59 protein-coding genes and 1 pseudogene (1 of these 60 running past the window's edge) are annotated in these 57,671 nt (G+C 40.1%); 42 read left to right on the forward strand and 18 right to left on the reverse strand.

Going from position 1 to position 57,671, the window contains the following annotated elements:
* The first annotated feature begins 663 nt into the window (after positions 1-663).
* The 6 genes from Q7A53_RS09665 to Q7A53_RS09690 all read left to right on the forward strand — a co-directional run bounded on the left by Q7A53_RS09665 (position 664) and on the right by Q7A53_RS09690 (position 5,852).
* Positions 664-1,632, forward strand: coding sequence for a peptidoglycan DD-metalloendopeptidase family protein (locus Q7A53_RS09665; RefSeq protein WP_411788955.1), 969 nt, complete (start codon positions 664-666; stop codon positions 1,630-1,632).
* 561 nt (positions 1,633-2,193) lie between these two features.
* Positions 2,194-2,475: a sporulation transcriptional regulator SpoIIID gene (gene spoIIID, locus Q7A53_RS09670; RefSeq protein ID WP_411788956.1), complete on the forward strand. Its 282-nt coding sequence runs from the start codon at positions 2,194-2,196 to the stop codon at positions 2,473-2,475.
* A 314-nt stretch (positions 2,476-2,789) separates the two neighbouring features.
* Positions 2,790-3,791 carry a rod shape-determining protein gene (gene mreB, locus Q7A53_RS09675; protein ID WP_411788957.1) on the forward strand — a complete coding sequence of 334 codons (1,002 nt, stop codon included), beginning with the start codon at positions 2,790-2,792 and terminating at the stop codon, positions 3,789-3,791.
* A gap of 15 nt (positions 3,792-3,806) precedes the next feature.
* Positions 3,807-4,625, forward strand: coding sequence for a flagellar hook-basal body protein (locus Q7A53_RS09680; protein WP_411788958.1), 819 nt, complete (start codon positions 3,807-3,809; stop codon positions 4,623-4,625).
* 13 nt (positions 4,626-4,638) lie between these two features.
* Positions 4,639-5,460 carry a flagellar hook-basal body protein gene (locus Q7A53_RS09685; protein WP_411788959.1) on the forward strand — a complete coding sequence of 274 codons (822 nt, stop codon included), beginning with the start codon at positions 4,639-4,641 and terminating at the stop codon, positions 5,458-5,460.
* A gap of 23 nt (positions 5,461-5,483) precedes the next feature.
* On the forward strand, positions 5,484-5,852 hold the full coding sequence (locus tag Q7A53_RS09690; RefSeq protein ID WP_411788960.1) for a DNA-directed RNA polymerase subunit beta: 369 nt from the start codon (positions 5,484-5,486) through the stop codon (positions 5,850-5,852).
* Positions 5,853-6,005: 153 nt separating this feature from the next.
* Here the strand turns inward: Q7A53_RS09690 and Q7A53_RS09695 are convergent, their stop codons facing one another.
* Entirely contained in the window at positions 6,006-6,152 is a 147-nt protein-coding gene (locus Q7A53_RS09695) for a lmo0937 family membrane protein (protein ID WP_411788961.1), read from the reverse strand.
* A gap of 154 nt (positions 6,153-6,306) precedes the next feature.
* Between Q7A53_RS09695 and fabZ the strand changes: the two genes are divergently transcribed.
* The 3 genes from fabZ (at position 6,307) to Q7A53_RS09710 (ending at position 8,079) form a co-directional block, all read left to right on the forward strand.
* Positions 6,307-6,729, forward strand: coding sequence for a 3-hydroxyacyl-ACP dehydratase FabZ (gene fabZ / locus Q7A53_RS09700; RefSeq protein ID WP_411788962.1), 423 nt, complete (start codon positions 6,307-6,309; stop codon positions 6,727-6,729).
* A 184-nt stretch (positions 6,730-6,913) separates the two neighbouring features.
* Entirely contained in the window at positions 6,914-7,186 is a 273-nt protein-coding gene (locus Q7A53_RS09705) for a hypothetical protein (RefSeq protein WP_411788963.1), read from the forward strand.
* Between the two features lie 542 nt (positions 7,187-7,728).
* The gene (locus Q7A53_RS09710) at positions 7,729-8,079 is read left to right on the forward strand and encodes a hypothetical protein (RefSeq protein WP_411788964.1); all 351 of its coding nucleotides are present in this window, start codon (positions 7,729-7,731) and stop codon (positions 8,077-8,079) included.
* A gap of 26 nt (positions 8,080-8,105) precedes the next feature.
* Here the strand turns inward: Q7A53_RS09710 and Q7A53_RS09715 are convergent, their stop codons facing one another.
* Both Q7A53_RS09715 and Q7A53_RS09720 read right to left on the reverse strand, forming a co-directional pair.
* Positions 8,106-8,294: a hypothetical protein gene (locus Q7A53_RS09715; protein WP_411788965.1), complete on the reverse strand. Its 189-nt coding sequence runs from the start codon at positions 8,292-8,294 to the stop codon at positions 8,106-8,108.
* A gap of 62 nt (positions 8,295-8,356) precedes the next feature.
* Entirely contained in the window at positions 8,357-8,536 is a 180-nt protein-coding gene (locus tag Q7A53_RS09720) for a YjfB family protein (protein WP_411788966.1), read from the reverse strand.
* A 291-nt stretch (positions 8,537-8,827) separates the two neighbouring features.
* On the opposite strand from Q7A53_RS09720, the gene Q7A53_RS09725 reads away from it, so the two are divergent.
* From Q7A53_RS09725 to Q7A53_RS09735, 3 genes are all read left to right on the forward strand, one after another.
* Positions 8,828-9,448 (forward strand): hypothetical protein, encoded by a 621-nt coding sequence (locus tag Q7A53_RS09725; protein ID WP_411788967.1) that lies wholly within the window; start codon positions 8,828-8,830, stop codon positions 9,446-9,448.
* A 459-nt stretch (positions 9,449-9,907) separates the two neighbouring features.
* Positions 9,908-11,242: an efflux RND transporter periplasmic adaptor subunit gene (locus Q7A53_RS09730; protein WP_411788968.1), complete on the forward strand. Its 1,335-nt coding sequence runs from the start codon at positions 9,908-9,910 to the stop codon at positions 11,240-11,242.
* A complete protein-coding gene (locus tag Q7A53_RS09735) occupies positions 11,243-14,311 on the forward strand; it encodes an efflux RND transporter permease subunit (RefSeq protein ID WP_411788969.1) in 3,069 nt (1,022 codons plus the stop codon).
* 259 nt (positions 14,312-14,570) lie between these two features.
* Here Q7A53_RS09735 and Q7A53_RS09740 read toward each other — a convergent pair whose 3' ends face one another.
* Complete coding sequence (locus tag Q7A53_RS09740; protein ID WP_411788970.1) at positions 14,571-15,002, reverse strand: hypothetical protein; 432 nt, start codon at positions 15,000-15,002, stop codon at positions 14,571-14,573.
* Between the two features lie 181 nt (positions 15,003-15,183).
* On the opposite strand from Q7A53_RS09740, the gene Q7A53_RS09745 reads away from it, so the two are divergent.
* The 5 genes from Q7A53_RS09745 to Q7A53_RS09765 all read left to right on the forward strand — a co-directional run bounded on the left by Q7A53_RS09745 (position 15,184) and on the right by Q7A53_RS09765 (position 20,120).
* A complete protein-coding gene (locus Q7A53_RS09745) occupies positions 15,184-15,909 on the forward strand; it encodes a DUF4309 domain-containing protein (protein ID WP_411788971.1) in 726 nt (241 codons plus the stop codon).
* 253 nt (positions 15,910-16,162) lie between these two features.
* On the forward strand, positions 16,163-17,374 hold the full coding sequence (locus Q7A53_RS09750) for a copper amine oxidase (RefSeq protein WP_411788972.1): 1,212 nt from the start codon (positions 16,163-16,165) through the stop codon (positions 17,372-17,374).
* A gap of 262 nt (positions 17,375-17,636) precedes the next feature.
* Positions 17,637-18,677, forward strand: a complete 1,041-nt coding sequence (locus Q7A53_RS09755) for a class F sortase (protein WP_411788973.1) — start codon at positions 17,637-17,639, stop codon at positions 18,675-18,677.
* A gap of 143 nt (positions 18,678-18,820) precedes the next feature.
* Entirely contained in the window at positions 18,821-19,474 is a 654-nt protein-coding gene (locus Q7A53_RS09760; RefSeq protein WP_411788974.1) for a carboxylesterase family protein, read from the forward strand.
* Positions 19,475-19,745: 271 nt separating this feature from the next.
* Positions 19,746-20,120, forward strand: a complete 375-nt coding sequence (locus Q7A53_RS09765; RefSeq protein WP_411788975.1) for a SecDF P1 head subdomain-containing protein — start codon at positions 19,746-19,748, stop codon at positions 20,118-20,120.
* Between the two features lie 46 nt (positions 20,121-20,166).
* On the opposite strand, the gene Q7A53_RS09770 is transcribed toward Q7A53_RS09765, so the two are convergent.
* Positions 20,167-20,724, reverse strand: coding sequence for a cysteine hydrolase family protein (locus Q7A53_RS09770; RefSeq protein WP_411788976.1), 558 nt, complete (start codon positions 20,722-20,724; stop codon positions 20,167-20,169).
* 144 nt (positions 20,725-20,868) lie between these two features.
* Positions 20,869-21,111 (reverse strand): hypothetical protein, encoded by a 243-nt coding sequence (locus Q7A53_RS09775; RefSeq protein ID WP_411788977.1) that lies wholly within the window; start codon positions 21,109-21,111, stop codon positions 20,869-20,871.
* Between the two features lie 108 nt (positions 21,112-21,219).
* On the opposite strand from Q7A53_RS09775, the gene Q7A53_RS09780 reads away from it, so the two are divergent.
* From Q7A53_RS09780 to Q7A53_RS09800, 5 genes are all read left to right on the forward strand, one after another.
* Positions 21,220-21,384 (forward strand): hypothetical protein, encoded by a 165-nt coding sequence (locus Q7A53_RS09780; protein ID WP_411788978.1) that lies wholly within the window; start codon positions 21,220-21,222, stop codon positions 21,382-21,384.
* 85 nt (positions 21,385-21,469) lie between these two features.
* Positions 21,470-22,213, forward strand: a complete 744-nt coding sequence (locus tag Q7A53_RS09785) for a MerR family transcriptional regulator (protein ID WP_411788979.1) — start codon at positions 21,470-21,472, stop codon at positions 22,211-22,213.
* A 131-nt stretch (positions 22,214-22,344) separates the two neighbouring features.
* A complete protein-coding gene (locus Q7A53_RS09790) occupies positions 22,345-22,860 on the forward strand; it encodes an RNA polymerase sigma factor (protein WP_411788980.1) in 516 nt (171 codons plus the stop codon).
* On the forward strand, positions 22,844-23,842 hold the full coding sequence (locus tag Q7A53_RS09795) for a hypothetical protein (RefSeq protein ID WP_411788981.1): 999 nt from the start codon (positions 22,844-22,846) through the stop codon (positions 23,840-23,842). The genes Q7A53_RS09790 and Q7A53_RS09795 overlap by 17 nt, the downstream gene beginning before the upstream one ends.
* 239 nt (positions 23,843-24,081) lie before the next feature.
* Positions 24,082-24,489, forward strand: a complete 408-nt coding sequence (locus Q7A53_RS09800; protein ID WP_411788982.1) for a VanZ family protein — start codon at positions 24,082-24,084, stop codon at positions 24,487-24,489.
* Between the two features lie 129 nt (positions 24,490-24,618).
* On the opposite strand, the gene Q7A53_RS09805 is transcribed toward Q7A53_RS09800, so the two are convergent.
* A complete protein-coding gene (locus Q7A53_RS09805; RefSeq protein WP_411788983.1) occupies positions 24,619-24,807 on the reverse strand; it encodes an acyltransferase in 189 nt (62 codons plus the stop codon).
* 394 nt (positions 24,808-25,201) lie between these two features.
* Here Q7A53_RS09805 and Q7A53_RS09810 point away from each other — a divergent pair, with 394 nt between their 5' ends.
* Entirely contained in the window at positions 25,202-25,495 is a 294-nt protein-coding gene (locus tag Q7A53_RS09810; RefSeq protein ID WP_411788984.1) for a hypothetical protein, read from the forward strand.
* Between the two features lie 43 nt (positions 25,496-25,538).
* Here the strand turns inward: Q7A53_RS09810 and Q7A53_RS09815 are convergent, their stop codons facing one another.
* Entirely contained in the window at positions 25,539-25,892 is a 354-nt protein-coding gene (locus tag Q7A53_RS09815; protein WP_411788985.1) for a PilZ domain-containing protein, read from the reverse strand.
* A gap of 413 nt (positions 25,893-26,305) precedes the next feature.
* Between Q7A53_RS09815 and Q7A53_RS09820 the strand changes: the two genes are divergently transcribed.
* A complete protein-coding gene (locus Q7A53_RS09820) occupies positions 26,306-26,704 on the forward strand; it encodes a glucose starvation-inducible protein B (RefSeq protein WP_411788986.1) in 399 nt (132 codons plus the stop codon).
* Between the two features lie 72 nt (positions 26,705-26,776).
* Positions 26,777-26,953, forward strand: a complete 177-nt coding sequence (locus tag Q7A53_RS09825) for a YjzC family protein (protein ID WP_411788987.1) — start codon at positions 26,777-26,779, stop codon at positions 26,951-26,953.
* A 57-nt stretch (positions 26,954-27,010) separates the two neighbouring features.
* Here the strand turns inward: Q7A53_RS09825 and Q7A53_RS09830 are convergent, their stop codons facing one another.
* Positions 27,011-27,955 carry an LCP family glycopolymer transferase gene (locus Q7A53_RS09830; protein ID WP_411788988.1) on the reverse strand — a complete coding sequence of 315 codons (945 nt, stop codon included), beginning with the start codon at positions 27,953-27,955 and terminating at the stop codon, positions 27,011-27,013.
* Positions 27,956-28,141: 186 nt separating this feature from the next.
* Complete coding sequence (locus Q7A53_RS09835; protein ID WP_411788989.1) at positions 28,142-28,861, reverse strand: CBS domain-containing protein; 720 nt, start codon at positions 28,859-28,861, stop codon at positions 28,142-28,144.
* Positions 28,862-29,379: 518 nt separating this feature from the next.
* Here Q7A53_RS09835 and Q7A53_RS09840 point away from each other — a divergent pair.
* The 14 genes from Q7A53_RS09840 (at position 29,380) to Q7A53_RS09905 (ending at position 45,385) form a co-directional block, all read left to right on the forward strand.
* Positions 29,380-29,709, forward strand: a complete 330-nt coding sequence (locus tag Q7A53_RS09840) for a helix-turn-helix domain-containing protein (RefSeq protein ID WP_411788990.1) — start codon at positions 29,380-29,382, stop codon at positions 29,707-29,709.
* A gap of 336 nt (positions 29,710-30,045) precedes the next feature.
* On the forward strand, positions 30,046-30,813 hold the full coding sequence (locus Q7A53_RS09845) for a tyrosine-protein phosphatase (protein ID WP_411788991.1): 768 nt from the start codon (positions 30,046-30,048) through the stop codon (positions 30,811-30,813).
* 29 nt (positions 30,814-30,842) lie between these two features.
* A complete protein-coding gene (gene galU / locus Q7A53_RS09850) occupies positions 30,843-31,733 on the forward strand; it encodes a UTP--glucose-1-phosphate uridylyltransferase GalU (RefSeq protein WP_411788992.1) in 891 nt (296 codons plus the stop codon).
* A 74-nt stretch (positions 31,734-31,807) separates the two neighbouring features.
* Complete coding sequence (locus Q7A53_RS09855) at positions 31,808-32,434, forward strand: sugar transferase (RefSeq protein WP_411789255.1); 627 nt, start codon at positions 31,808-31,810, stop codon at positions 32,432-32,434.
* Between the two features lie 38 nt (positions 32,435-32,472).
* A complete protein-coding gene (locus tag Q7A53_RS09860; RefSeq protein WP_411788993.1) occupies positions 32,473-33,801 on the forward strand; it encodes a UDP-glucose dehydrogenase family protein in 1,329 nt (442 codons plus the stop codon).
* A 71-nt stretch (positions 33,802-33,872) separates the two neighbouring features.
* The gene (locus Q7A53_RS09865) at positions 33,873-35,084 is read left to right on the forward strand and encodes a glycosyltransferase family 4 protein (RefSeq protein WP_411788994.1); all 1,212 of its coding nucleotides are present in this window, start codon (positions 33,873-33,875) and stop codon (positions 35,082-35,084) included.
* Between the two features lie 12 nt (positions 35,085-35,096).
* Complete coding sequence (locus Q7A53_RS09870) at positions 35,097-36,269, forward strand: glycosyltransferase (protein ID WP_411788995.1); 1,173 nt, start codon at positions 35,097-35,099, stop codon at positions 36,267-36,269.
* Between the two features lie 49 nt (positions 36,270-36,318).
* Positions 36,319-37,608, forward strand: a complete 1,290-nt coding sequence (locus tag Q7A53_RS09875; protein WP_411788996.1) for an O-antigen ligase family protein — start codon at positions 36,319-36,321, stop codon at positions 37,606-37,608.
* A gap of 58 nt (positions 37,609-37,666) precedes the next feature.
* A complete protein-coding gene (locus Q7A53_RS09880; protein WP_411788997.1) occupies positions 37,667-38,737 on the forward strand; it encodes a glycosyltransferase family 4 protein in 1,071 nt (356 codons plus the stop codon).
* A 42-nt stretch (positions 38,738-38,779) separates the two neighbouring features.
* On the forward strand, positions 38,780-39,922 hold the full coding sequence (locus Q7A53_RS09885; protein WP_411788998.1) for a glycosyltransferase family 4 protein: 1,143 nt from the start codon (positions 38,780-38,782) through the stop codon (positions 39,920-39,922).
* A gap of 47 nt (positions 39,923-39,969) precedes the next feature.
* A complete protein-coding gene (locus tag Q7A53_RS09890; protein WP_411788999.1) occupies positions 39,970-41,181 on the forward strand; it encodes a polysaccharide pyruvyl transferase family protein in 1,212 nt (403 codons plus the stop codon).
* A gap of 18 nt (positions 41,182-41,199) precedes the next feature.
* Positions 41,200-42,420 carry a glycosyltransferase gene (locus tag Q7A53_RS09895; protein ID WP_411789000.1) on the forward strand — a complete coding sequence of 407 codons (1,221 nt, stop codon included), beginning with the start codon at positions 41,200-41,202 and terminating at the stop codon, positions 42,418-42,420.
* 26 nt (positions 42,421-42,446) lie between these two features.
* Positions 42,447-43,910 (forward strand): MOP flippase family protein, encoded by a 1,464-nt coding sequence (locus tag Q7A53_RS09900; RefSeq protein ID WP_411789001.1) that lies wholly within the window; start codon positions 42,447-42,449, stop codon positions 43,908-43,910.
* A 104-nt stretch (positions 43,911-44,014) separates the two neighbouring features.
* Entirely contained in the window at positions 44,015-45,385 is a 1,371-nt protein-coding gene (locus tag Q7A53_RS09905; RefSeq protein ID WP_411789002.1) for a sugar phosphate nucleotidyltransferase, read from the forward strand.
* A 376-nt stretch (positions 45,386-45,761) separates the two neighbouring features.
* Here Q7A53_RS09905 and Q7A53_RS09910 read toward each other — a convergent pair.
* From Q7A53_RS09910 to Q7A53_RS09945, 8 genes and pseudogenes are all read right to left on the reverse strand, one after another.
* A pseudogene (locus Q7A53_RS09910) lies at positions 45,762-45,998 on the reverse strand (ATP-binding protein); the annotation flags it as partial.
* Positions 45,999-46,019: 21 nt separating this feature from the next.
* On the reverse strand, positions 46,020-47,771 hold the full coding sequence (locus Q7A53_RS09915; protein ID WP_411789003.1) for an ABC transporter ATP-binding protein: 1,752 nt from the start codon (positions 47,769-47,771) through the stop codon (positions 46,020-46,022).
* Between the two features lie 16 nt (positions 47,772-47,787).
* A complete protein-coding gene (locus Q7A53_RS09920) occupies positions 47,788-48,957 on the reverse strand; it encodes a nucleotidyltransferase domain-containing protein (protein WP_411789004.1) in 1,170 nt (389 codons plus the stop codon).
* A complete protein-coding gene (locus Q7A53_RS09925; RefSeq protein WP_411789005.1) occupies positions 48,917-49,402 on the reverse strand; it encodes a lasso peptide biosynthesis B2 protein in 486 nt (161 codons plus the stop codon). The genes Q7A53_RS09920 and Q7A53_RS09925 overlap by 41 nt, the downstream gene beginning before the upstream one ends.
* A 33-nt stretch (positions 49,403-49,435) precedes the next feature.
* A complete protein-coding gene (locus Q7A53_RS09930) occupies positions 49,436-49,723 on the reverse strand; it encodes a lasso peptide biosynthesis PqqD family chaperone (protein WP_411789006.1) in 288 nt (95 codons plus the stop codon).
* Positions 49,720-50,652: an HPr kinase/phosphorylase gene (locus tag Q7A53_RS09935; protein ID WP_411789007.1), complete on the reverse strand. Its 933-nt coding sequence runs from the start codon at positions 50,650-50,652 to the stop codon at positions 49,720-49,722. The genes Q7A53_RS09930 and Q7A53_RS09935 overlap by 4 nt, the downstream gene beginning before the upstream one ends.
* 114 nt (positions 50,653-50,766) lie before the next feature.
* Positions 50,767-50,895, reverse strand: coding sequence for a paeninodin family lasso peptide (locus Q7A53_RS09940; protein WP_411789008.1), 129 nt, complete (start codon positions 50,893-50,895; stop codon positions 50,767-50,769).
* Positions 50,855-52,831: an asparagine synthase-related protein gene (locus Q7A53_RS09945; protein ID WP_411789009.1), complete on the reverse strand. Its 1,977-nt coding sequence runs from the start codon at positions 52,829-52,831 to the stop codon at positions 50,855-50,857. The genes Q7A53_RS09940 and Q7A53_RS09945 overlap by 41 nt, the downstream gene beginning before the upstream one ends.
* A 545-nt stretch (positions 52,832-53,376) precedes the next feature.
* Between Q7A53_RS09945 and Q7A53_RS09950 the strand changes: the two genes are divergently transcribed.
* From Q7A53_RS09950 to mngB, 3 genes are all read left to right on the forward strand, one after another.
* Complete coding sequence (locus Q7A53_RS09950) at positions 53,377-54,105, forward strand: MurR/RpiR family transcriptional regulator (protein WP_411789010.1); 729 nt, start codon at positions 53,377-53,379, stop codon at positions 54,103-54,105.
* Between the two features lie 128 nt (positions 54,106-54,233).
* Complete coding sequence (gene mngA / locus Q7A53_RS09955; protein ID WP_411789011.1) at positions 54,234-56,180, forward strand: PTS 2-O-a-mannosyl-D-glycerate transporter subunit IIABC; 1,947 nt, start codon at positions 54,234-54,236, stop codon at positions 56,178-56,180.
* Between the two features lie 15 nt (positions 56,181-56,195).
* Positions 56,196-57,671: the 5' portion of a mannosylglycerate hydrolase gene (mngB, locus tag Q7A53_RS09960; RefSeq protein WP_411789012.1), read on the forward strand. 1,134 nt of this gene lie beyond the right edge of the window; only the first 1,476 of its 2,610 coding nucleotides appear in the window; it begins with the start codon at positions 56,196-56,198; its stop codon lies off the right edge, out of view.

A 57,671-nucleotide genomic window follows, 5' to 3' on the forward strand; every position in this document is an offset into this window, starting at 1 on the left:
ATATAAGGGGTCACTTCAAGCCCTGTGGGATCTCACCATGTCCTGTGCCTCCCATAGGAGTCTCGCAATTTCCCTGCCCTCCTTACTTTTGATTAGTAGAACGGAAATATCAATTGGGCATGTAAGAACTAAAAATCTTCTTTCCCTCTATACGGATATGTCGTTGAGGAAACGAATTCAGTATTTACAAGAACGTAGAACAACGGGATTCCCCCCATGCTTTCGATGCAAAGGTTAACAACAACATAGAGCAAAGGGCGGAGGGGAACTAGGAGACTCCTGCAGGAGAAGAGTGCAGGATGAGACCCCGGAAAGCTTTGCTTGAGGAGGCTCATCGCGCGCCTGCGGAAAGCGAGTAGTTCCCCGCAGTCCCTAAAATCTAAGCTAAAGTCTCGAAATCCATTCAAGTTAATAACCATATAGATTCCACTGAGTACCATACAGGTTTCTCCTTATGCCCAGTGGAACTTCGATCACTTTTGCTGCACTTGACCTAATAAAATGAAATACCATTCAGCCGCCGTAATTGCTAGATAGACGCCAGCTGCAGCCTATATGACTGCCGTTTCTATGAACAAAGCTAATCAATTTAAAAGAAATTTTTTCCTCTGCATGTATATATTTCTCTGAATCTGATCAGAATGATTTTTGAGGTGATGTACAATGAGAGAGGATGGAAAGAAAAGCGTGACTAAATTAAAATTCAAACGCTTAATGCGCAAGAAATGGTTGTATCCAGCTTTGTATTTATCTGTTGCCGCTTTAGTACTAGTAGGAGTGTTCTGGTATCAGCAATCTTCAAATAACGTGGAGAATAAAATTGCTGAACAACCGCAGTCCGATGTACAAGATGATGTTGTCACTCAGAAGTCTATGAATGAACACGATTCACAAGCAGTTATGAATCAGAATGAAAACCTAGGCGTGCCTGTGGCGGATGCGAAAGCAGCTTCCATTGTCACCAAGTTCTATGATTATGACGCATCCCAAGATCAACAAGAAAATGCACTGGTCCTATACAACAATAAGTATTATCAAAGCGAAGGCGTCGATTACACGAAAGAAGATGGAAGTGCATTTGATGTAACTGCAGCTCTTTCAGGAACCGTTACAGAAGTAAAAGAAGACCCATTGTATGGCAATGTTGTTGAAATTACTCATGACGATGATGTAACGACTGTCTATTCTAGTTTAGATGATGTACAAGTTAAAGCTGGATCTGAAGTGATTCAGGGCGATGTTTTAGGGAAAGCCGGTACAAGCTCTTTCGGGCAGGACAGCGGTGTACACGTACACTTTGAAGTTCGCAGCGAAGGTCAGCCAGTAAACCCAGAAAGTTTCTTCGGACAGCCAATCAGTAAAATTAAAGAAGACGTGGCGAAGCAAGAAGAGCAGGAAAAAGCAGCACCAGAAGCAACAACAGAACAGCAAGCTGATGATCAAGGTGACAATACGTTAACGGATGATCAGCAGCAAGGGATCGATGAAGCTCCAGCAGCACCTGATGCAGGTGATGATGGCTCCGATGCAGATGCGAATCAAGGTCAAACAACCGATGATGAACAAACACCAGACGATGGACAGTCTTCTGATGAAGACAGCGCTTCATCCCTTTCTGACACCCAAGCTTAAAAATGGAGGTTTCTACCTCCATTTTTTTGTGTTTTAAAAAGGAGATGGGGACGTATCCTTAACTCATTTATTCCTAAGACTCGAAATATGAACAAAGGAGAAAGTGAAAGAGGAGCCATCCCAGCGTAAGAATACACGAAGATTTCTGCGAGGGGAAGGCATAGGTGTGACCCCGGAGTGCGCAGCACGAGGAGGCAAACCAGCCGCCCATCAGATAAACTTTTCCATATCTCCACTCTTCTTTTTTGAGTTTGAAAAAAGCGCTCTCCTCATAAACCTTCCCGTCCCAGGAAGTGATCGCCTTCTTTTTTTATCAATAAAGCTTCTAGAATTCCTTCCCCATTTTCTATTTGGACAGGTATCGTCTAAACAGGAATCTGACTCCAACCGCCATCGTGTGGCATATCTGCTGTCATTTATTAATACAATGAGGATAACCGAGCACTCGGTAACATCCAGGGTGATCCAGCAGGAACAACATCAGAGAAAATCCGCCCAATGCAACACAAAGAACTTGTCTCAGCCGACCCCTTGGATAGTCAATCACAGGAGGCGAGTGGAGTGCATGATTACATCAAAGAGAGGACCATCAAGATCGGCGAGTACATTATTGAGTCAAAGAAGACGGTGAGAGTGATCGCCAAGGAATTTGGCGTATCGAAAAGTACGGTTCATAAGGATTTAACAGAGCGGCTCCCGGAGATTAATCCAGAGCTTGCAAAACAGGTAAAGGAGATACTGGACTACCACAAAGAAATTCGGCATTTGCGCGGCGGCGAAGCAACTCGCCTAAAATATCAGACTCAAATTATGAAAGAACAACCGGTGCAATCCTTGCAATAACGCCATTGGATCCTCTCTATGTCAAAATCCCTCGAATAATGGAAAGTTTTTTCATCACAAATCCGACGATTTTTTGGAAATTGTGATAGAATATAGTATTAGATGCGTAATGTTTTCGGATAAACACGCGATACTAAATATGAGGGAAGAAAGTATCATCTGAAGGGTGAACTTCAGCGTCTGTTCTTAAGCGGCTCTTAGGGCTGCTTTGGGTTGAATCAGACGGGGTATTTGGCAGGACGAACCATTGTCCCAGGCGAATCCCAATACTGGACGCTTCCGCTTTTCTTATGAATAGGGAGGATCTACAGGACATGTTTGCAAGGGATATCGGAATTGATCTGGGTACAGCGAATGTACTCATTCATGTAAAAGGTAAAGGAATTGTTTTGAACGAGCCGTCTGTCGTGGCAATGGATCGTAATACAGGTAAGGTGCTTGAAGTAGGGGAAGAGGCGCGCCGAATGGTCGGACGTACGCCTGGCAATATTGAAGCCATCCGTCCTTTGAAAGACGGCGTCATTGCCGATTTTGACGTGACAGAAGCGATGCTTAGACACTTTATCCAGAAGACGAACGTGCGCGGATTCTTGTCTAAGCCCCGCATGCTCATCTGCTGCCCTACCAATATTACGAAAGTAGAGCAGAAGGCGATTAAAGAAGCGGCGGAGAAATCCGGCGGTAAGAAGATTTATCTAGAAGAAGAACCGAAAGTAGCAGCCATTGGCGCGGGTATGGATATTTTCCAACCGAGCGGAAATATGGTTGTGGACATAGGCGGCGGAACAACCGATGTGGCTGTTCTTTCTATGGGTGATATAGTGACCGCTTCCTCTATCAAAATGGCCGGGGACAAATTTGACCAGGAAATTCTGCAATACATTAAGAAGCAATATAAACTTCTGATCGGTGAGCGGACAGCGGAAGATATTAAAGTGAATATTGCCACTGTATTTCCTGGCTCCCGTCAGGAAGAGATTGATATTCGCGGCCGCGATATGGTTTCAGGCCTGCCGCGGACCATTACGGTCAACTCTACAGAAATTGAAAAATCGTTACGAGAATCGGTTCAGGTGATTGTGCAGGCAGCGAAATCTGTCTTAGAACGCACTCCGCCGGAACTGTCTGCTGATATTATCGATCGCGGTGTGATTATGACCGGGGGCGGAGCACTGCTGCACGGTATCGACCAGCTGCTTGCCGAAGAGCTGAAGGTTCCCGTGCTGGTAGCTGAATCTCCAATGGACTGTGTGGCCGCTGGAACAGGAATCATGCTTGAGAATATCGATAAAGTCGCAAAAAATAAAATCGGCTAAAAAGGAGCGATACCATTGTTAAGAGGATTCTATACGGCTGCAGCCGGCATGATGGCCAATCAGCGCAGGCAGGAAACACTATCCAATAATATGTCGAATGCTTACACGCCTGGCTATAAAGCGGACCAAGGCGTGATGCGTGCCTTTCCAGAGATGCTGATGGAACGAATGGACTCTGCGTCGATTCCAACGTCACATGGCACAAAGCTGCCGGTCAAGCAGACCCTGGGATCTCTTAACACCGGTGTTTATATGCAAGAAGCGGTTCCTGACTTTTCTCAAGGAGATGTGCGGGAAACAGGAGTAGGGACCGATCTTGCTTTAATTAATGGCCGTCTGCCTGATGAAGATGGCTTCCTTTTTTTCAATGTCCAGAATGAAGCGGGAGAAGAGCGCTTTACGCGAGATGGCAATTTCACCGTGGATGGTGAAGGTTTTCTGACGACGAACCAGGGGTATTATGTTCTTAATAATGCGGGAAACCCGATTCAAACGGACAATATGGACTTTACTGTTTCTGAGGACGGTCAGCTGAACGTGAACGGCCAGCAGATTCCACTGGGGATTTCGTATACGGCAAATGCGACGGACATGATGAAGGATGGCAATGGCCTCTATCAGCCGGGAGCAGACGCGGATCCATTAGTGAATGCTCGCACAACCGCAGATTTTCAAATACAGCAGAAGGCATTGGAAGGATCGAACGTAGATCCCGCCAAAACTATGACTGAAATGATGAATACATATCGCTCGTTTGAAATGAATCAGCGAGTATTGAAAGCGTATGATCAGAATATGGAAAAAGCCGTCACTGAAATCGCGAGAATACGATAAGGAGTGGTACACCTTGATCAACCGTTCCATGATTCAGGCTTCCGTTACAATGGGGCAGCTGCAAAACAAGCTGGATTTAATTGGAAATAACCTTTCCAATACGAATACGACGGGCTATAAAAGCAGACAAGCTGACTTCTCATCCCTGTTATATCAACAGATTGACAACCTAGACGACCCTGAGGTGCAGAAGGGCCGGCAGACTCCTGCAGGGATTCGGCTGGGGAGCGGCGCTAAGCTCGCTCACACAAACCTTGACTTATCGCAGGGAAGCCTTCAAAATACAGGACGAGAGTTAGATGTCGCCCTGCTTAGAGAAAACGATTTAATTAAAATTCAGGCAGAAGGAGAAAATGGCCTGGAAACGCAGTATACGCGTTCAGGAAACTTCTACCTGAGTCCTTTAAATAATGGCGAAATGATGCTTACCACTGCAGAAGGACGCCCGGTTCTCGGTGCAGACGAAAATCCGATCACCCTTGCCGGTGACATGGACGGGCTGTCTGTACGAGAAGACGGCGCACTCCTCGTCACCCGCGGCGATCAGCAGAATGTAGAAGGACAGCTTGGCATTACCCGGGCGGTCCGGCCGCGCATGCTGGAGGCAGCAGGCGGTAACCGTTTCCAACTTCCGGAAAATGTACAAGCACAAGGAATCCTGGAGAATGTTTCTCAACAAGACACCCAGGTTCAAAGCCAAACGCTCGAAGCTTCTAATGTCGACGTTTCTAAAGAAATGACCGACATGCTGATGGCCCAGCGTGCCTATCAATTTAATGCCCGATCCATTTCCACAAGTGACCAAATGATGGGACTCGTCAACCAGCTCAGATAGATAAACGTAAGGAGTTAGTAACCATGCCGACACAACCAAAAGAACAAGAAAAAAAACAACAGAGAAGCACCCAGGCAAAACCAGCAGGCAATAAGGCTGCCGACAAACAGACCGAGGTGCAGGAGACGAATGTCCAAGAGACAAACGCTCAAAAGCCGAAAGTCGAAAAGACAAAAGCCAAAAAGGAAACGAAGCGCAGCAAAAATAAACCGCCGCGCCGCCGCATCCTGCCCATTTGGCTGCGTCTCATAATTGTCCTAGTCTTAAGCGTCGTTGCCCTTGTGATTGGTGTAATGGTTGGATTTGGAGTGATCGGTGATGGAAATCCTTCAGATGCTTTGGATTGGTCGACCTGGCAGCATATTTGGGATATTGTAAATAAAACACAATGATCAGAACCCCGGACCATTCGGCAATGGTCCGGGGTTTTTCTGTGATTGGATAGGCAGGGCCGGGTTATCAGGACGCTTTTCTTTTAAGACAACAAAAAATCCACTGTCTTTATAGACAGTGGATCTATTTAACGTCTAATGCTGGCAGAATGGTTACCTGCCGGAAGCACCTTTGACGAGTCGAACAATAAGGACAATAATAGCGATAACGAGAAGTATGTGAATTAAACCACCCGCGATACCACCGATCAGACCTAGCAGCCATAGCACTAGTAAAATAATAATGATCGTCCAAAGCATGTCGTTTGCCTCCTTTTACCCTATATTAATAAAATGATTTCTTTCTACAAATTCCTTTTTTAAGGTCTACCTAAACCTAATCCGCCAAATAATTTTGAAGACAGGCATCGAGACCTATATAATATAGTTAGTATGTACGAAGGGAGCTAGTTTTATGTTAGATATTCAGCAAATTAAAGAAATCATTCCACACCGCTATCCATTTTTATTAATTGATCAAGTCGAGGAAATCATCGAAGGGGAAAAGGCCGTCGGGTACAAGAACGTATCGGTCAATGAACCCTTCTTCCAGGGCCACTTCCCGGACTACCCGGTTATGCCTGGCGTATTGATCACCGAAGCGCTGGCCCAAATGGGTGCCGTTGCCATGCTGAAAAAAGAAGAAAACCAAGGTAAATTAGCTTTCTTCACAGGAATTGATAAATGCCGCTTTAAGCGCCAAGTGAAACCTGGCGACCGACTAAAGCTAGAGGTCGAAATTGTTCGTGTTAAAGGGCCGATGGGCAAAGGGAAAGCCGTCGCGAGTGTCGATGGGGAAGTTGCTTGTGAAGCAGAAATTATGTTTGCACTAAAATAAAGTTGATTTGTACAACCGCCGCAGTTTTGGGCGGTTTTTTTATTTGTATAGGTCATTAAAAATTCATGATAAGAAAGACGTGATCGTTTTAGTCTTTTCCGGTTATCACAGTGGAGTGGAGGGGTACATAGCGTGGAGGAGGAATTTTCCATTTATGATCTAGGTGATTAGAAAGGAGAATATAATGAAATCAATCTTTTTTGTCCTATCCTTGGGGATCAATGTTTTTTACCTATTGAATACCTTGTTTGTGTTTCATATTCGATTTTCGGTGGGGACGAAAGTTGCCTTTGGACTTTTTTTCCTGCTTAGTATTGGTATTTCTGTTGCTGTTCTTTTTCGTACTCGTAAAGGGTCAAATCGCACTTCCATTTTATTTGTAGCGGTGCTTTGTTTGAATATCGCGTCTCTGGGATGGTTTGCATTTTTAAACTATTTGTCTCTCCTCATCGGTTAGAGTCTTTTTCGATTGGTTGCTTTTTTAAAGAAAATTGGCGGGTGGATGCGATAGATGCCGGTTCGTGAGCGATACAGCTCGTTAGCGGGTGATCGTGGGTAGATAGAGGGGTCAGGATGGAGAGATAGAATGCATAAAGTTGGATAGAATCCTCTGAAGGAAGGATAGTTTGCCAATTAGGATGGATAGAATTCATTTTTGAGTCGATAAAATGGCAGATAGGAGCGATAGAGGTGCGGTGATGAGTGATAGCCAGGTTTAGGTGTGATACAGCTGTCAGAGTGTGCGATAGCCCTCCAGGGATGAAGCGATAGAGGCTCCCGAGAAGAATGGAGCGATACAGCCGTCAAAATGTGCGATAGACCACTTCGGATGATGCGGTAGAACCCTGTAAATAGGATAGATCCACATTTAAAGGCAATAGAAGCACTAAATCATCCGATTGCCGCAGCACAACCAGCAGATAGAAATTTTTACATATTATATTCCGTTTTCCTCCGGGCATACTACAACCGGTAACAACCAAATTAAAGGAGGAAACGATGATGAAAGGAATTTTACTTAAATTAATGATTGCTGGTCTAACTTTATCTGTACTTCAAGCGTGTGCGACTAATGGAAATAATCAGGACAATTTCGATAATCCTAGAAAAGTGAACTACAATGAAGATCAAAATATGAATTACGACAATTACGATAACAACAATATGGACCGAAACGACCTGAATAAAAATGATGACTACAGAAACAACAACATGAATGACAACACGTATAATAAAGACCGCGTGAAAAAAGGCGATCAGAACGATGACAATTATCAGGATACAGATGGTTCTAAATACGATGGCACGAATGAAGATACGATGAACAATAAAGAAGACCGCAATGGGTAATGTCTGCCTGCGAAAAGCCGCTCACTTTAGCGGCTTTTTTCATTTTTGTAACCGATAAAGCTGGCGATAATCATGAGACAGACCCCTCCCATGACGAGCACGGGGACAAGGAAATGAAGAAATGAAAGAAACTCAAGCAGCATGATGCTCATTCCGATAAAAAATGAACTCATTCCTGCAATCGCAAGTCTTCTTGAAAAATCTCTCCGGTTCAATGGCTCTCATCCTTTGTGAAAAAGAGTGGGGCAGCGGCTGCTAACCACTGCCCTTCGCTCGTTTACCCTTTAAGATCGACTTGGCTGCCCAGATTGGGGTGAGGAATTGATTTCTCAATCATCTCGACGACCTGGTTGCCGTCCGACTCCGCATTGTGCATGGCCTTATCCATGACGGCGAGGCTGGATTGCTGTTTCAGTTGGGTGGTGCTCATGGCCATTGAAAGTGCTGCAATATCCATTTCCACACTCCTTCCTTATATTTTATATCGGATTTCTTTTTCAAATATAAAATTGCTCGCAGGATCTTACTTGTTTGGACGTGCACACAAACGTACGGATGGCCCGTCCTAGTCCCTTTAAAACAGACAAAATTGAAAAAGTCGCAGGACTGACGTAGCGATTACATAAATGTTATTGTGCTAAAACACCAGCTTCTGTACAATAAAAGATAGAAGATAAATGTGCTTTATAGGTAAAAATAGGTTTTTATGTTTGTTTTAAGTGGAATAGGGCAATAGGGGTGATAATTCATGAAATATAGAACGGCTACTGACTTGAAAAAGCTATTATTTGAAGACCAGGAGAAAGTGGTCAACAAAATTTCCCGTGAAAAAGTGGAAGTTTACGACCACTTGCATGAGGCTTTTCAAGATACGTATGTACCAGACGACACACTATACAAATTCGTATATCGCTACTTCTTCCGTTTAGACAATCCGAGTCTAACCCGGGAGTTTGAATCCCAGTATTTTAAAATGATGGAAGAACAGCGATCTAATGAACGGCCGAACATTGTGCAAATTACGAAAGAGCTTTATGAAATTAAGAATCACAAAGGAAACCCAACGATGCAATTTCCGCTAGCGGCAGCGATGCTTCATACGATCAATCCAGAGTTTCCAACTTACGATAGCGATATTGCTAAGGCGTTTGACTTCTCATCGACCTACCATCTTTCCGGATTCGAGAAAAAGATGAGACGCTACATTGATCAATATCGACATATCTTCAACTCATACAATGAACTGCTAGAAGATGAAGCGATGGAACCTATGTTCAAGCATTTTGATGAACGATTCCGCGATTACCACCTGCCGAGAGTGAAGAAACTGGATCTTATGGTCTGTCAGCTCGGAAACATTATTCATTAACGTAAACTTACATAACCACTGGTCACTCAGACCGGTGGTTTTTATTTTGCTTCCATTCTTTTTAAAGCAGAAAAAATCGGTTTCGTTTTATCCATTTAGAAGAAAAGTTTCCGGGAATTGGGGAGACTCCTGTGGGAGAAGAGTACAGGGTGAGGCCCCACAGGGAGGAACGACCGAGGAGACTCACCGTACGCCCACGGAAAGCGAGCCTATTCCCGGAAAACTTTTATACTTTTCTAAGTAAACGAAACCCTCTTATTTTATACTTTAAATCTTCACATTTTTGTCACGTTAGACAGCATTCCCTAAGTTGCAATCCGATTCGCTATTTAGTAACATTATTCATAATTATGACGAGTTGGTCAGATATTCCAGCTGAACGGAATGAGTAGGGAGAATGCCGTACTCACACACTATAAAAAGAAACCGTTTACGAGAGTAAGGAGAGGAAGTATTTACATGAAACGAATCGTCACCTTTGTCTTCCTATTAATGGTCCTCGCTGCCTGTTCGAGTAATGATGCTGCTGAAAAACCGAAGGAGAGAATTACCCCCGTCGAAACGTCGCCGATTACGAAGGGGGATTTTGTTGTGCAGCGCAAGATTGTCGGACGAGCCACTACGGCTGATTCTTCGCCGGTGATCTCCAAGGTGCCGGGAGAGCTTGCATCCGTGAAGGTCTCTAAAGGAGATCGGGTAAAAGAAGGAGCCACGATCGCCGTGGTCGACCCGGGTGATGGCAGCAATCAAGTGGAACTGCAGCAGCTCGCGGTTGAGCAGGCGCAGAAGCAGCTGGAGAATGCGCAGATTGCTAAGAAGCAGGCGCAGGCTGGTATTGATAATGCCCAGGAGCAGGTAAAACTCGCTAAGCAGGCGGTTCAGGCGAAAGCAAGCCAGTCGAGTGCCGCAGCGAAAGCAGCGAAGGAACAGTATGAGCAGGCGAAGCAACTGGCAGAGCAAACGAAGAAGCTGGCGGACAAAGGAACGGTTCCGGACGTGCTGTACCAACAGGCGAAAAGCCGTGCCGATCAGGCATATGCTCAGTATCAGCAGCTGCAAGGCGGACAAGCAAGCGGTGGCTCCTCCAGTGTCGCTCAGGCCGAAGCGCAAGTCGATGCCGCTCAGCAGCAGCTGGATCAAGCGGATGTTGGCGTAGAACAGGCTAAGCTCCAAGTGCAGCAGGCCCAGGTGCAGCTGGATTCGGCGAAAGATCAAACCTCGAACCAGGTTATTACCGCGCCGTCGAGCGGGGAAGTGTCCTCTCTTACGGCCAGCAAAGGTGATTATGTCACGAACCAGCAGCCGTTCGCGACGATTGTGGGCTTGAATCCCATGACCGTCACCGCCTCGCTGACTCCGGAGCAGCTTCATTTGTTCAAAAAAGGTAAGAAGATGAAGGTCGACATAGATACGCTCAAGGATTCCCTGCAATCAGAAGTGACCTACGTTTCTTCTGTTCCGGATGATACCGGGCTCTATCCTGTAGAAGCGACCGTAGACAATAAAGATGAAAAAGTAAAACCAGGCATGATGGCGACGTTTCTTTTGCCTGAAACGGTTGTGAAGGATACCTTGATTGTCCCGACGGATGCCGTGATCGAAGACGGCGACAAGCCTTATGTATATAAAGTCGTGGATGAGAAGGCGGTAAAGGTCACTGTCAAAGTGGAAGAATCGCAGACGGACCGGACGGCGATTACCGGCGATATCACGACGAAGGATCAAGTGATTACGAGCGGACAGCTGACGCTCACGGACGGTGGCAAAGTCAGCGTTATGAAAGAGGAAGCTTAATTGAAACTCGTTAATCTCTCGGTTAAACGGCCGGTTGGAGTGATCATGGTTGTCGCTGCCATTCTTGCTCTCGGCTTCGTTTCACTCAAAAACTTAACGCTCGATTTGTATCCGAAAATTGATTTACCGCTTGCCGTCGTCTCCACCAGTTATGAAGGAGCGGCGCCGCAGGAAGTCGAGAAACTCGTCAGCCGGCCGGTGGAATCCTCGGTCAGCACGATTGAAAACTTGAAAGTGCTCCAGTCGCAATCGCAAGCGGGATCTTCCCTCGTACTGCTGCAGTTCAATAACGGCGTGGATCTTGACAGCACGCTTCTCCAGGTGAGAGAAAATATTGACCAGATCGGCGGGGTGCTTCCGGAAGGCGCGGGAGACCCTAAAGTGCTGCGCTTTGATCCGCAGCAGCTGCCGATTATGACGATCGGATTGTCGGGCGATACGCCGGAGAAACTGCAGCAAATCGCCGAAAACCGGCTCGTTCCTTATTTTGAAAGGCAGGAAGGCGTCGCTTCTGTCACCGTTGAGGGCGGCAAGAAGCGGGAAGTGCAAGTTCAGATCAATCAGGCGAAAATGGCTGAGTATGGCTTGAACTCGCAAACCGTCGTGCAGACCCTGAACGCTTCGAACCAGTCGGCGTCAGCAGGGGCGATTAATAAAGGCCAGAAGGATTTACAAATTCGCATTGATGGCGATTATTCTTCCGTTGAGGATATTAAGAATACCATCCTGCAGTCAGAGAGCGGCGCTCGCGTCACGCTTGACCAGATTGCCAAGGTCAAAGAAACATACCGCACCTCGAATACGATTTCCGAAGTCGACGGCTCGCCCGCCGTTGTGCTGTCGTTTTTGAAAAAGAATGACGCCAACACCGTGCAGACCGCGAACAATATCAGTGACGCCATGGACGAATACAAAGAACTGCCTAAAGGCGTCAGCATGAACACCGTACTCGATACGTCGGAATTTATTAAAATATCAATAAACACGGTATTCTGGAACATCATCATCGGCGGAATCTTTTCCGTGCTCGTGCTGCTGCTGTTTTTAAAAAGTGTCCGCGCGACGATCGTCATTGGACTGTCAATTCCGATTGCGATTATTTCTACTTTTACATTAATGTATTTCACCGGAGAAACGCTGAACGTGCTAACGATGGGCGGACTCGCGCTCGGCATCGGGATGATGGTCGACAGTTCGATCGTTATTTTAGAAAATATCGTCATCTACCGTGAGCAAGGCTATTCGATGGTGGAGTCGGCGAAATTAGGGGCGTCCGAGCTGGCTCCGGCCGTGATTGCCTCGGCGACGACCACGCTAGTTGTATTCCTGCCGATCATTTTCACCAATGGAATCGCTTCGCAGTTGTTTACGCCGCTCGCTTTAACCATATCGTTTGCGCTGATCGCTTCGCTCGCCGTATCGGTTACGTTAATTCCGATGCTGTCTTCTAAACTTTTAACGAAGGCGTTGAAGAACAACGGGCGCCGCTACTGGTTTGACCGGTTTATGGACAAGGTGAACGACGCATATCGCTCAGCGCTACGCTGGGTGTTGAAATTCAGAAAAACGACCATCGCGATTACGCTCGCGTGTATCGCCGGCAGTGTCGCTTTGATCCCGACGATCGGCACCGAATTTATCCCGCCGTCCGATCAGGGGCAGATCCAAGTGTCGGTGAACATGCCCGAAGGAACCGCGATTGAAAAAACGCAAGAGTACACCAATCGTGTGACGAAAAAAATAGAAGATTTCAAGGATATCATTAAGGTTACGCACTTAACGGTTGGAGGCGGCGGATTTGGCGTCGGCGATGGATCGTCGGACTTTGCTTCCTACACGATCCAGCTCGTCAACCCCGGCGACCGAGATGTATCGACGCAGGAAGCCGTGGAGAAAATGGATAAAGATCTGCGCGATATTCCGGGAGCTGATATTCAGGTGAGCGAAATGGACGCCGGTTTAAGCTCCGGATCGCCGATTGAAATTAAATTGAACGGCAGCGATTACGAAGTGCTGGATGAACTCGCCGGGCAGGTTTCGTATATGATTAAGGACGTCGACGGCATCAGCAATCCGTCCTCTTCCACCGACGAGGGACGGCCGGAGATGAATATCGATGTGAACCGGGAGAAAGCTGCGCAATACGGCCTGAGCTACCAGCAGGTGATCAGCCAGGTGCAGCTCGCGTTTAATGGACAGATCGCTACCCGATACAGAAACGGAGGCAACGAAATTGATGTGCGGCTGATTTTACCGAAAGATCAGCGGCAGACCATATCGGATCTGGAAGGCATGTCGGTGCAAACGCCAACTGGCAGCCTAATCCCGCTTGCCACCATTGCGGACCTGGATCAAGTGCAAGGACCGCAGACGCTGCTGCGTGAGGATCAGCAGCCACAGGTTAATGTGGACGCAGAAGTCGTCGGCCGTGACCTCGGCAGTGTGACGGATGACGTGGAAGCAGAGCTCGACCGCTTGAACTTTCCGGACGGCTATTCCTACGATATTGGTGGCCAGGCAGAAGATATGCAGGATGCGTTCGGCGACTTAACGCTCGCGCTTATCTTCTCGATCTTTCTCGTCTACGCCGTGATGGCGATCCAGTTTGAGAACTTCTTGTTTCCATTCATCATTATGTTCTCGCTGCCAGCGACGATTATCGGGATTACCGGCGGCTTATTCGTGACCGGCCTGCCGTTCAGTCTGCCGGCGTTCGTCGGGATTATTATGCTCGCCGGGATCGTCGTCAATAACGCCATCGTCCTCGTCGATTATATTAATATTTTGCGACGGAAAAACTACGATCGCTATGAAGCGATACTAGAAGCGGGACCGAACCGGCTGCGGCCGATCCTGATGACGACGCTCACCACCGTGCTCGGCATGGTGCCGCTCGCAATCGGCATCGGACGCGGCGCCGAAGCCCAGCAGCCGCTCGCGATCACGATCATCTTCGGCCTGACCGTCTCGAGCATCTTCACACTCGTGCTGATTCCGGTCGTGTATACGTATTTTGATGACCTATCGAACAAAATTACTTCGTTCTTCCGACGGGGAGTGGATGAATAAGTGGTTTTGTTGATATATTTCTTGTTTCGTTGATAAAAGATTGATTGAGTTGATATATTTTCATTTTCGTCGATATATTCTGTTTTTCGCCGATATATCGGGATTTCCGTTGATATCTCCACAACAAGCCAAAACTTTCGCCAACTCGCGGTCGCTTAAAAGGCACTAACGGAGGATTCACAATACAAAAAGGTAGAAGCCACCTAAATGAAGGTGAACTTCTACCTTTTTTTCATACTCAGCGGCACAGAAAGATAAGCTATTTGTTTTTCACAGTAATAACCGGCTCATAAGTACTGAGTATTTCATATGTAGTTTCGGATGTAATGATAAGCTGATGCTCTATGTCAAAAATATCACTGCCTGGGCCAGATAACTGGTCGAACCATTTAATGAAATCAGAGCTTTCCATTTTATAAAGCGACCAGGGTTGTTCCGCCGAACCAAAAAAATCTATTCGAGCTTTTCGAGCAGCGTTACCTAGATAGCTGCTTTTCATCTCCGAAGTTGATCTAAACGCCAATACAAAATTATTAAAAGCTTCTTTTTGATACTTAATGATGAACTCCCTGGTTTCATTTTCCACTATTATGATTAATCCTTCAGCGCCATCTCTTACTTCCACTTTATCGAGTTCTCCGGATATTTCCTCCATAGGTTTCCAAACTTTCATAACTAAAGTCGAACTCATACTATCTCTCCTTGGTCCGGTATGTTTCCTCACTACTTATAGTATGCATGTCCCGACCTCCATTAACAATCATTGGATATATTTCCGCTCGAAAGACCTGTTCCTCAGGACTTCCATCGGGGCGGGGTTTTATTTTGTCTCTCAATGGGAAGAATACTTTCGATCTGCCTTCCAAGAAAAATTGGCAAAAAATGAAACTTATCAAGATAAAATCCGTCTAATAAGTAGAGATCATTTCAAGAAAATGGAGGTTCAGCCTATGAAGAAACTGTTATACATAGCTCTTCCGATGACGGCCTTCCTCTTATCCGCCTGTGGAAGCTCGTTAGGATTCGGCACGCAGATATCGAAGCAGCAGGTGACGAAACTCGGCGACAAACGCGAGTTGATAGAGGACACAGAAACGGAAAAGAAAGCAGACGCCCCTGCCAGCCTGCAGCAATTTTCGCCGGAAGATTTTCTTAATGAAAAAGCGCTCCAGCAGGCCAGCGAAGGGAAATTTCATTCTACAAAGTTAGCGATTGGGGAGCCGTGGGAGAAAGTGCAGGTGCAGTACGGGGAGCCTGATGAAGAAATTTATTTAGAAGGACCCGCCGAGCGTTACGGCAACCTTCTGCTTGATACTTCCGAGGACAACCCGGCAGCCGGCAAGCTCGCGAGCATCGAGTGGTTTAGTCCGAAGCCGTCCGCTATTCAGCCGGAAGACGTAATTCAGGCATTCGGTAAGCCCGATGCGATTGTGGCAAATGAACAAACAAGCGGCGCCCTTTACCGGTACCAGTTCGACGACTATCATCTGGATCTGAATTTCCTCGGTGATCACACCCTTTCCGAAGATGGCCAGCTGGAGAAAGTGGATCCAGCATCAAAATTGAACAGCATTCGACTTGATCGAAACGACCAGTAAATCCCCACAGGACGGGCCCTCCAGCCCGCCGATGGGATTTTTTTATTTTTTTTCAAGAAAAAGTGATCCAATTCGAGTTCTCTCCCGATAGCTGAGTAAGAAATCACAAACGACTACTCTAAAAGGAGAGAACCCTCACATGAAACGTTTTAGAAAAGTATTTGCCATCATGATGGCGCTCATGCTGTTTATCCCATCCATCGCGATGGCCGATTCTAATTCAAGCCCGACCGCGAAAACACCGGCGGCCGACTTGAGAGCGACCCTCAGCCAATTGTTGTCCAACCACTTCGTTTACCAGACGCTCGCAATGACGAAGGCGTATGACGGAGCGAAAGATGCCGACGCCGTGAACAAAGCGCTTGAACGTAATGCCAACGACATGAAGAAAGCGATCGAATCAATTTACGGAAAAGAAGGCGCCCAGCAATTTGAGAAAATCTTTTCTTCCCAGTATGAAGAAAGCCCAGGTCTCGCTATGGCAGTGAAAAATGGGGACAAGGAAGCCGAGAAAAAGGCGAAACAGCAGCTATTGCAGGAATTCCCGAAAGAGCTTGGAACCTTCCTAAGTAAAGCGACTGACGGCAAACTTCCCGCCGATACGGCAGAGAAAGTACTCCGCGCTCACGAGCAGGACGTACAAAATGTTTTCTATAACTACACAGAGGGTAACTATAAAAAAGCATATCAAGCTTTCCGCGATGGCTTCCACCGCATGTTCGACATAGGTAAAGCACTATCCGGAGCAATCGTGACACAAATGCCAGACAAATTCGATAACACGATGGTGGATACGAAAGCCGCTGATCTGCGTTCTACATTAAACAGCCTTGGATCTGAACACTTTGCGCTTGCCACTTTGGAAATGCAAAAAGGCTTTGACCAGGCGAAAGATTTTGATTTTGTTACATGGGCAGAAGATCAGCATACTGCTGACTTCAAAGCAGCTGTGAAGTCTATTTATGGACAAGAAGCAGCCGACCAATTCGAGAAAATTTGGCAGCAAGACCACCTGGACGCACAATCCCAGGTTGTAGCAGGAACCCTTCAGGATAAGGCCGATGTGAGAGACCAAGCTGAGCAGCGCTTGAAAGATTTCTCCAAAGAATTCGGTACTTTCCTATCTAAAGCAACCAATGGCAACCTGAAGCAAGAGGCAGCTCAGCAAGCCATCTGGAAGCATGAAGACAGCGTCCTAACGACGTATGATAACTACGTGGACGGCGACTATCAAGCCACGTACGAATCGTTTGATAAAGGCTTTGCTTACATGTTTGGCGTCGGTGAAATGCTCGGCGAAGCCATCGTGAAGCAAATGCCGGAAGAATACACAATGATGCCATCTGAAATGCCAGACACCGGTCTCGGTGGAACCGACAACAACGTGTCCACCTGGATCTGGGTAACCTTTGGTGCTCTGGTACTGCTTTCAGGCGGCGCACTCGCAACAAGAAAACAACACTAAGTTTCCCCTTAGAAGAAATGGGAAGAGAGAGGGGTTATCCGCCTCTCTCTTTTTCTGTAGTGGGACATGGGGACAGGAACCACTGTCCCACCACCAGCACGGTGAAGCTCATTTGCAAATAAAACGGCAAACTCGCCAATATATCTGTTTTTCCGCAAATATATCTGGAACAGCGCAAATAAAACAGCATGATCGCAAATAGATCCGCAAACCCGCAAATAAATAGAAACTTTCATATCAATGAGAGAAAAGGTGATGGGCAATGAAATGGAAAATTTACTTTACGATCGTCGGCATCGTGTTTCTGGTGCTGCTCGCCTACCAGAATGACGTGTTCGCGAAGCTCCTCAACGGCGATTCGCAGGTAGAGCACGTCTCCGGCAAGCAGGACTCCGACTATTTAAACAGTCCTGAGGAGCAGCTGAAACAGAACAAAGATGCCGAGAAGAAGGAGAACGAGCTCGACCGCGAGTTCACGGTGATCAATAAATCGGAGGATTTGAACTCCTCGAAAGTCGATACCTCTCAGCCGAATAAGGAAAATGATCACGGCATCATTCCGGTTCATATCAAGATTCCGGCGATTAAAGTCGATACCGACGTCAAGAAAGTCGGCATTAATGATAAAGGGCAGATGGGCGTGCCGGACAGTACGGTCACCGTCGGCTGGTTTGAGCCCGGCACGAAACCGGGCAACACCGGGAACGCCGTTATCGCCGGCCACGTCGACAGCTACGAAGGTCCTGCCGTCTTCTTTTATCTCAAAAATCTTAAAAAAGGCGATGAAGTTCACGTGACCGGCAAGGATGGCAAAAAGCTTACCTACGTGGTCAAAGCGCTAGAAAGCTATCCGTTCGATAATGCGCCGATCAAAGAGATCTTCGGCACGACCGATAAGAAGCGCCTGAACTTAATCACCTGCACCGGCACATTCGATCACAAGACCGATAACCATCTGGAGCGGCTGGTTGTGTTTACCGAGCTGAAAGAACCGAAAATCGATAAACAACAGGCGAAACAGAAGGAACAGCCGAAGCAGGAAAAAGCACAGCTGCAAGCGCCGGACCATGTGGAAGTAAACGGAACCTTTGTCACCTGGCACGCGGTCCGCGACGAGAAGGTGCTCGGCTACCGTGTCTACCGCAGCAAAGACGGCAAAGATTTTGATAAAGTCGCCAGCGTCTCTTCCTATGAACGGAAAAACTATACCGATCCGGACGCTTCCGAGTACACGTACTACGTCACTTCGGTCGACAAGGACGGGAATGAATCGAAACCATCGAAGAAAGCAACGGCAAAGTAAAACCATTCATCCCATCGGTTTGAAGCTCTCCCTGAAGTGGAGAGCTTCTTTTTTATATGCGAATGGGTGATTATGGTAGGATGAAGGTAGAATCAGCATGTAACCGTATTCATCTGAGACCCAATGGATAGGAGGAAGGCAATATGCAGAAGCACTGTAAGCTGGAACGACAAAATACGGGGGAAGATCCTCTCCAATATCTGCTGCACCTGCCGAAGAACTACGAGCCAAGCAGTCAGGAGCAGTGGCCGCTGATCCTGTTCTTACATGGCAGCGGGGAGCGAGGTTCGGATGTAGACCGCGTGAAATTAGAGGGACTTCCTAAAGAAATTGAAGCAGGGGGAGAGTTTCCCTTTATTATAGTCTCTCCTCAATGCCCGGAGGATTCCCGTTGGACCAACGAGTTAGACGTGTTAACGCGTTTATTAGACGAAATTCAGTCCAGCTATCACGTGGATCCCTCACGTATGTACTTAACCGGTTTAAGCTTGGGTGGGCATGGCACGTGGCATTTGGCCGCGAAAACGCCGCAAACCTTCGCCGCAATCGCTCCGGTATGCGGCCGAGGAGAAGTCCAGATGGCCGAATCGCTCAAGAACATCCCGACGTGGGTCTTCCACGGCGATCAAGACGATATCGTTTCGATTCAGCATTCTATAGATATGGTAAAAGCGATAGAGAAACAGGGCCGGGGCGTCCGCTTTACCGTGTATGAGGGAGTGGGGCATGATTCCTGGACGGAAACCTACAGAAATCCAAAATTATATGAATGGTTTCTTGAGCATACGAAGGGTTGATCAGAGGGTGGCAGGCTGATTCGTTGATATCAACCGAGTATTGAGTGATTTCATTTGGATCTTCGACGATATCTTGCATTTTTCCGATGATATATTCCCAATTTCAATCGATATAACCTGAATTGCATTGATATCCTCTACTGGGCAGGCCACGAGCTCCTTTTCACATGAAACTCTAAGTATGTTACGCTATGATTAACAAAAAAATCCAATTATAACCACTGGACATCAGCGCTTCCCCCAAGGATTCCAATAGCAAAGGAGGGATAACTTGAAGGTATTCATTAGTGTCATGATGACCATGATCATCCTAATGGGCTGCCAGCAGCAACCGGGAAGCGCGTCCAGTCCTGTCTCTATTAAAGACGATCAGGGAGAAGTACTCGCGACTGAAGCGGACTTTGCCCATGCCGATCTGAACCAAAGCAAACAAGGCGACTGGCGCATCGAGCTGACCTACAAAGGGGACGGCACTTCCAAGCAGATGACGGAAAACCATGTGGATGAAGATCTGCATGTGTACGTCGATGACCAATTAGTGGCGTCGCCGCACATCGAGCAGGTCATCAATAGTCACCGCTTAGAAATTGCCGGAGACTATTCGAAGAAACAAGCCCAGGCGTTTGTCGATGCAATTAATCATTAAGCAGAAAAAAAGAGGAACTTCCCGGCGGGGGAGTTCCTCTTTGAAATTATCGATAGGTATCATGAAGCGGCGAAAACAGATCCTCTGCTGATTTTCTCACCATGGAAAAGTGCTCCACATTATCAAAGCCGTGCAGAATCTCATTATGATGCTGGATAATCTGCTCGGCAGATAGAACCGAGTTGTCAGTCGTTCCATGTCCATCCGCTACCAGCGTCACGTCAAACCCGTTGACGGTCGCTGCCCGGACAGCCGTATCCACGCAGTAATCCGTTTTGCATCCTGTGATCACCACATGTTCAATCTCGTGATCCTTCAGCCACCCTAACAGCGGCGTTTGATAGAACGAATTCGTCCCCTCTTTATCAAAAATTTGCGCGTCCAGAGGCACCTCAATGCCATGATGAACTTGAAATCCATCTCCTTCCCCATTAGAAACACAGACATCACGGATAAAAACAACAGGGTGGCCAAGCGCATAGGCTTTTTCAACGCATTGATTAATGTTCTGGATCAGTTCCTCTTTATGGTACACACTCGGCTCCTGGTCATTCCCGTCGATCAATTCCTGCTGGGCATCAATCACTAATAAAGCTTGCTTCAATAAAAAAACTCCTCTACGTTAGATTTTCTCCTCGTTCAGCCATCCAAGCGTATCGTTTCATCATAAAAAAACGCCCCCTTTACTTGTCCTATATAAGGTATTCCCTAGAATCTCGTAATCTCCTGCTTTTAGCGGAGGGAACCTTTATAGAGCAAACCAGATGAGGAGAAGAATCGTTATCATAGAAGAAAGGATGCCTGTTATGAAATGTTTATTTTTGAAGGTGATGACGTCTAAGATGATGAGGGTAAGTAAACCGACCATAATTAAGATGGGAGTGGTAGGGTTATGGCTGCCTTTGGGCGAAGTTAAAGAAGTAAGTATGAAGATGATGACGAGTAAGGGAAAAATTCCATAGGCAGCGATTTTATCAATTTTTCCGTTCATTAAGATCCCTCCAACGTTCATTTACCATCAGTCTGACTCACTAGTTTCCAATTTTCAATGATTGGCCGCTAGTTTTATCAATAGAGATTCCAAAAGGAGTGGAGAGAGATGAAAAATTATAAAAAGTCGATGGGATGGGCTTTGTTTGATGTGATAACGCTGGGCATTCCTTTGTATATCCGGCATTTGTTTGTAAATCCTATACCAACACTCAAAATCTCAACAATAGTCTTTCCAATTATTTTATTCATTCTGTGGCTGATCCTGCCGTGATCATCACAATAAAAAGTTTAAAAATCAATTGACTCTTCCCTTACAGGAGCCTTTAGCATAAAGGTCATAGAAAGGAGGAAATCATATGTACACGGTTCAACAAGTGGCTAAGCTGACGCATACGACGGTAAAGGCATTGCACCACTATCACAAGATAGGTCTTTTGGTTCCAGAGCAGACAACGGAAGCGGGGTACCGATTATACGGGAGAAACGAGCTGGAGCGTCTGCAGCATATCCTATTTTATAAAGAACTCGATTTTCCGCTCAAAGAAATTAAACAGTTGCTCGATGGGGAGGTAGACCGTGAAGAAACCTTGCAACAGCAACAGAATCTATTAGAACAAAAGGTGGATCGGCTCCAAGGGCTGATCCAGACGATTAGATCTTCCATTCATAGTGAGACCACAGGAGAGGAGTTAGAAGTAGAATCGATGTTCCAAGGATTTGAAACGGAAGAGGAATGGAAAGAAGCTCTGAAAGAACAGAACGATTATTTGAAGAAAGAATACGATGTCGACTTAACGAATCAAACCATAGATGTAGAATCTATGAATGAATCGGCGCGGGAAGCAAAAGCCTTTAATGACGATATGGTTGATTTCTTACTGGAGGGAAGGACCGCAAAAGATCCAAAGGTATTTTCTCGAGTGAAGGACCATTTATCGTTTCTTGAACAGAAAGGTCATCCCGCCACACCGAAAGACTTCTTGAATCAGACGGAATTTTTCCTGGAGGATAACTTTCACAGACAGATGCTGGAAGAGTGGCAACCAGGCTATTCGTATTATTTAAACAAAGTTGCCGCGAATTATGCAGCTCAATCGTAAGAGATGCTTCGCTTGCCTGACAAACGACGGGCGAAGTTTTTAAGTATGCGAGAAATTATTTTGGGAAAAACTGTATGATTCCGCATTTCCATCCGTCTAATAGAGTAAGAGACTTAAAAGGAGGAGGGAGCATGGATCAGCGCAACCTGGAATCATGGTATGAAGAATACAGCCAGGATGTCTTTAACTTCCTTGTCTATTTCAATCACACCGATGACGTCGATGATCTCCTGCAGGAAGTGTTTGTCAAAGCGTGGAGAAAGGCATTCACTTTCCAGGACAAGTCTTCACCGAAAACATGGCTGTATGCGATTGCGAGACGAGTGTCGATTGATCATTACCGCAAGCAGAAGGTGAAGAGCTGGTTTCGAATGCAGGGAGAGGTCCAACATAACGATACTCCTGAGCAGCGGGTCCTGGTGAAAGAGGAGCAAAGTGAACTGTATCGAGCCATTGGAAGCTTAAAGCATTCCTACCGAGAAGTAGTCCTATGCAGAGGGATCTTAGAACTGAGTGCCGACGAGACTGCAGAAGTGCTGCAATGCTCCCCAGTAATCGTAAATACGACCTATCACCGAGCGAAGGCGAAGCTCAGAGATCTATTACATGCTCAAAAGGGGGTGAGGGAGGATGAAACAGCGAGATAAGCTGGACAAGGACTTAAGCCGCCTGCCTGAATTTCACATGGACGAGGAGAGGAAAAGGAGAAATGCTCCTGCCTTAAAGACTCCTAAGAAAACAGCTTCTAAATATTTGATCTACCCATTAACGGCAGTGCTCGTATTCGTCATGCTCTTCACCGTCTATCTGCTTGTGTTCAATAACGGAGAACAGACCGCCATTACTCCTGAAAAAAATGAAAACACTACCTCCTATTTTAAAGGTGTGGCTCCCATTTATTCGAACGCCGTCATTTCCAATACTGTAAAAGTAAAAGACAACTATAAAAAGAATGTGGCGCTCGGTTATTTATATCATGCGGCCATTTTTTATACGCCAGAAGGGGAAGAAATCAATCCTTTAACTGCTGATGAAAGTCTTCCTTCGTATTTCGATAATAAGGAAGAGGATACTTCTTATGCTCAAACGAAGATAGTAGAGGACGCTAAACCAACATGGGCCTATTTAGATGCTGCCAATTCACTTATAGAGGATGACTCCCTTTCCCAAGAGTTAAGCGATCTGTCTGAGCAAGTAACAGATATTAAATCGGTGAAGAACTTTGAGTATAACTACTCGATCTATCGAGAGGTCAGCTTAAAGCTTGCTACTCTCGTTAAAGAAATAAGTCAGACGGCTAATCAAGCAGAGGTATTCACGGGCGAGAATAAGGATTGGTTTATCCGGCTGCAGCCGATAGAGGGTGGGGATTACCTGCTCTATTTGAGTAATAAGAATTACGATAGCAAGGATGGTCAAAAGGCAAGAGAAGGTTCGATTAGCTGGAAGCAAGAACACTTTACTAAAGAATTTACTATGAGAGGGATGAACGAGGACGTATATGGAAACAAACTTCCCAGCAGCTTTTCCTCCTCAGAGAAAGCAAAATTCAACCTTACATTTAAAGGAGAAAAGGAAACCATAACTTTGAAGAGAGTGAGTGATCCGCAAATCACCCGGAAAAATTAATAGAATAGGAGCAAAAAATCCGAACCATGTACAGAATGGGTTCGGATTTTTTATTTAAAATGAAGCTCTCAGCTAATGATGCAGGGAGGACAAGCTTCCTTAATTCATTACTTCCATGCGGATCGATTTCTTTCTATAGCCCGATCAAATTTCTAGTAAGTCTTTCATTTATTCTTAGAGTAAAATAATGTAAGATGAATAGATATCAATAAATGGAAGAAACATAGAGGAGACTTGCATTGAGTCAGAAAACATTTATTAACATCATCTATTCCTTATCTTTATTATTCATTATGAGATTTACAATATATCCTACAGCCGGGGGAGAAGTGAAGCCAAACATCATCCCGTTCGCAGAAATCATGTATATCCTTCTGCACTATCCTTTCCAGTCGATTATCATTAACATCCTAGGGAACATTGCCTTATTCGTACCCTTGGGCTTTACACTTCCCTTACGCTTTCCTATAAGGAATACCACCAGGCAAGTAGTTTTAATGGGCATGGTATTTTCCCTGACGGTGGAATGTATCCAGACTATGCTGCCGGGAAGGATGCCGGATATAGACGATATTATGTTAAATACGTTTGGCGCTTTCCTAGGTTATCAACTATATACTTATATGAGAAAACAAGTCGGAGGGTAATAGGAAATAGTGTAACCAGCCAGTTATACTAGAAAAAGGTGAAGCACTCCATATAATAGAGAGCTTCACCTTTTAGATAGAACTGCATTACCCTACATAGTGACGATTTCGATTCAATAAAAGGATTGCTTAAACATGGAGGGAACGATCATAAGCAAAAACTTGTACGGATCCACACTGCTCGCAGGCTCTTCCCGTTGTCTTCTTCGTGACAGGATCAGCATAGTAAATTTCATTGAAACTACAAACCGGGCATTCAAGAATATGAAAGACTTCTCGCTCTCCAAACAAGGAATCTAGTAATTCATTAAATCCCATACGAGCCCTCCTTTTAAAAAGGAATATATCATGGGAGAGCAGAGAAGATTGTTGTTCGATGGAAGCGTCGCCACAGCAAATTCATACAATAATCTTAAATTTTAGTGAAAAAAGAGGAACAATATCTATTTTTCTTTCTGTATTTCGTTCAACTGCTGATCGGATAACTAAAATATTATCAGAATTCACCGAAAATATATTAACCGTCTTATTTGAATACATATTGAATCTCATGGTGAATAAGGCAGCCTTTACCTTTCTTGTCCAGCTTCATCTTTTACCTGGTGCGCATTAAAGTGTATTCTTAATAGAGACAGTTATTTAGACAAATCGATTCGAGTTAAAGGAAACTTAACTTCTGCGTCGAATACAGGATAAAGAGGGAGGCTGGACCATGCTGAAAATTAAATTAGAGAAACAAGCCCAAATGGGGAATGAGATCGTAACCTTTTCTAAAGGCTACCTTCTGATTGATGACCAAGGGCCAGAGGAAAACTGGACTCTAACACTCGTAGATGTAGAAAACATCGATATCTTCACAAAGTTCAAAGAAGAAGACCAAACGTTTAATCTCCAGCTGAAAGATCGTCGCGGAGAGACTTATGAAGGGACCTTAAGTGTCGATCTTATTCCTGACCGAACCTCTACTGTACTGCTTTCGTCCGCAGGAGCACTCGCAAGAGGATAATCCATACAAAAAAGCTTGGATCTCATCATCCAAGCTTTTCTTATTATTTCATGATTTGAGCATCCTCACGCTCTTTCACCAGTTCGAACAAACGCTCCTCGAGACGGTGAGGAAAAGAAAACACGCGAACGCCGCAAGTCATCGATTCTTCATTAATATCCTTCCAAATCACGCGGCCCTCTGCCGTATACGTATCATTATCAAGAATAAAGGAAACAAACACTTCATCCTCCAACGCAAGAACCGGATCCGCCTCACACGTATATCTCATCCCATTTAAACTCATATCCACAACTCGCAAAGGACCGGCGACTTGCCGGTTAAGTTTCTTATTGTAATAGCCTTGAAGTGGGGCATCAAACGAATAGCGAAATGGTTCCTTTCTTCGTTCCCTCATCAGAGAATCCCCCTTAACTAAATAGATTATCTTTATCATATACCTCCCATTAAATTACAGCAATAAAGGATAGGTAAGAACTGCCATAAATTTTAAGTTCTTTATCTCTGGTTTGTTGTCATTCCCAATTAATCAAAAAGGATTAAAATTATATTAAAATAATAAATAACCAACCAGAACTTGAAACAAACCAAATCCGATGAATCTTGATTATATGAATTTAAACCTATTATTAAAGAGTTAATGCGGTTTAATACAATCTTCCTGCGCCAATAGAATGGCGTTATGTTAAAGGGATATTACAATAGTATTAAATGAGAAAAAATAACAAATTAGTGGTTTAAGAAGGGGGAGAATGAGATATTTAATAGACTGTAAGCTAATTAAATCTTTTAAGAAGGAGGAAACCTAAAATGGCAAATAAAAACAGTAACAACAATACCAAGATGAGCAGAGAAGAAGCAGGTCAGAAAGGCGGCAATAAAACCGCACGTAACCATGACCAGAAATTCTACGAAGAAATCGGCAAAAAGGGCGGTAAGACCACTGCCAAAGAACATGACCAAGAATTCTATGAAGAGATTGGCCAAAAAGGCGGCGAAACAACCGCACAAGAGCACGACCAGGACTTCTATGAAAACATTGGTCAAAAAGGCGGGGAGACCACGTCTGAGGAATATGGTCAAGAGTTTTACGAAGAGATCGGTAAGAAAGGCGGTAACAAAACCGCTAAAGAACACGATAAGAAGTTCTATGAGAAAATCGGACAAAAAGGCGGCCGCAACTCAGGAAATGGTTCCAACAATTCCTAAGAGCTACAGCCGCTGATCAAGAAAAAACATATTTAAAATTTTCAACTACTATTATAACGGAGGTATGTGCATATGGCTAGCAAACAGTACAAAACTGGTGAAAAAGCACCCGAATCTGGTAAATATAAAGTAGACAAACTAGTGAACGGAAACAACTCAGATAATACCGAAATTAAATTAGAGCAAGGAGAACAATTTCCACCATCTCCTTCAGAAAATGAAGCAGCTTACTGGGTGAAAACTTCCTAAACACATAAAAAACCCCTCTTCCGCAAAAGAGGGGTTTTATTTGCCTTAATAAGTTGATTAAGAATTCATGGCGGTAATCATGTTATGGACCTTCTGAATCTCGGAATCTGGCACTAATAGATACCATCCCTTCCCAATCATCTGCCCGTTGCCGCTCATTTCATAAGTGTCTACGTTGTTTCTAGTCGAACGATAATTTGAGTATAGATTCTTCATATCTTTGAAATCCATATTCGTTTCAACGTTATTACCTAACACATCGATAATCGAAGTAATCTTATTTAAGGACCCTACACTAGACCCTTTATTCATGACGGCTTCAATAACTTGGCGCTGTCTTTTGTTACGGCCGAAATCGCCACGGTTATCTAAATGACGCATGCGAACATATCCCATGGTTTTAGGACCATCAAGATGGATTTCTCCTTTTTTATAGTGGTAGCCCTTTTTATAGTATCCTTCATCATACCAATCGCGATCATTGTCCACGGTCACTCCACCAACAGCGTCGACCATTTGGGAAAGACCTTCCATATTCACCTTTACATAATAGTCCAGGTCGATATCAAGAAAGTTCTCTACGGTATTAATCGCCATGTCGGGACCGCCATAAGCGTAAGCAGCGTTTATCTTCGATTCAGATCCTCTGCCGACAATGGTTGTTCTCGTATCACGTGGAATACTCACGATCTGCATTTTGTCATGATTCGGGTCCAATGACATCACCATTAAGGCATCCGAACGACCCTTATCACCAGGACGTGCATCGACTCCCATGAGTAAGACATGCAGGGTTTCTTCATTTTTAATTTTCTTCTTAGTTGCCACCGAATCAATGGATTTAACAGATTTATGAATATCATTACTCACCGTCTGTTTGGCATCATGGTAAATAGAGAAAACATAGACGCCTATAGATACTCCAATAACCAAGAGTAGGGCGAGGAGAATTTTCCACCAGTTTCCCTTTTTTCTCGTTTTTCTTTCTTTTCTATTACTCATTGTTTCACCTCTATTAAGTATCATCACTCTATCTATAGATAATATATCATATATTTTTCCATCTCAACCTAAATTTTTAGGTCAATAGCCGTGAAAAATAAATATAAGAGCAAAAAAAGACCCTCCCATCGCTGGTAGAGTCCTCTAATGTTTAAAAAATATTGTTATATGAATGATTAATGTTTATTACTCATCAGGAGTCCTACGATCCACTTTAATTAAATCCCACGTAGTCACGATCCCCGTAGGTTTCTCATTCGCATCTCCGTACTCAGTCAAAATCACAGCTTTCAATTTACGTTCAGCTTCCAAGCTTGTTTCAAACATTTCCTCAAGTTCATAAACAGTGCCGTTTGCCGCCAAAAACTCAACAGATAAATCCTTCTCCGCCACTAGCACATCCTGGGCAACAATTCCCTCAACCGTAACAGATCCATCTTTTACTGACTGCGAAAGCCATCGCACCACACCATCATTTGTTAACAAGCCAAGAAAGGTACGTCCTTCATCATAAATAGGAAATTGCGAAATCCCATGCTCATTGAACGCTTCAATAATCCTAGTCAAGGGAGTATCTGCTTTAAAGAACATCACCGGCCGTGTGGCAAATTCGATCGCAGCAGGCGGCTTTTCCAGGGTGTGAAGGATTTGTTCCAATTTCTCTACTACTTCTTCGTTCGGCGTGGCGATATAATAGTCATCCCGAATTCGTTCGTGAACAATCGCATTGCGCAGCTTCGCATACTGCTTCAGTTGATCAAAGTACACACGAATCACACTATGCTTCAACTTTGAATGCTGGAGCAGTTCGACAAAGTTATCGTTCTTTGGAAACCCATTCATCTCTTTCAACTGTTGATGAATTTGATTGAAGACGATTTCAAATCGCTCGACTAGCTCATTCATTTAAATCACTCACTTTTTCCTCTTTTCTTCTATTATAGCTAAACAAAGGCCAGCTCACACCATAAAAAACGACTCCGGGACATATTTTGCCCAGCAAAATACAAAAGGCTCAATAAATTTTCAAAAAAACCTAGGTAATTTTGTCGAAATTCCACAAATAATCATAATTATTCTTTATAATGAATAAGAGAACCCCGATAATAATAGAAAGAGGCGATTGTATTGTTCTTTACGAAAGAACACCTATACTATGGTAATGGAGATACATAACCGTGAACTTCTCTCACAAAAACCCCTCTAATAACCCACGGAACATTGGATGATCACATGATGAATGAGGAAGACTATTCTAAGGAAGGACTATGGTTGCAGGAATGTTCTTAATAATAGAAACCGCATGATTCTTCATTCATTCGTTGATGATCAAAAGGTAGGTCTCTATAACGATTTATCGTTCTTTAAATAGAACGGTTGCATGAACTATGCTATACTCAACCTATAAGAAAGAGGGTGTTACTATGATCGGTAACCGTATTCAACAAATCCGTAAAGACCGACATATGTCGCTATCTGAACTCGCAGAAAGAGCCGGCGTCGCCAAATCTTATTTGAGCTCGATTGAGCGCAATATCCAAACTAACCCTTCCGTCCAATTTCTTGAAAAAATCTCCAACGAATTGAAAGTCTCCATTAACTACTTACTTCATGGGGAATCCAATGAGATCGATGGTGCCCTCGACGATGATTGGCTGAAGCTTGTAGAACAAGCGATGAATTCCGGAGTTTCTAAAGATCAGTTTCGCGAGTTTCTGGAATTTAATAAATGGAGAATCAAACAGAATAAATAAGTGGGCATCCTGTTCTATGGTAGAACAGGATTTTTTGTGTTTATTTGCAATAAATCTTTAAGCTTCTCTAAGATAACTTTAGGTAATTAGATACCCGAAGTAAATAATAATAAATGTAAACGCAACCATTTAAACTAATGCAAAAGTATTAAGATTTATTTATTCCCTGCAAACCCCCATAAGTACTGAATATTATATTAAATTCCTGTAAATCTAGCAAAAAAACCCAACAATACCCCTTCATTTGCCATAATAAACCTGTTATACTTAACATTATTGAAATTCGTTCGCATTACAGCACAATAAATTATAGAATGTGAGAAAGGAGTAGGACTTTTGATAGATATTCATAGTCATATCCTTCCCGGTGTTGATGACGGTGCAAAGACAATCGAAGACAGTCTTAAAATGGCAAGAGCTGCTGTGGAAGACGGCATACATACAATCATCGCAACGCCTCATCATCATAATGGAAAATATGATAACTATAAGGCGGAAATCCTTACCAAAGTAAGAGAATTGAACGAACATCTAGAAGATCACCATATCCCGCTCACCGTGCTGCCAGGACAGGAAACACGCATACACGGGGATATGGTAGAAGAATTAGATCAAGACGAGATTCTTCCATTAAATGAAGATAGCAGCTATATTTTTGTCGAATTTCCTTCTGATCATGTGCCGAGATACTCTAAAAGATTACTATTTGATATCCAGGTCGCCGGATACAAACCAGTCATCGTTCATCCTGAACGAAATTCGACCATTATCCAACATCCCAACATTTTATTTGAAATGGTCGAAAAAGGAGCTTTTACCCAAGTTACGGCTGCAAGTCTAGTCGGTAAATTTGGCAAGAAAATTAAAAAGTTTACCCATCAATTAATAGAAGCGAACCTGACCCACCTGATTGCATCGGATGCTCATAACATAACTTCACGAGGTTTTTGTATGAGAAATGCATTCGCGGAACTAGAAGAAAACTATGGGGAATCCATGGTTTATTTATTTGCGGAAAATGCGAATTTGGTTGCTGAAGGGCGAACCCTATTAGCAGAGCCACCTGAACAGATTAGGAAAAAGAAAAAATTAGGTATATTTTAGATAGATAAATAGAAAGGTTGATATAGGTAATGGGAAAAATAAAAAAAGCAGTAATTCCAGCAGCAGGATTAGGTACTAGATTTCTTCCAGCAACAAAGGCTATGCCGAAAGAGATGCTTCCTATAGTGGACAAACCAACTATTCAATATATAGTGGAGGAAGCAATTGCCTCAGGTATTGAAGACATTATTATTGTAACAGGTAAAGGAAAAAGAGCTATTGAGGATCATTTTGATAATAACTTTGAACTTGAAACTAATTTAATGAAAAAGGAAAAATTTGACTTACTAGAGAAAGTAAAGAAGTCATCAAATGTAGATATTCACTATATACGGCAGAAAGAGCCAAAAGGATTAGGACACGCGGTATGGTCTGCACGTAATTTCATTGGAAATGAACCTTTTGCTGTATTACTAGGAGATGACATAGTTGAAGCTGATACTCCATGTCTGAAACAGTTAATTGACCAATATGATGAAACCAACTCTTCTGTGATCGGAGTTCAGCAAGTGAGTGATGATCAAACTCATCGATATGGGGTTGTAGATCCTAGTATCCATAAAGGTCGTAGATATAAGGTTAATAATTTCGTAGAAAAGCCTAGTCAAGGCACTGCTCCATCAAATCTTGCGATTATGGGACGTTATATCTTAAACCCTAAAATATTTAGTTTCTTGGATGAACAGAAGACAGGTTCTGGCGGTGAGATCCAACTGACAGATGCTATTCAAGAGTTAAATAAATTTGAAAACGTTTATGCATATGACTTTGAAGGTGAACGGTATGATGTGGGAGAAAAGATAGGATTCATAAAAACAACAATAGAATTTGCTATGAAACATGAAGAGATTAATAAAGAAATGAAATCCTTTATTGAAAACTTATTAAGTAAGGAACTAATTAAGGGAGGCATACAGTGAGAAAATCAAGTTCAGAAGTTAACCAAACTACGTTTTACCCCCGACACTCTCATTTTAAAGTAGGTAGTAATGAAATAAATACATCGGTAGGATATTTGTTTGTTAAAAGAGTCATAGATATTCTTGGGGCAATTATTGGAATTGTGATAACTTCACCGCTATTTTTGACGGTGAGTTTAATGTATTTATTTGGAAGATCTAGGGGACCGTTGTTTTTTAAACAGTTGAGATATGGTAAAAATGGTAAGTTTTTTAACATCTATAAATTTAGATCAATGGTTGAAAATGCAGACGGAAGGTTGAAAGAAAATAAAGAATTATATCGAAAATATTTGCAAAATAACTATAAACTTGAACCAAATGAAGACCCAAGAATAACAAAGTTAGGCTCTTTTCTACGAAGAACTAGTTTAGACGAACTTCCTCAATTATTAAATGTTATTAAAGGTGAAATGAGTTTAGTTGGTCCCAGGCCAATAGTAAACGAGGAATTGAATGAGTATAAAGAAAAATCTGAAGAATTTCTTTCTGTAAAACCAGGGCTTACAGGGTACTGGCAAATAAGTGGTAGAAGTAGCGTAGGGTATCCTGAAAGAGTAAATCTCGAGTTACACTATGTTTACAATCAATCAATTTATTTTGATATAAAAATATTATTTCAAACCCTGTTAATAGTATTATTAAAAAAAGGTGCTTATTAGGATGAACTATTTACATCATATATAGGAGGAACTATGAAGTGAAAATATCGGTAGTTGGGACAGGATATGTTGGATTAGTTACAGGAGTGACACTTTCAGATATTGGCCACACGGTGACTTGTATAGATATAGATAATGAAAAGATTCAAAAGATGAAAAAAGGTATATCGCCAATTTATGAGCCTGGTCTAGATGAGTTAATGAGCAAAAATATAAAGAACAAAAGGTTGTATTTTACTAATGATAGTAGTGAAGGCTTTAGAGAGCAAGAGGTAATTTATATTGCAGTCGGAACACCTGAGGCCGATAATGGTTCAGCTGATTTGGAGTTTATAGAGAAAGTTGCAATAGATATTGCAAAGAATTTAAAAAAAGATGCAATAGTCGTAACTAAAAGTACTGTTCCAGTGGGAACAAATGAGAAAATTCAAGAACTTATCAATTTAAATAAAGATTCTGCTATAAAGGTAGAAGTAGTCTCTAACCCGGAATTTTTAAAAGAGGGGTCTGCTATAAACGATTCATTTAACGGAGAGAGAATTGTAGTAGGATCTAATAGCATAAGAGCGGCTAAAGTAATAGAAAAAATTAATGAACCATTTAATATACCTGTTTTTAAAACTGATATAAGAAGTGCTGAAATGATAAAGTATGCCTCAAACGCATTTCTTGCTACCAAAATAAGTTACATTAATGAGGTGGCCAATATTTGCAGTCGAGTAGGAGCAAATGTTGAAGATGTGTCAAATGGAATGGGTTTAGATAGTAGGATAGGAAGTGAATTTCTGAATGCTGGAATTGGCTATGGGGGATCTTGTTTTCCTAAGGACACCAAAGCTTTAATTCACTTAGCAGGACTGCATAATAATAATTTCGACTTATTGAGAGAAGTTGTAAAAGTTAATAATAATCAACAGTCTATAATAGTAGATAAATTAATTGATAGGTTATCATCGATTAATGGAAAGAAAATAGCTGTATTAGGGTTATCTTTTAAACCTAACACAGATGACATGAGAGATGCTCCATCTCTTAAAGTAATAGAAACTCTTTTAAAATATAATGCAAATGTAATCGCTTATGATCCAATTGCAATTAATAATGCAAAAAAAGTATTAAAACACAAGGTATTATTTACAGAGAGCATAGAGGAAGCCATAGATAAAAGTGATGCAACCCTCATTCTTACGGAGTGGAATGAGGTGAAAAATATTGATTTAAAATTGTTTAGTAAAATGAATTATCCCCTTGTGATTGATGGTAGGAATTGCTTTGATTTAGAAAAAATGAGATACGAAAATATTGAATATCACTCAATAGGGAGACCTCCAATAATGCAAAGTTCGGAATGCATCGTAGTACAATAATCATAAGTACTTTTATTTAAGTACATATTAGTATAATTTTTAAAGCCTTTCATTGAATGGAGTTATTAATTTTGAAAATAGTATACATTAACACTTTATATCACCCAAATTCTGTAGGTGGTGCTGCAAAATCAGTAGAACTTTTAGTCGAGGAAGCTTTAAAAAATAACCATACTCCAATTATAATAACTTTAACAGATAAAAGTGATTATATAGAATATGTTGCTAACGTAAAAATTTATTATATTAATCACTCAAATATATATTGGTTGAAAAATGCAGATGGGAAAAAAAATATATTAAAGCTATTTTGGCATATAATTGATATGTACAACCCATTTATCTACTTAAAGTTAATTAAAATTTTAAAAGTAGAAAAACCAAACGTGATAAATACAAATAATATTGCAGGTTTTTCAATTGCTCCTTGGTTGGCAGGCAAAAAACTGAAAATTCCTATGGTACATACTATTAGAGATTATAATCTTTTGTGTGCCAAAGGAACTATGTACCGTAAGAATGAAAATTGTGATAAAAGGTGTATTTCTTGTCGTTCACTAACATATTTTAAGAAAATGAAATCTAACATTAATTATGTAAATCATGTAACAGGAATCTCTCAGTATGTGATCGAAAAGCATGAAAAATTCGGGTATTTTAAAAACGTAAGATCTACTCACATTCCCAATGTAACATCTGATTTTAAATTTCTTGGAAAGTCTCTAGAAAAAAAACGGAATTTGAGAATATTATATTTGGGGAGAATAGAAAAAGAAAAGGGTATAACTAGAGTCATAGAAGTGATTAATAAGTTTAAGGAAGTTGAATTATATTTGGGAGGAACAATTCACGATACTAACGTTAAAAAAAATATAGAGGAAAAAAAATATAATGAGAATATTAAATTTTTAGGTTACGTTAACCCCGTAGATATTTTACCGGAAATAGATATATTAATAGTTCCTTCACTATGGGAGGAACCGTTTGGAAGAGTAGTTATAGAAGCATATCAATTCGGCAAACCAGTTATAGGAACCTATAGAGGTGGAATTAGTGAATTAATTTTAAATGGAGTAACTGGATTCCTATATCATCCAGAAAACAATGAAGAGTTGAAGAATATTATAAACAATATTCTGAAGGATAAAAGCATATTGGAAACAATGACTGAAAATATTCAAAAAAACTTTGCTTCCACATATAATTCTAAGATAATTAACAAAAGGTATTTTAATCTATATTTAGAAGTAGCTAATTTAAAAAATAATGATAAAGAATATTGAAGGAGAATAGTGATGAAATTACTAATGGTTTGGCATGCAGGAGGGATAGAAACTTACAGAGAGAGGATTAAAGAACTGTCAAAAAAGTTTGATGAAATTATTTTGCTTGTGCCTAATAAGTGGAATGAGGGAGGGAAATTAGTAAAATCTTCTGATATATTATTAGCGGAAAATTGCAAGATTGTCTGTGGCAAAACTTTATTCAATTTTCATGCATCTACCTATATATTTACAACAACTTTAATTAAAATACTTAAAGACTTTAAACCAGATATAATTCACATTCATGAAGAACCGTGGAGTCTTTCAGCATTTCAATTATTTCTATATACGAAAATTTTAAAAATTAATTCAAAATTAATTATTGATTCAGCTGCCATATCTCTTACTAAAAAACCTATTTTCTTTTCTAAAATCGAAAAAGTTATGTATAAACATACTGATATAATATTCGCTAGAAATCATGAAGTCAGTAACATAGTAAAAAAAAGAGGATATAAAAAAAGTATTCATATTTTACCTAATGGAGTAGATACAAATAATTTTAAAGTTATGAGTGACAGAGAAATTTTAGATGCTAAACAAAAAGAGGGAATATGGAAAAATAAAATTATAGTTTCTTATATTGGAAGAATGGTAAAAGAAAAAGGTATATTTGATTTTATTGAAGCGGCAGAGGAACTACTAAAGAAAGATGAAAACAAATATGGTTTTATTATGGTGGGCAGTGGACCAGAATTTGAAAGAGTTAGAACAGTTCTTAAGGGAAAAGGTATTGATAAATACTTCATTTTAAATACCAGAGTTGCATCAGATCAAATGCCAAAGTTTATGAATCTTATTGATTTATTAGTATTACCATCACATTCAATGCCTAATTGGAAAGAACAATTCGGTAGAGTTCTTGTGGAAGCAATGGCCTGTGGAAAACCAGTGTTAGGTTCTAATTCCGGAGCTATACCTGAGGTTGTTGGTAATAAGAAATATATATTTGAACAAGGGAACATCTCTCAACTAGTAAATAAAGTAGAAGGAATAATAGCTGATTTCTCAGAGTTTAAAGAGATTTCAATTAGAAATAGATTGAGAGTCGAAAGTAAATATAGTTGGTATGCCTTAAGTGACTATTATTATAATGTTATATATTCCGAATTAATACAAAAGAATCTACGTAGTGAAAATTAAATTAATAGTATTGATTTAAATTAACATAAACAAGATTTGAGGAGTTTAAATGTACAAATTCACACATATATTAATGAGTATTTGGATGCTAATTCACCTATTTGATGCACCACTCCGCTATCTTTTAGATATAGCTGGAATCCCTTTATTGATTTATGTTAAGGATATCATACTTGTTTATATAGTCTTAATTTCAATTATTCATATTATTAAAAGAGCAATGATAAATAAATTAGTGTTCTACATAATTACTACTTTATTTATAGGATGTCTCATAGGTTTATTAAATCAATTATCGATTGTACAAGTATTATTTGGTCTCAAAATATATCTGCCATTTGTCTGTATGATTTTTTATTTTACACATTATAATGTAAATTTGAAATTTTTAAGAAAACTAGCCAGAATTTACATTCCAATAATTTTCTTCGCATTAATAGTAGATTATTTCTTTATTTTACCTTGGCAGGGGTTTTCATATAATATTGGAGAACATACGATTGAGGGTAGTCGTTTCTGGACAACAATGGGAATTCAAAGGCTCTCTGGTATACAAAAAACTTCATTTGGTAGTGCAATACTTTTATATAGCTTGCTAACACTCGTTTTCCTTTTGAATTTTTATATTAAAGAAAAAATCACCATTAAAGAAAAAATTATTGACCTCCTTTTGACTTTAATGGTGATTACAGGTGTTTTACTAACTACCTCCAAAACTACCTATATTGCATTAGTTGGATTGTTTGTTATCTTTACTTTATTCTATATTTATAATAATTCAAATAATAGAATCACCAAAATTCTTTCTAATTATTTGTTAAAAGGATACCTTTTACTTCTATTTTTATATGCTACTATTCCTACCTTACTTATAACTACAAATTTTTCAATTCATAATTTACTTAATAATAATAGTTATATATGGAGATTTATGTTCGAATCGTATATTAGTAGATTAGTAAGTACTTGGCCACAAGCAATTGAATTGTTTAAAAATACTTATTTCAACTTGTTCGGAAGAGGTGTAGGGGGAATAGGAACAGCTCAAATGTATTTTGAGAATAATTTATACAATCCAGCTGATAATTTTTTTATATATATTTATGTTACCTTTGGAATTATTTCGTTTTTGTTCATAATAATATTATTCATAAAGTTGATTTCCTTAAAATTAGAGAGATTCGGAGAATTTTATATAGTAGTTAGTATATATTCTTTGTTGATCTTTGGAGCAACTCTCAATGTTATAGAGTCTACTTATATTATTAGTTTGCTTGGTTTAATACTTGGTTTATATATAAAACAAACTTTATTCAGTAAGGAAGAATCTTATTTTTGATTTATAAGTTTTAAAATGATGGAAAAACTTCAATTGAAAAATGAAAGTTGGTGTTACCATGAAAATTTTTATTAATGGAAGATTTTTAACTCAAAAAATAACTGGAGTTCAAAGGTACGCTTTAGAAGTTGTAAAGGCACTTGATCAGCATTTAAGTATAGACCCAGACTCGTCAAGTTATAATATTATTTTGTTAGTCCCTTCCCATCATCAAAGGACCAATTTAAATCTGAAAAATATTAAAATAGAAAAAGTAGGCATTTTAAAAGGACATTTATGGGAACAAATTGAATTATTTCAGAAAACCAAAAACCAACTTCTGTTAAATTTATGTAACTCAGGACCGCTTTTTAAAAAAAAACAGGTTACTGTCATTCATGATATGGCAGTATTTGCTAATCCCAAGAATTTTTCTTTATTATTCAAAAATTGGTATAAAATACTTTTCTTGGCACAGGGATATTTTTCAAAAAGTATAGTTACTGTCTCGAATTTTTCAAAAGCAGAATTAATTAAATATTTAAGAATCGACAAATTTAAGATAAAAGTTATATATGAAGGCAAAGAGCATTTTTCAAAACTTCCCGAGGGTATAGAAAATCTTAACTTAGAAAATATTAAACCATATATATTAGCTGTTAGTAGTATAAATCCAAATAAGAATTTTGCAGCAATTATAGAGGCAGTAAAATATATTAATAAAGATATAAGAATATTAATTGCAGGTGGTACTAACCCAAAAATATTTAAAGGGGAAAAAAACGAAGTCCCTGAAAATGTAAAATATTTAGGGTATGTAAGCGACAAAGACTTAAAGTCATTGTACCAAAACGCCTATTGTTTTATATATCCTTCATTATATGAAGGTTTTGGCCTACCTCCATTAGAAGCAATGAGCGTAGGATGTCCTGTTATAGTTTCAGATAGTTCTTCACTACCAGAAGTCGGTGGGAAAGCAGTCTTGTATTGCGATCCATTAAAGCCCAGAAGTATATCTGATAAAATTGAAAAATTACTAGATGATAAAGGATTAAGAGAGAAATTGGCTGAATTGGGCTATAAACAAGCAGGGAAGTTTTCTTGGGAATTTACTGCGAAAGAATTGTTTGATCACATAATAAAATTATAGTTTCTCTTAGAATTTCAGAATCTAGAAAGAGTGTGATAAAAAATGAAAGTAGCTATAGTACATGATTGGTTTGTGACATATGCTGGAGCAGAAAGAGTGACAGAAGAAATAATGAATATCTATCCGAATGCTGATATATTTTCATTAGTTAATTTTTTAGATAAAGGACAGAGAAATTTTATAAATGAAAAGGATGTTATAACTAGCTTTATTCAAAAACTTCCATTTGCTAGAAAGCATTACAGAAATTATCTTCCATTAATGCCTTTAGCCATAGAACAATTAGATGTTTCTGAATACGATCTTATAATATCAAGCTCCCATGCAGTAGCCAAAGGAGTTCTAACGGGACCTGATCAACTTCATATTTCATATGTACACTCACCTATAAGATATGCGTGGGATTTACAACATCAGTACCTGAAGGAAGCTGGACTGACTAAAGGAATAAAGTCATTTATTACTAAGATGATTCTTTTTAATATAAGGAAGTGGGATTATAGAACGTCTAATGGGGTTGACTACTTCTTATCAAACTCTAATTTCATTAGTAGAAGAATTTGGAAAATTTACAGAAGAGAATCTGAAACAATCTATCCACCCGTCGATGTAGAGAATTTCAGTTTTCATACAGAAAAAGAAGATTTCTATTTAACTACTTCTAGGATGGTGCCTTATAAAAAGATTGATAAAATCGTTGAAGCATTTTCACAGATGCCTGAAAGGAAATTAATTATCATTGGTGACGGTCCTGATTTTAATAAGATTAAATCAAAGTCTGGTCCTAATGTCAAGCTTATGGGTTACCAACCTTTTGAAGTACTTAAGGATTACATGCAGCGAGCAAAAGCGTTTGTGTTTGCGGCTGAAGAGGACTTTGGAATTACTGCAGTTGAGGCTCAAGCTTGTGGAACACCTGTAATTGCATATGGAAAAGGAGGTTCTACCGAAACCGTGAGGGGATATAAAGAATGTGAAAAACCCACCGGCCTATTTTTTTATGAGCAAAAACCGGAAGCAATAATAAAAGCAATTGATGAATTTGAGAATGTAAAAAACTCTATAGTTTCTTTGAATTGTAGAAGACATGCTGAAAGATTTTCAGGAAGAAGGTTTAGAAGCCAATTTGAAGAGTTTATAGATGATAAACTAAAAAAACATAACTTCCAAAAGGAAAAAATCTAAGTGTTTTACAAAAATTATCATTATTACTTGGAGGAATTCATCTTATTATGAATATACTAATAATTAATGCCCATTCTAGTAAAAATAAAGGGGACGCTGGAATTATACTATCTATTATTGATTCTTTGGAAAAGTATATCCCAGAATGTAATATTAAAATAAAGTCAAAATTCCCAGAAATAGATAAATATGCATATGGTAAAGTTGTAAACGAAAGCATTCATAACTTTACCAGTAATATGAAGCCTGGCCGATTTAATAAATTGTTGATAATAATAAAGTTACTTATATGTTTTTTTATTAAAAATAATAAAGATGGTGATTATGAATGGGCTGATATTGTTGTTAGTTGTGGGGGCGGTTTCTTGCTGAGTCACGGTTATAGCGCAGGTACTTTACAACACTTAGTACAAATAAAAACAGCAATAAATTATAAAAGAAAGGTTATTGTTTATTCTCAATCAATCGGTCCATTTAACAATAAGTTAATGAAATTATTGACTAAAATAACTTTGGATAATGTTCATATGATTTTTGTAAGAGAAGCTATATCAAGAAATATATTGAAGGATTTAGGAGTTAGTGCTCCAGTAGAATTAGTACCTGATTCCGCTTTTAGCATGAAGTCCACAGAAAGTGAAAAAGTAAATAATTTAATAAAAACCATAGCTGAATCCAATAAAGATAAACCATTAGTGGGCATAACAGTTCGTGATTGGAACTTTCCCAATATGAACAAACCAATGTATTTTAGAAATAAGTATATTGAAAGTATGCAAAAATTAATATTATTCTTAGAAAAAAATTTGGAATGTAAAGTTCTTTTAATGCCTCAAGTGTTAGGGCCGAATAATTTTAATGATGATAGAGTTATTAGTAGAGAAATTTTATCAGGAATAACTTCAAAAGCAAAACTTATCGATATTGATCTAAACCCTAGGGAACTTAAGTATTTTTACTCAAAGATGGATATGTTTATTGGTACTAGAATGCATTCCAATATTTTTGCATTATCTAATAAAATACCAACTGTAGCGATAAATTATGAGCATAAGACGCAGGGTATAATGGAATCTTTAAATCTAAGTAAATATGTTATCGATATAAATGATATAACGCCGGAATCTATCATTGAAAAAGCTAGCTTATGCTGGGAACATAAAGAGCAATTAAAAGAAGTATTAGAATCTGATATTGATGATGTTGTCATTAATTCTCAAAAACCTGCATTACACATTAGAAACATTGGTCCCAACTAAAAGATAGGAGGTATTAAAATGAAAATTTTATATATAGTTGCTGAATTTCCTAAATTATCGGAAACATTCATTTTGAATCAAATAACGGGCTTAATAGATAAAGGACATACAGTAACTATTCTTGCAAGTTCTTTCCCAAAGGAAGAGAAAACCCATCCTGATGTGAGTAAATATAACCTAAATAACAGAGTTGTTTACTTTAATTTACCAAAAAGTAAAATTATTAGAGTCCTTAAGTTTTTAATTAAATTTCTCCCTAATTTTATTAAAGGGCCAGTCAAAACTATTAGAAGTTTAAATGTATTTAAATATAAAAAGTTTGCTAGCTCCTTTAAACTTTTCTACTGTAAAGACGTTTTGAAAAAAAAACAAAAATTTGATGTTATTCATAGTCATTTTGGAGATAACGGTATTTTAGCTGTATATTTAAAAGATATTGGTCTACTGGAAGGAAACATAAATACGACTTTTCATGGAAATGATATGACTGCTTATGTAAAGAAAAACGGAAATGAAGTTTATAATGAGTTATTCTACAAGGGAAATAGTTTTACTCCTATTAGTGAATATTGGAAAAACCGCTTAATCGAACTTGGATGTAATGAGGATAAAATAAATGTACATCGAATGGGAGTGGATTTAAAGAGATTTACATTTTCAGTAAAAAAGTATTCCTCAAATGACATATCAATAATTTCTGTAGCAAGGCTAGTAGAAAAAAAAGGAATAGAGTATTCAATAAAGGCAATTTCGATATTGATAAATAAAGGTATTAACATAAACTATACAATAGTAGGTGATGGACCATTAAGACCTTATCTTCAACAATTAATAGATGATTTAGGAATAGGTAATTATGTGAAAATTGCAGGTTGGAGGCAGCAAACTGAATTAATAGAACTACTTACTGAAAGCCATCTATTAATGGTACCAAGTGTAACTAGTAGAAATGGGGATATGGAGGGGATTCCAGTAGTAATTATGGAATCAATGGCAATGGGATTGCCTGTGCTTTCTACTTATCATAGTGGAATACCTGAGATTATTGAAGATAATAAAACTGGTTTTTTAGTTGGAGAGAGAAACATTTTGAGTATAAGTGAGAAACTAACTTATATAATAGATAGCCCTGATATCGTAGTAGATGTAGCGAAAAATGCTAGAAAAAAAGTAGAGAGAAATTATAACATTGACATTCAAAATTCTAATTTAGAGAAAATTTTTAAGGGAATCATTTAGTATAAAGATTGAAAGAGGTTATATAAATGTCACTACAATCGAGGGCAATAAAAGGAGTAGGATGGACTTCAATATCTACGGTTATAATTATTGGTTTACAATTACTACAATTAGTAATTTTGGGAAGGATACTTGATGCAACAGCGTTTGGCTTAATGGGTATGATAATGGTTATAACTGGGTTCGCTGAAAAGTTCGTTGATATGGGAATATCAAATTCAATAATACATAGTAAAAATATCACTACAAACGAACTTTCAAGTTTATATTGGTTTAATATCTTATTAGGTGTATGCATTTCAATTTTAATTTGGCTTGTAACTCCACTAATTATTTTGTTATTTAAGGAGCAAGATCTAGAAAAGTATATACACTGGATCTCTTTTATGTTTCTTATTACTCCTCTCGGACAACAATATAGGGCATTATTACTAAAAAACTTTATGTTTAATCTGAGTGCTATTATTGAAACTCTATCCTATTTAATAGGAATATTATTTTCAATCATGTTGGCTGTCTCTGGCAAAGGAGTAGATTCTTTAGTATTAGGCCTAGTTGTAACTACTTTAGTAAGAACTATTCTTTTGTTTTTCTTTGGTAAGAGGTTGTATAGACCGAAACTGCATTTAGTTTTTTCAGAAATAAGCCGATTCTTAAGTTTTGGTTTGTATCAAACAGGAGAAAGCACAATAAATTATTTTAATACGAAGATCGATACTTTAATTATTGGCAGGTTTTTGGGGGCAACAGCATTAGGTATTTATACTCTTCCCTTTAATATAATCATTTTACCTTCGGCAAAAATAAATCCAATTATTAACAAAGTTGCTTTTCCTATATTTTCAAGTATTCAAGATGAACAAGATAGAATTAAAAAGGGATTTTTCAAAGTGTTAACAATAGTTAATATAATAAATTTTCCGATTTTCTTCGGATTATATCTAATTTCACCTATTTTTATTACAGTAGTATTTGGTGAAAAATGGGAACCAAGCATTGAAATTTTACAAATTTTATGCGGAGTTGGACTCTTAAGATCTATAGGAAATCCTGTTGGATCACTAATGATGGCTACCGGAAATGTTGATTTAAGTTTTAAATTTAATGCTATGAAATTGATAACGCAATTACCTGGTATTTTAATTGGTGCTATGTTATGGGGAATCAATGGAGTAGCTTCGATTTATTTATTTCTACAGTTTATTTACATTATTTTCAGTTATCTTTACTTGCTTAAAAATGCTTTAGGACCATGTTTGATTGATTATTTAAGAACCTTCCTTCCTGCTCTTTTTCCTGCAATGATAATGGGAGCAGCCATATTAGTTAGTAATTATTTTATTCATGGTGTTAATGATTTTATATCTTTAATCCTTAAGATCACTATTGGAGTAGTGATTTATGGTATTTGTCTATTATTCTCAAGGGATAGAGTTGTTGTAGATTTTAAAAAAATAATTAATGTGAAATTTAACGTTAATATTCTTTAATTATGTTTGAATATAATCTTAATATTCAAATTAGAATTATTATAAATAAAGCATTTTAAATTTACTACGGTTTTAAATAAAGGTAAATAATTAGGAGGATAATAATGAAATTAGTACTTCTATCAGGGGGTTCGGGAAAAAGATTGTGGCCGCTGTCAAACGACGCTAGGTCGAAGCAATTTTTGAGAGTCCTTAAAGATGAAAAAGGTAAAGAAGAATCTATGGTTCAAAGAGTTTGGAGACAATTACACAAAGAAAATTTACACCAGCACTCGGTAATTGCAACTAGTCTAGCTCAAGTAGATATGATAAAAAATCAATTAGGTTATGAAGTTCCCATTGTCATAGAACCGCAACGTCGGGATACTTTTCCTGCAATTGCTTTAGCGGTAGTATATTTAATTTCTGTTCAGAATTGTGATCCCAATGAGGTAGTTTGTATGCTTCCTGTTGACCCATATGTTGAAGATGAATTTTTTAATAAAGTAAAGGAAATGGAACAAGTAATAGAGAGCTCAGATGCTGAATTGGCACTTATGGGAGTTACCCCTACTTATCCATCTGAAAAGTTCGGTTACATTATCCCAAGCCATCACCAATCAAGTGATTTTCTTGAAGTGGATTATTTTAAAGAGAAACCTCAAAAAGATCAAGCAGAAAAATTAATTAATAAAGGGGCTCTTTGGAATTGTGGTATTTTCGCTTTTAAATTAAAACATATTTTAGATTTACTAGAAAGTATGGGATTACCTACTACTTACGAAGAACTTCTATCTCAATATAGCAACATTCCAAAGACCAGTTTTGATTATGAAGTAGTGGAGAGAAACAAAAATATAGTGGTTTTACCTTACAAAGGTATATGGAAAGATCTCGGAACATGGAATACTTTAACAGACGAAATGACAAGTTCAATAACCGGAAAAGGTATTATAAGTGAAGAATCAGAAAATTCTCATATTATAAATGAACTTGATATTCCAATTACTTTGCTAGGGTTAAATAATGTGGTTGTCGCTGCTAGCCCTGATGGAATTTTAGTTACCGATAAAGAGAAAAGTGCAAAATTAAAGCAATACCTAGGTGGTTACGAAGGAAGACCTATGTATGAAGAAAGACTGTGGGGCTGGTACAGAGTTTTGGAGCATACTAAATATGAAGAGGGAAACGAAGTTTTAACAAAAAGAATAGGAATTAATTCAGGTGCTAATTTAAGCTATCAGGTTCATTTCAAAAGAAGTGAAGTATGGACCGTAATTAAAGGTGAAGGAATTTTTGTACTAAACAATAAATTCACCCATATCCGCTCAGGAGATGTAATTAATATCCCTCTCGCATCTAAGCACTCGCTAAAAGCTATTACAGAAATGGAAATAATAGAAGTACAAACTGGAAGTGAACTTATAGAAGAAGATATTCATAGGTTTACTAAAGATTGGGAAGAAATAATGGAATCTTGTGATGTACTAATATAGATACTTAAACTCATAAAATATAATTTATTCCTAATAAAAAATACAAATCAGAGTAATAATTATGTGATCTCATGAATTACAATTATCTGTACCTCTTATTCAATATTGAGATAAAGTGAATAAATAATTTAACCTTGATCTTTTTTGAAAGAACAAGGTTTTTCTTTATTTCTTAAGTTTATTGCATTAGCTTCTCTTGGAAGATAAAACATTATAATCTACCTTTAATTCAAGAGGACACGGGACTGTACAAAGGCATTTTCAATTTTGGGTTATGAATCTTTTTCTAGTTTATTTACTTCTTTTTGAAAATTTTGATTAATACGCAAAATTGTAGACGTCAAGTCGAATTTTACACTTTTTGCTCGTTTCCCTTTTACACTTCTGCTGAAAATATGCTTTTTCTGTTTTTCATCCGATGACTTTCTTCGTTCTCTCCGCCATGTAAAACCTCCACTCGATGGAGTAAACGATCTAAACTTGCTGTTGTGATCCTTTGATCGCCAATCAAATTTCCCCATTCCTTTGGACTTTTGTTTGAGGTCAGGATGATCGAACTTCGTTCGTATAAATGGTTGATCAAATGAAAAAACAGATTCGCCTTTCGCTGTTCTTTTGTTGTCTAAGAGATGACTTAAACCGTTTTTTTATCAATTGTAATTTGTTTAAACCTCCCTTGATGAACCACCTTTCCATTTTCTAATACAATCATTTGATCTGCATTTCGCATTGTTGATAAGCGATGAGCAATAACGATAATTGTTATTTTTCCTTTTAGTTGTTCGATGGCTTGTTGTATGTTCCTCTCATTATCTCTATCCAGTGCACTAGTGGCTTCATCGAGAATTAGGATGGAAGGTTTTTTTAAAATTGCCCGAGCAAGCACTAGTCTTTGTCTTTCTCCGCCTGATAACTTGATTCCTCTATCTCCGATGGATGTATCTAAACCATGAGGAAGTTTATGCACAAATTCAACGGCAGATGAGAATTCCAGAGCTTCCCAAAGTTGCTCATCACTCGCTTCCGGCATAGTTAGGTTCAAATTCTCTCGGATACTTGTATTAAATAAAAAGGGGTCCTGAGGAACGTAACTAATTTCCTGTCTCAAGGATTGGATTTTTGGTTCCATTAGTGGAGAACCATCAACTAAGATGTTCCCCTTTTCCGGTTTATTAAGCCCCATTAACAGATCTATCAGCGTGCTTTTTCCCGCACCCGAACGACCTGCAAAAGCAGTCATCTGATTTGAGGGAATAGTGATGGAGATATTTTGTAGCGCAAAATCTTTTTGATTCTCATAGCGAAAATATATGTTGTGACATGTAATTGAACGACTGATTTCCATTTGTTCTTTCTTATCTTCGATAGAGTTAAATTCTTGAGCATTTTTACACTCTTTTTGTAATTCAAGGACGGCTTTTAAAGACGGTAGGTTTGTGGCAATTTGTTCCAAAGAAGATTGGATGTTCGTTACCCTTGGCCACAGCCTTGAGAAGACTACTATGACGATCATTAATTGTCCCGCTTGCGCTAGGAATAAATGGAAAGTCAATAATATAAAACCTGCTATTAAAATGGCGGAAGCAACCTTATAGTAGAGCTGAGAAGTGGCTTTCAATCTTGTGTATTCTACTTGTTCTTCTTCAATTCCATTCGTTACTTGTGTAAACCAGTTCATTCTGGAATGCTCAAGTGTATTGCTTTTCAAATCTTTCATTCCATTCATATCATCTGTAACGCCTGCTAAATACTGCCTTTGCAGTTCGTAGTTGCGGTTACCCAGGCTTAGTGATCGTTTAAGAAACTTACGGTTTAAAAAAATCAGCAATCCTCCGCTAGTTAATACAAATAAAGTTATACTAGGGGAGAGGATAAATGCTAAACCTATTTGTATGATTGTAAAAAGCAGAGAGGCGGCGAATTGAAGAAAAGCTTTTGTTCCACCGGCAGCTTTAGCAATTTCAGTAGTTAGAATATTTATAATGTCAGTTTTTCTTTTTCTTAAATAGAATTCCCAATTGGAATTAAGTAAAGAACTATAGGTGTCCATCCGAAGATGTTTTAAAAATTTTTGGTGAATCCTGACGTTCCGCACCTTAACTTGGCGGTTTAATAAGCTTTGCCCTGTAACGATTAGAACATACATGCTAAGGATCAATGGCAGACCAAATGCACTAGGAATGCGGTCGAAGAAATCAAATAATTGAGAAAAAGAAAGGTTACTGGAACCTAAGTTCATGAGACCGCTCTTATTTATCATAGGGACAAGCAGTAAAACACCTACACCCTCTAGCAATCCAATCGCTGTCATCGCGATGAGGTTGATGTAGAGAATTTTCCCTGAAAAGTCGTGCATTTGCTTGAGAAAATACTTCATATAATGCATCTATTCAACATCCTCCTTAACTCACATTTCTTACTTTTCGAAAACTCCAGAGGAATGGTCTTAATGGAAAATATAAAAAGGAGAGTTTCCTCGGTAATGGCAATGTTTCAACATCAATAGGAGCAGGGTAGAAACGACTAAAAAATATGACAATATTTTGAATAGGATTTTTTAAAAGATGTAAGTACTTTTTATGATAACTTGCTATCTCTTTTGGCAACGGATTCCTATGTAAATGAATGATAGATTCTATAAAGAAAATAGATTTATTTGCCAATTTGTATCCTTTATTTGTAAATATGGTTTCAGAAGTTTTTGAATTTAATAATTCAGTATACAAAATCATTGACTGAGAGATTAGATGTTTCGCTTTGTACCTTTGTAAGAAAGGTAACAATTGCTCCTTTGAAATGCGCTCATCTTTGAGTCTTTGAATATCCAAGAGCCAGCGTAAGCGGAACCATCCGTGCCGGGAGCCGTGTTTGATTAAAAACATAAATAAGTCTTCTTTGCCTAACATAAACAATAGATGTGGACTAAAGGAACAGAATTGTTTTCGTTTCCATAATTCTTCAAAATTTGGGTCCTCGCTAGGCGGCGGATTTAGTCTCCAGTGAATCTCTACGATCATCTTTTTCTCTTGATGAAAATACTTCACGTGATGTTCTCTTAACCTTCTGCTATTTAATACTGTTGGAAGGGGATTATCATTTTCATAACCTGCTTCCAACAATAATTTCTCTGCTTTATCAAAATCCTCAGGAGGAACAAGGATGTCTAAATCATGAGATGTCCTTAAAGATAAATCACCATAAAGCTCATGTCCGAGATGAGGCCCTTTTAGGAATAACAAACGAATATTTTCTTTATTAAATAGTTGACTGACTTGTTCCATTTCTCCACAAAGCTTAAGCATTTGGAAGGTATTTCTTTTGTATTCGTAGGCTAAACGATTTCTAACTGAGGAAGGAACAAGCTGATTATCTATCATTTGCGCTTTTCCATGTAATACAGGGTAAAGTCGGTGATGAAGTGCTAGTTCAATGAACTGCTGCCAATCGATTTCCTGAAACCATTCGGGATCGATTCTTTCAATTTCCTCTTTTGATTCCGCTTTTATCAATTCTAAAATCAACTTCAGCTCTTTAGGAACGTTCTCCAGATTTAATCGCATTTCCTTTTGCATGTTGCATTCCTCCCGTTGTTTTCGCGAATTTCCCTACGACCGTAAACCGCTCCATTCCTTCTTTTCCAGTTACATAATAAGTCCCGCTCCTGACCCAAGCATGAGCAATCATGGTACCGTCTTCATCTTTAGCGGTTCCTAAGTACAGCGTGCAGTCAACCTTCCGTTTCTTTAGCATCTTCATCGCAGCGATCGCTTTAACTAGACATTGGCTTTCCCACCATGTGTAACGGCTTATCAGATTGATCGATTTGGAAATGGCTTTTAAGGTGTCAGTATTGCCAGGTTCCCTAGAGGTTTCTTGCATTGGCGTACCTAAAGAGGACGACAGCTTCGCAAATGGAATTCTCTTTAGGATCCGTGCCCAGGCTAAATACAAATAGGATTCCATCAGCAGAAGTTTTGAGCTTCGGTCTAGGGAAATAAAATTCACAACTTTCTTCATACGATTCCTTCTTCCGCTTTACTTTAGAATCATTTATCCATCGATCACGATTAAGTGCTCTTTGTGCAATTGCTCAAGAAATGCGTGGACTTCTTTTTCGCATGTAGGACGATCGATGTCATAGGAATCGACCAATGTGTTGATCAGGTTCTCTGGGGGGGTCGGCTCGGCAAGCAAATCCCAAATCTCTCCGCCTAATTCTCCGAGGTTAAAATACTTACCATCTTCAATACTGAGCATCACGCGCTCTCCGCCCATATCGCTCACAATCATGCCTTCTTTTTGACGGACGGTCTGGTCTGCTAATAAGTTCTCACTCATAAGATAACTTCCTCCTTGTAAATAGTAGATAATATCATTTCTCTTAAAGGATCAGCAGTAAAGCTATTTTCCGGCCGGTTAAGATGAAGTAAATCAATGTGACTTAAGAGTTTTGCTGACAATTGGAAGTGCCAATCCGTAATTCCTAAACGCTCAATCATGAAATTACGATAGGTGTGCTGGTAGAGTTTACTTAAGCGCTTAAGGATAGGGACAGGCTCCATTTGGATCTGAGTTGAATTATTTTTCGTTAACTCGATTACACCAGCTAAAGGTACAATTTGATCATGAAAGTGTTCTTTTACAGGAACAGTAAACTTTTCTTCTCGTCCGAAGATAGGTTTGTATTCTTTAGAGTTCATTCCAAATTCATTTAAGCTCTGCTGCCACAGCTTTTGTTGAGGGTAGGCAGGAGTGACCATGGGAACTCCTTCATCTGAAAAGGTCACGGGTATGACGTCATCACTCAATAGCTTATGGCCGTCCTTGATAAAAGCTGAAGCAAGCGTTGATTTCCCCGCCCCTGATTCTCCGACGATGGCATACGCTTTTCCATCAATAAGGAGGGCACTACCGTGAAGAGGCAGCACTTTCTTTTGAAACAAGAGGGCCCCCATACATGTCCCGAGAATATAAAGACGCAGCCGCTCTTCGGTTACATCAGAGAGCGGGTGGTACCGGATACTTTCTCCCTTTTCTACAAAATAAATGGCGACCTCAGGAATTCTAAATAAGCAAAAATCTTCTCTGATGATAAACGAACGATTTGCCCGGGCTTCCTTTTTCCAGAGGTCTGTTAAGTTCGCTTTCTCTATGGAAAGGTCGGGTTTATTAGAATGGTCCTGATGGATTAATTCAGGTAGAAAGAGGTCACTTGCTATAGATAATCCAAAACCTATATAAGAGTTGTTCTTTTGCCGGTGGACCATTATTCTAACCCCCCTATTTTAATAGAAACTAATCGTTCAATATAAAGAACAAAATGCTAAAGAAAAATATGTACTAGACCCAAGAGTAATGACCTCTTGAGCCTAGGTATGGTATCAGCTATCGTGGTGAACATTTTCATCAGGATCGTTTTGAAAGTCATCTTCAATTGCAAGACCAGGACCAGCCATGGTTTCATTTATATCAAGCACTTCCAAATTGGGAGATTTCCATTCTTTCTTCATTCCAACACCCCCTTTCAAGTGAAGTTCTATTTAAGAACCTCTTTAGTATTAGCGTCCGGATCAAAAGCTTAAATTCAAGAACAAAGATCCATTCATTTTGTGGTTGCTTCTTAAAGTCTAGTAGGATGTGCTGCAATCGATCAATATCGATAAATTCAGATAGAAAGGAAGAGTGGTTAATACTTTCTAGTTCCTCTATCATATTTTTCCATTGGTCCTGCATGCGTGGAATGACATCTGCCCCCTGAACACCCCTTGTGTTTTGGTTCAAGCGGATCTCTTCCGGCAGATATCCTTTCGTAGCTCTACGGACCAAGGACCGGTCATACCCTTGTTGCACAAACTGGTGATCCGGCAGAGACATACAGAATTTTGCCACTCTGAGATCGTTGGTAGGATCCCGGTTCCATAAGGCGTATTTTAAAGATAAATTGGTTGCGTTGATTCCGTTCAAATTCCAGAAGAACAGCTGGTCAAACTGCTTTCTTCGGGCATCGTTTGCATCGGGGTGTTTGGCCTGTTTTACGTCGACGCCGTTTTCTTTAAGTTTGGTAAATACATGAGTGCTTGCTGCAAAGTCAGGATTGATAATCTGAGGAAATTCATAATAGTCCTCTTTCATAGATGGAAACGCTCGTTTTTTAATTTTAGATAAGAGGCGAGATCGTCCCACTTCGATATTCTTACTGTATTGATTCAATTCTTTAGCAAAGGTGATCCATCTGCCCTTTTTAAACAATTTCGTATAGTAGTCCAGGGCGGAGCCGAAGGAAATCGTATAGTTGCCTCGTGCTCCACTTAATAAGACGCCGCAACCTTGCTCCTGGGCTTTTTCATAAATCCCTTTGATCCAGAAAGAGTTGCCGAATGATTTATATGGCATTTCTCGAATGCTTAACCAGTCATCAATTTCATTTAATGGGGAGCGGCCGCTGAAATCATCATAATGGTCATTAATATTACCAACATAGTCTACTGTAGACTTGATCCACTGGCTCTCATCCGCACGTCTGCTCTTTGGTGTCCAATCCTCAAACCCCTGTAGTGGTATATAACTGAATGTGGACAGCGATTTACCCTTTTCTCTAAGTGTCCTTGCTGCATAGCTGCAAACTGAGCCGGAATCAAGGCCACCGCTTAGCTGTGCCCCGACGTTTTTATATGTACGTACTCTAGCATTGACCGCCTTCTGATAGACTTCTTGAAATGCTTCTACATATTCTTCATTAGAAGATAGCTTCAATTTCTCTGTCTTGGTTACGTCGCAGTATTGCTGAAAGCTAACTTTTCCTTCCTTCACACAGATCGTATGGGAGGGTGGGATTTGGTGAATACCCTTATACACTGTACTGAAATTGTCCGTGGAATCGTGCATTCCCGGAATGGCTAAGTATTCAGCAATCCAATTCTTATTGATAGATTGGCTGATGTATGGCAGCGAAAGTAAGGGCTGGATGGTGGTGCTGAATGAAAATGAACGGTCATTTTTATGAAAGTATAACGTCCGGGTTCCGGAGAAATCCCTCGCACCAAACAGTTTATTTGATCGCGCGTCCCATATCATAAAAGCGAAATCCCCAATAAGATGATCTACACACTCTTCTCTCCATTTCTGATACGCCTGTAAGATCAGCTGACTATCTGGAAGGTCATGATGGATTTTCTTTATTTGTAAGGCATCGAATAATTCTTCGCGGTTGTCAATGATGGCATCTGTGGTAATGCCTAACTCGCTTTCAGAATCATAGAATGGTAGTTTCTCTCCTATCGATTCTGGAGTGATCCATTGGGCATGACAGCCTAGGAAAACGTGTCTATTCATCCACACTTTAACATCATCTGCTGGAAACTTTTGAAGCGAATGCATCATCCTATTGCCGTATTCCTTTTGAAGAGGTTCATTCTTAAAGTTTACGATTCCAGCAATGGCGCTCATGAATATCCTCCTACAATAGTTTCATTAAAGTGTTTATTAAAATTCAAGATTCAGCATTTAATGGGAATAACTTACATAGTTCTATATAAAGAACATACTATAATTTTATAGAGAACACAAGCGGTTAGCGGAATTTTCAGTGAATTCATTAAAAAATACACCCATGGAAATTGCCCTATGGGTGTATTTATATTCGCAGTAGATTATGTTTCTCTTTATCTATGACATTAGAACTGTATGATCAAAAAAATCATTCTTCGCTACAATCTCTTTAAGAGTCCCTTCATCCTTCAAAGGAAGATCTTCTAATGATCGTTGGAAGGCGTCAGCATACCAGTAATCACATTTATGTAAATTCGATGTTTTTTTGTTAACCGGCTGAATAAATTTATGAACCGTGGAAATTGCTCATTCATTGCAGGTGAGGATCTGAAAAGATTCAAATACGTTTAGATAGATAAATCGTCTTCCAAGCAGACTTCCTGGTATCCCAGGCTATGATACAATAAGATTACTTCAAGTCAGATAGACAGAGGTGGTGGAAGATGGACCTTAAGGACCGCGCTCACAAATACGAATATAAGCTCAATGATACAGACGACCAAATTATCAATTACATACTAGCCAACAAATCAGAAGTCATTGAGATCTCTATACAATCTCTAGCGAAAGAGTTGTACACGGTGCCGAACACGATCACCCGGCTGACGAAGAAGCTGGGGTATGACGGTTTTTCTCATTTAAAGAACAGCTTGAAAGATGAAATAAAGAGTGAGGAAGTCGGGCAGGAGAGCACGATTCAATACAATATCCGGCGAACGGTAGAGCTCATGGACGAGGAGCGCCTCTCTTCCATTGTGAAAGTACTCCGTCAGGCGGAAAGAGTATTTGTTTATGGTGTAGGAGATACGATGCCTTTCTGTGAATTGTTCGCTACCCACTTAAAGATCGGCGGGAAAACGGCCGAGTTTTTCTTGCACCGCCATGATGCCGTCTATGCGATGAATCATGCGACGTCCAAAGATGTTCTTTTCCTATTAAGTATGTCAGGAGAGACGGAACAGATTCTGGAGATGGTTAAGCTTGCGAAGGATCGGAAGGTTACTATAGTTTCGCTTACGCATTTCTCTCGGAATACGCTGCAGGAACAGAGTAATCTGAGTTATTTCTTCTATTCACCACGGCGAATGCTGGAGAATTACAATATCTCGGATAAGACACCAGTGATGCTTGCACTACAGAAATTATCGGAACGATTATGGGAAACCAGCTGATGTGTATAAATACACATGACAGCGGTTTCTTTTTGTTTGTTCGTGTACTTTTTCAAGAAATAGAAAGCGCTTACGATTCTTGTGATACTCTCATATAAAGCTTACACATCAATGGGGGAGGCCATGAAATGAGATTACAAAGTTTAACCTCACCAGAGTTAATTAGTACGAATCAGTCGTTCACTTCCAAAGAAGAGGCGATTCGTTACCTGGTGGATCAGTTGTATGAGGCAGGTAAAATTCATTCCAAAGACGAGTTTTATGAGTCGGTACTGCACCGTGAATCTTTATCGCCGACTGGAATGGAAGGCGGACTTGCTATACCTCACGGGAAATCGAAAGCCGTGAAGGAAGCAAGTTTCGCCGTGGCGACCGTACAAAAGCCCATTTTGGACTGGGAAAGCATTGATGAGAACAATCAAGTAGAACTGATTATGTTGCTAGCGATACCGGAAGAAGAAGCGGGTTCTACACATTTAACGCTGCTTTCTGAACTGATGACTAGAATGGCTGATCCTGCTTTTAAGGAACGCTTGATGCAGGCAAAGACGAGTAATGGATTTTACCAAGCACTCGATCAGCAACAGGTAAAGGAAGAAGATATTGAAACAAACGGAAAAACGATTCTTGCGATAACAGCTTGTCCTGCAGGAATTGCCCACACTTACATGGCAGCGGAAGCACTGGTCCGTGCAGGGAAAGAATTCGGTGTGAAAGTAGCTGTTGAAAAGCAGGGAGCGAATGGGATAGAAGACCGTCATAAGAAAAAAGCGATTGCTCAAGCGGACGCGGTTATTTTTGCCGCGGATGTAGCGGTCAAGGAACCGGGGCGTTTTGCCGGGCTGCCAAAAGTCACTACTACTGTAGCGGCCCCGTTAAAAAATGCTCGAGCACTGATCGAAGAAGCGCTGGAAAAAGCTAAGCGTGCTCCTAGGCAGGAAACGGAAGTAGAAGACATAGAAGACGATGACGGAGAAGAAAAATCATTTAAAGCAGAAATTAAGGATTCCATTATGACGGGAATCTCGTACATTATTCCGGTGATTGTGGCCGGCGGAATGACGCTTGCTTTTGCCGTATTGGTGGCTCAGGCATTCGGACTTCAGGACGTTTACGCTGAGGAAGGGTCCTGGTTATGGCTGCTGCGTCAGTTAGGCGGTTCTATGCTTGGAACATTGATGGTTCCGATTCTATCTGCGTACATGGCGTACTCTATTTCTGATAAGCCTGCCTTAGGACCCGGGTTTGCTGCGGGTATTGCGGCGAACTTGATCGGCAGTGGCTTTTTAGGCGGGATGCTCGGTGGTTTCTTAGCTGGTTATATTATTAAGTTCTTAAAGAAAAATGTGCAAACATCAGGCACTTTTTCTGGCTTCGTAAGTTTTTGGCTGTATCCAGTCGTAGGTACGTTATCTGTTGGTGCGATCATGCTGTTTGTGATTGGCGAGCCTCTTGCTGCGCTGAACAACGGATTGATTCACTGGCTGGAAGGGCTATCCGGCGGCAATGCCATTATATTAGGCGTGATCCTCGGAGCGATGGTTTCCTTTGATTTAGGGGGACCAGTCAATAAAGCGGCGTACACGTTCTGTATTGGAGCGATGGCCAGCGGCAACATTATGCCGTACGCAGCTTTTGCTTCAGTGAAAATGGTTTCCGCATTTGCTGTAACAGGAGCGACGATTATTGGGAAACAGTACTTTACCAAACCTGAACAAGAAGTTGGAAAACAAACGTGGCTATTAGGATTAGCTGGAATCACGGAAGGGGCGATTCCTTTTATGATCAATGATCCGTTACGGGTGATTCCGTCGTTAATTGCTGGATCAGCGGTAACCGGTGGAATCGTAGCGTTTTTCGGAGTCGGCCTTAATGTGCCTGGAGCGGGAATTTTCTCTCTTGCCTTACTTGAAGGACAGCCTTTGATGAAGGCAGCGACGATCTGGTTAGGTTCTGCCCTGCTTGGTGCGCTGATCTCCATGGTATTGCTCATTCTTACTCGTAAAAATAAATTAAAAAAACAATCAAAGACAAAAGAAGAAGATGAACCCGTACGAATGACTACAACGGCGTAAAGGGAAGGGATCGTTATGAAGCAAGTTCATATAGTACCACACATGCACTGGGATCGTGAATGGTACTTTTCAACAGAAGAATCGCGCATTTTACTTGTTAACAATATGGAGGAAATTCTGGATCGGTTAGAGACTGATCCGGATTATCCTTATTATGTGTTGGACGGGCAAACCTCGATACTAGAGGATTATTTTGCCGTCAAACCTGAAGCTAAGGATCGGGTCTGGAACCTCGTACAAGCAGGGAAATTGATCATTGGTCCCTGGTACACGCAAACCGATGAAATGATTGTTGGCGGGGAGTCGATCGTTCGTAATTTATTGTATGGCATGAAAGACAGCAACGAATTTGGCAGCCCTATGATGATCGGCTATCTGCCAGATTCCTTTGGACAGTCCGCTCAAATGCCGCACATTTTTAATGGCTTTGACATTAAATACACAATGTTCTGGAGAGGTACTTCAGAACGTCACGGTACAGATAAAACAGAATTCTATTGGGAATCGAAGGACGGTTCCCGAGTGCTTGTGCAGCTGCTGCCACTGGGCTATGCAATTGGTAAATATCTGCCACAGGAAGAGGACGCTTTAAAGAACCGGATGGAAAAATATTTCCCTGTTCTCGACCGCGGTGCCACGACCGATCATCTCGTGTTGCCGAATGGGCATGACCAAATGCCGATTCAGAAAGACATTTATGAAGTCATGGAACAGCTGAAAAAATCATACCCGGATCGCGAATTCTTTTTAAGTAAGTATGAGCATGTGTTTGCTGAAATTGAAAAACAAAATGACCTTGCTGCTCTTGAAGGAGAATTTCTCGACGGCAAATACATGCGGGTTCACCGTAGTATTTATTCAACCAGGATGGACATTAAAGCAGCGAACACCCGTATAGAGAATAAAATCACGAACATCTTAGAACCGATCGCCTCGATGGCTTATGACCTTGGATTTGAGTACCATCACGGGCTGATCGAACTGATCTGGAAAGAAATCATGAAGAACCATGCCCATGACAGCATCGGGTGTTGCTGCTCGGATAAAGTCCACCAAGAAATCGCGAATCGATTATTTCTGGCGGAAGAAAAGACTGACCAGCTGATCGACTTTTACAAACGAAAAATCGTTGATGCGATGGACTCCGACAATAATCTGGACCGATTCACTTTGTTCAATTTGCTTCCGTACAGTCGCGAAGAAGTAGTCACAACGGAATTAATTACTAAGCATCAAGGCTTTGATTTAGTAGATATTGACGGGAGTCAACTTGAATATGAGGTACTGGCTGTGGAAGAGCATGATCCAGGTCTCATTGACCGTCAGATCGTTCATTACGGAAATTACGATCCATTTTTGAAATACAAGATTCAGCTTAAAGCTTCCCTTCCACCAATGGGGTATTCTACCTGGTTTGTTCAGGAATCGCAGGCTGAAGCTGGATACTCTTTAGAAAACAAGCAGCAAGTAGAGACGGATCACTTTATAGTG

Origin of the sequence: Halobacillus rhizosphaerae (assembly GCF_046719735.1) — a bacterium.
In the GTDB taxonomy this organism is placed as follows: Bacteria; Bacillota; Bacilli; order Bacillales; family Halobacillaceae; genus Halobacillus_B; species Halobacillus_B rhizosphaerae.

Bases quoted from the DNA above. Each gene is read 5' to 3' on its own strand.
- Q7A53_RS09940 (WP_411789008.1), bottom strand. From the start codon at position 50,895: ATGAAGAAAGAATGGAAATCTCCCAATTTGGAAGTGCTTGATATAAAT.
- Q7A53_RS09875 (WP_411788996.1), top strand. From the start codon at position 36,319: ATGTACAAATTCACACATATATTAATGAGTATTTGGATGCTAATTCAC.
- Q7A53_RS09795 (WP_411788981.1), top strand. From the start codon at position 22,844: ATGAAACAGCGAGATAAGCTGGACAAGGACTTAAGCCGCCTGCCTGAA.
- Q7A53_RS09820 (WP_411788986.1), top strand. From the start codon at position 26,306: ATGGCAAATAAAAACAGTAACAACAATACCAAGATGAGCAGAGAAGAA.
- Q7A53_RS09945 (WP_411789009.1), bottom strand. From the start codon at position 52,831: ATGAGCGCCATTGCTGGAATCGTAAACTTTAAGAATGAACCTCTTCAA.
- Q7A53_RS09665 (WP_411788955.1), top strand. From the start codon at position 664: ATGAGAGAGGATGGAAAGAAAAGCGTGACTAAATTAAAATTCAAACGC.
- Q7A53_RS09915 (WP_411789003.1), bottom strand. From the start codon at position 47,771: ATGCATTATATGAAGTATTTTCTCAAGCAAATGCACGACTTTTCAGGG.
- Q7A53_RS09695 (WP_411788961.1), bottom strand. From the start codon at position 6,152: ATGCTTTGGACGATCATTATTATTTTACTAGTGCTATGGCTGCTAGGT.
- Q7A53_RS09785 (WP_411788979.1), top strand. From the start codon at position 21,470: ATGTACACGGTTCAACAAGTGGCTAAGCTGACGCATACGACGGTAAAG.
- Q7A53_RS09895 (WP_411789000.1), top strand. From the start codon at position 41,200: ATGAAAATTTTATATATAGTTGCTGAATTTCCTAAATTATCGGAAACA.
- mngA (WP_411789011.1), top strand. From the start codon at position 54,234: ATGAGATTACAAAGTTTAACCTCACCAGAGTTAATTAGTACGAATCAG.
- Q7A53_RS09935 (WP_411789007.1), bottom strand. From the start codon at position 50,652: ATGGTCCACCGGCAAAAGAACAACTCTTATATAGGTTTTGGATTATCT.
- Q7A53_RS09710 (WP_411788964.1), top strand. From the start codon at position 7,729: ATGATGAAAGGAATTTTACTTAAATTAATGATTGCTGGTCTAACTTTA.
- Q7A53_RS09890 (WP_411788999.1), top strand. From the start codon at position 39,970: ATGAATATACTAATAATTAATGCCCATTCTAGTAAAAATAAAGGGGAC.
- Q7A53_RS09950 (WP_411789010.1), top strand. From the start codon at position 53,377: ATGGACCTTAAGGACCGCGCTCACAAATACGAATATAAGCTCAATGAT.
- Q7A53_RS09720 (WP_411788966.1), bottom strand. From the start codon at position 8,536: ATGGATATTGCAGCACTTTCAATGGCCATGAGCACCACCCAACTGAAA.
- Q7A53_RS09900 (WP_411789001.1), top strand. From the start codon at position 42,447: ATGTCACTACAATCGAGGGCAATAAAAGGAGTAGGATGGACTTCAATA.
- Q7A53_RS09815 (WP_411788985.1), bottom strand. From the start codon at position 25,892: ATGAGGGAACGAAGAAAGGAACCATTTCGCTATTCGTTTGATGCCCCA.
- Q7A53_RS09725 (WP_411788967.1), top strand. From the start codon at position 8,828: ATGAAATATAGAACGGCTACTGACTTGAAAAAGCTATTATTTGAAGAC.
- Q7A53_RS09760 (WP_411788974.1), top strand. From the start codon at position 18,821: ATGCAGAAGCACTGTAAGCTGGAACGACAAAATACGGGGGAAGATCCT.
- Q7A53_RS09830 (WP_411788988.1), bottom strand. From the start codon at position 27,955: ATGAGTAATAGAAAAGAAAGAAAAACGAGAAAAAAGGGAAACTGGTGG.
- Q7A53_RS09870 (WP_411788995.1), top strand. From the start codon at position 35,097: ATGAAATTACTAATGGTTTGGCATGCAGGAGGGATAGAAACTTACAGA.
- Q7A53_RS09930 (WP_411789006.1), bottom strand. From the start codon at position 49,723: ATGAGTGAGAACTTATTAGCAGACCAGACCGTCCGTCAAAAAGAAGGC.
- fabZ (WP_411788962.1), top strand. From the start codon at position 6,307: ATGTTAGATATTCAGCAAATTAAAGAAATCATTCCACACCGCTATCCA.
- Q7A53_RS09835 (WP_411788989.1), bottom strand. From the start codon at position 28,861: ATGAATGAGCTAGTCGAGCGATTTGAAATCGTCTTCAATCAAATTCAT.
- Q7A53_RS09825 (WP_411788987.1), top strand. From the start codon at position 26,777: ATGGCTAGCAAACAGTACAAAACTGGTGAAAAAGCACCCGAATCTGGT.
- Q7A53_RS09705 (WP_411788963.1), top strand. From the start codon at position 6,914: ATGAAATCAATCTTTTTTGTCCTATCCTTGGGGATCAATGTTTTTTAC.
- Q7A53_RS09880 (WP_411788997.1), top strand. From the start codon at position 37,667: ATGAAAATTTTTATTAATGGAAGATTTTTAACTCAAAAAATAACTGGA.
- Q7A53_RS09885 (WP_411788998.1), top strand. From the start codon at position 38,780: ATGAAAGTAGCTATAGTACATGATTGGTTTGTGACATATGCTGGAGCA.
- Q7A53_RS09740 (WP_411788970.1), bottom strand. From the start codon at position 15,002: ATGAGTTCGACTTTAGTTATGAAAGTTTGGAAACCTATGGAGGAAATA.
- mreB (WP_411788957.1), top strand. From the start codon at position 2,790: ATGTTTGCAAGGGATATCGGAATTGATCTGGGTACAGCGAATGTACTC.
- Q7A53_RS09805 (WP_411788983.1), bottom strand. From the start codon at position 24,807: ATGGGATTTAATGAATTACTAGATTCCTTGTTTGGAGAGCGAGAAGTC.
- galU (WP_411788992.1), top strand. From the start codon at position 30,843: ATGGGAAAAATAAAAAAAGCAGTAATTCCAGCAGCAGGATTAGGTACT.
- Q7A53_RS09690 (WP_411788960.1), top strand. From the start codon at position 5,484: ATGCCGACACAACCAAAAGAACAAGAAAAAAAACAACAGAGAAGCACC.
- Q7A53_RS09810 (WP_411788984.1), top strand. From the start codon at position 25,202: ATGCTGAAAATTAAATTAGAGAAACAAGCCCAAATGGGGAATGAGATC.
- Q7A53_RS09780 (WP_411788978.1), top strand. From the start codon at position 21,220: ATGAAAAATTATAAAAAGTCGATGGGATGGGCTTTGTTTGATGTGATA.
- Q7A53_RS09840 (WP_411788990.1), top strand. From the start codon at position 29,380: ATGATCGGTAACCGTATTCAACAAATCCGTAAAGACCGACATATGTCG.
- Q7A53_RS09905 (WP_411789002.1), top strand. From the start codon at position 44,015: ATGAAATTAGTACTTCTATCAGGGGGTTCGGGAAAAAGATTGTGGCCG.
- Q7A53_RS09925 (WP_411789005.1), bottom strand. From the start codon at position 49,402: ATGAAGAAAGTTGTGAATTTTATTTCCCTAGACCGAAGCTCAAAACTT.
- Q7A53_RS09920 (WP_411789004.1), bottom strand. From the start codon at position 48,957: ATGCAAAAGGAAATGCGATTAAATCTGGAGAACGTTCCTAAAGAGCTG.
- Q7A53_RS09755 (WP_411788973.1), top strand. From the start codon at position 17,637: ATGAAATGGAAAATTTACTTTACGATCGTCGGCATCGTGTTTCTGGTG.
- Q7A53_RS09790 (WP_411788980.1), top strand. From the start codon at position 22,345: ATGGATCAGCGCAACCTGGAATCATGGTATGAAGAATACAGCCAGGAT.
- Q7A53_RS09775 (WP_411788977.1), bottom strand. From the start codon at position 21,111: ATGAACGGAAAAATTGATAAAATCGCTGCCTATGGAATTTTTCCCTTA.
- Q7A53_RS09730 (WP_411788968.1), top strand. From the start codon at position 9,908: ATGAAACGAATCGTCACCTTTGTCTTCCTATTAATGGTCCTCGCTGCC.